The sequence below is a fragment of the Helicobacter sp. 11S02629-2 genome, from assembly GCF_002272875.1.
Taxonomy (GTDB): Bacteria; Campylobacterota; Campylobacteria; order Campylobacterales; family Helicobacteraceae; genus Helicobacter_I.
The window spans coordinates 1-53,694 of the sequence record NZ_MLAN01000011.1; the positions used below are offsets into that span (position 1 = coordinate 1).

Below are 53,694 nucleotides of genomic sequence, written 5' to 3' on the forward strand. Positions count from 1 at the left end.
CATTTTGCATAGACTGAGTTATCTCTTCTATAGCAGTAGCAGATTGTTCTAAAGAAGAAGCTTGTGCATTAGAGCTAGTTGATAGATTAGTAATTTGTGTATTTAGCTTTTTAGCTTCTTCATTAAGTAAAGAAGCAAAGCTTAAAGAACTTTTTAACATCTTTCTTATTTCTTCTCCTAAGGCATTAGTTACTCTTTCTACACTACCTTTATTAGCTATATTACCTTTATCATCTAATACAGAAGTAGAGAAATCTAATCTAAGATAGCTATCAAATACTCTTTCTATTTCATTCATATTACTTCCTATCTTAGTTTCTAATACATCTAACATATTATTAAGTACATCTTTAAGTTCTAGTAATTGAGGATTAGCAGGGTTTTTAGTTATACGTATACTTAGATTACCTTCTTCTATAGTCTTAGCTACTTCTAGGGCTTGTGATACTGCTGAAGAGTCTTTGGAGAGAGAGTTTCTTGTTTTATCCATAGCAGAATCTATAGCTTTTGCCATCACTCCTAATTCATCAACTTGCTTAAAATCTAGCCTTTTTACATCTTCTCTGCTTTCATGGTTTATAAACGCAAAAGTATGAACTAGTGTTGTTTGTATCTCTTTAAGCCTTTTTATAAAAGTCTTTTCTATATAAAAATAAAATAAAAGAATAATAACTATGATAGCCACTATAGAAGCTATGATAATAAATGTCACAAGAGAATATAAGTCTTTTAATATCTCGCTTTCTGGAACCGTTATTAAAGCACTCCATTTAAGATTAAAAGGAGGGATGATAAAAGTTTGCGTAGAAAGCGCTCTTTTAATGCCTCTAAAAGATGTGACATGAGAAACATCACTAAAGTTTGACATCTTATCAATGACATCTTGCTTGAACTCAGGCGTATTATTTATATCAGCTAAAGTTTTGCCTCTGTACTGCTTTAAAGTATCTGCTACGATTATGCCTTTTTCATTTACTATATATCTATCTACACCACCATAGACAAGTTTGCCTACTGAATGAGTTAAAGCTTCATTTAAAAAGTCTAAATTTATCCTCTGTTGTATTAAACCAACTACTTTACCGTGGTGAAAGATTGGAAAGTTTGCTGAGATTGTATAGACATCTTTGCCATTTATGTTGCGTAATGTTGGATTACCCAGAATTGGCTTGGCACTTTTAAATGCAGTTTGTGGAGTTTGAGAAGATAGCATGATGCGTTCAGTAGTAGCCCTATCAAGTAGTTTTACACTATCTGCTTCTTGAAAAGAGCCCGCAAAGATTCCATCTTTACTCATAGAATCTCCACCATTTAAATTTAGATAAATCCCGCTAAATACTATTGATTTATTAATTTTATTGATGATGTAAGCCTCTTGGCTTAAAGTCTCTATATCTACACTTTTATTAGAATCTAGTAGCAAGCCTATATTTTCCGCACTCACCAGCCCAGAGGACACAGCATCCCTCATCTGAAAGTTTATATAGTTGCCTATACTCCTAGCCCTTGAAGCCATGATATTGTCTGCATTATCTAACATACTTCTTTGCACGTTTATAATCACTGCGAGCACAAGCAGTGCAATTACAATTATAATAATGCCTGCTATGCTTAAGCCTATCTTTAATCCTATGCGTCTTGAGAATACATTTTTAAGCAATCGTTTACCTTTTTTTAAAAATACGCTTCTTTATGTTAAGAATAGTTATCATTCTAACCGTTTTTTTTTTTTTTGTAAATATCAAGAAAGTATTAAGTTAGTTTTAATAAATATTGACATATTGGATTATAAAGATTTGAGGAAGGGTAGATATTAGGCTTTAATCCATCCTTCTACTCCCCTTTGCTAGGAGAGAAAAAGATGGCAATAGGATACTTTTAAAGATGAGAGAGGAAGCTAGTAGAAGGAACTTTCTTGTGTATGTCTTTGATTCTAGATGTAGCTTTAAACTTCTGCTACATACTTATCCCTTTCATCTTTTTTTGTGCTTTTAGTAGTTGGCAAAAGTAAGACTTTATAGCTAGCTTTAGAATCTAAAAAGACTAAAGTTATAACATCACCTACTTTTATGTCCTTTGCACCTTTGGCAACTACGCCATTAACTAGCACACTTTGGTTATCGCACATATCTTTTGCAAGACTTCGCCTCTTGGTTAGATTAACTGTGTTTATAAACTTATCTAGTCTCATTTTACTCCTTTTAGTAAGCTTTATGTGTCGCTACTTAAACCTAGCATTACTTAATAGCTACTTTACGCTTAGCTTTATCTGGCTATCTTCTAAGTCAAACTTGATGGTTTTTCCTTCAAAGTTAGAATCACTACTTAGTATAAACATAGCAAGCTTATCTTCTATCTCTTTTTGCATACTTCTTTTTAAAACTCTAGCACCATAGGCACTATCAAAAGAAGAATCTATAATATAAGTTTTTACCATATCACTTAGCTCTACTTTTAGCCCTCTTTCTTTTAGCCTTTCATTTAAGTCTTTGACTAGTAAGTCTATGATTTTAAGCACACTTTCTTTTTGCAAGGCTTCATAGATGACTACTTCATCAAGCCTGTTTAAAAACTCTGGCTTAAAGTGGTGCTTTAACTCAGCATGTATAGTTTTAGATCTCTCATCACTATCTTTAGAATCTAATATAAGACTTGAGCCTATGTTAGAAGTTAGGATGATGATAGTGTTTTTGAAATCAACCGTTACGCCTTTATTATCAGTTAGTCTGCCATCATCTAGGACTTGAAGCAAGATATTAAAGATATCTGGGTGGGCTTTTTCTACTTCGTCAAAAAGCACTACAGAGTAGGGCTTGCGTCTTACTGCTTCAGTTAAGATCCCACCTTCTTCATAGCCCACATAGCCCGCACTTGCACCAATTAAACGGCTTACATCATGCTTAGCCATGTACTCACTCATATCTATCCTTATAAGCTCTTTTTGAGAGTCAAAAAGAAATCTCGCCAAAGCCTTAGCACTCTCAGTCTTACCAACCCCTGTAGGGCCTAAAAAGAGGAAGCTTCCTATAGGTCTTTTTGTATCGCTAAGGCCGGCTTTATTACGGATGATGGCACGACTTATCGCATCTACTGCTTTATCTTGTCCTATGACTTCACTTTTTAAGTGGTCTTTTATGTGCAAGATTCTTTCTTTATCACTTTGAAGCATTTTGTTAACTGGGATATTAGTCCACTTTGAAAGCACTTCTGCGACACTTTCTTTATCTACTGCGTTTCTAAAAAGATTAGAGTTTTTAGTGACATTATCCCACTTGCTTTCATACTCTTTTAGTACTTTTTCAAGTGCTGGGATTTCTGAGTACTCTATCTTTGCTGCTAGTTCAAAGTTAGCTTCCCTTTTAGCCTTAGCGTTATCCCTTTTTAAGGTGTCAATCTTAGCCTTAGTATCAGCCACATCGTTAAATATCTTTTTTTCACTTTCAAACTGGGCTTGCAAAGACCCCATATTTTCTTTTAAGTTAGCAAGCTCTTTTTCTATCTCAGTAAGCCTGTCTTTGTTTTCTTCTTTAGATTCAAAGATTAGTGCTTGCTTTTCTACTTCAAGAGAGCTTATCTCTCTTTTTAGTTTTGAAAGCTCTTTTGGCTCAGTCTCAAGCGTCATCTTTAACTCACTAGCTGCTTCATCTATTAGATCAATTGCTTTATCAGGCAAGAATCTATCTGTGATATATCTAGCTGAAAGCTTACTTGCAGCAACTAAGGCACTATCATGTATGCTTACATTGTGGTGGTTTTCAAGGGTGTTTTTTATACCGCGGAGGATTTGTATGCTTTCATTAACACTAGGCTCTTTTATACTTACTGGTTGGAATCTCCTAGCCAAAGCTGCATCTTTTTCAAAGTACTTTCTATACTCTTTTAAAGTAGTAGCACCTATAGTTCTTAACTCTCCACGCGCTAAGGCTGGCTTTAAGATATTAGCAGCATTCAAGCTTCCTTCACTTCCACCAGTGCTAGAAAGTGTGTGTATCTCATCTATAAAAAGGATGATATTATCATTACTACTTGCTTCATCTATAACGCTTTTTAGTCTTTCTTCAAACTCACCTTGATACTTTGCCCCAGCTATAAGTGCTGTCATATCAAGTGAGATAAGAATCTTGTTTTGCAAAGAAGTTGGCACTTCTTTAGATTCTATCTTTAAAGCTAGTCCTTCTACAACAGCAGTTTTTCCAACTCCGGGCTCACCTAGTAAGATGGGGTTGTTTTTAGACTTACGCATTAAGATCTGCATAACGCGCTCTATCTCTTCATCTCTCCCTATAACTGGGCTTAGCTTCATGCTAGCAGCTTGTGCACTAAGGTTTATACCGTACTTTTCTAGGGCTTCTAAAGTGTCTTCAGCGTTTTTGGAATCTAGCTTTTTGCCACCTCTTAAAGTCTCAAACTTTTTATGTAGCTCTAAAACATCTATACCTTTAAAGAAGGGCTCAAACTCTTTTAGATTAGCTCTTATATAGCTATCTACTCCTATGTAGGTGTCTCCTAGACTTGCTGCGTAGGCACTTGCATTTTGTAAAGATTTCAAAAAGCTCTGGCTTATGCTTATGTTTTGTAAAGTCACATTACTAGCAGTTGGCTTAGAATCTAGGGCAGCTTTAAGCTTTTCATCCAAAAGGGCTCTATCTTTTTCATCTAGACATCTATAAAGCATAGAATCTGAGTTACTACTAAGTGCTAGTAGCATGTGCTCATCTAACACTTGGCTGTGTTTATAGTGTAAGGCTAGGTTTGCAGCTTTATCAAGGGCTGTTGTTAGTTGGTTAGTAAGGTTGTTAAGTAAGTTGTTATCTTGCATGATGTGGCTCCTATGTAGATTCTATATTTTAGCAATCATGCATTATAACTGCTAAAAGTTAACAGACTTAGTAAAATGTATCAAAAAACTTTAGCTTAGTACTATCAACTTTTGTAAGCCTTTTAGTATGAAGTTTTATAAGTTTAGTTAAGTCAAGCTTTTAAGCATAGGCCTTTTCTACCTCTAAGCCCTGCTCTTTTAGCCACGCTAAAGCAAGGTTAGCTTCTTTGCCTTTTATCTCTAAGACTAGATGTCCTATCTCTTTACTTCTTAGCTCATCTATATGACCACTTATGATATTTACTTCTATATCAAAGTGCTTTATGGCTTGAGAGATTAGGGGCTGTGAGTACTTAGGGCCAGTAAAAACTACGCGGTAGATAAACTCACGCTCTATCTTTATAGCCTCTAGCTCATCTTCATAGCCTAAAAGCTCTTTTGTGACCTTATTACTAGCCTTAGCAAAGATGCTAATCACATCTCCACTTTCTACGATTTTACCAGCGCTTATAACGCACATCTTATTACAGATCTCTTTTATAACTTCGATTTGATGGGTGATTAAGACTATGGTTAGTCCAAGCCTTGCTTGTAAGTCTCTAAGTAGCTCTAATATGTCTTTGGTAGTTTTAGAATCTAGTGCAGAAGTGGCTTCATCACAAAGCAAGACTTTAGGGTGATTAGCTAAGGCTCTAGCTATAGCGACACGTTGTTTTTGCCCACCACTAAGCTCTTTTATATAAGAATCTTTTTTTTCACTTAAGCCAACTAAGCCTAAAAGTTCATTAACACGCACCTTTATATCGCTTCTCTTCCAGCCTGCTATCTCTAGGGCGTAGGCTATGTTTGAGTAGACATTTCTTGAGCTTAAGAGGTTAAAGTGCTGAAATATCATGCCTATTTTTTGGCGGGTAAGCTGCAAGTTTTTAGAATCTAAACTAGCGATATTTATGCCATCTATTAGCACCTCTCCACTTGTTGGCAACTCTAGTGCGTTAAGCAGTCTTATAAGCGTAGACTTGCCAGCACCTGAGTAGCCTATGATCCCAAAGATATCTCCTTTTTGCACTTCTAAGTTTATGTCTTTTAGGGCTTCAAATCCGTTGTCGTAAGTTTTATAAACATTTTTAATAGAGATTATGGCGTACTCCTTTTTGTAGTTTTCACAGAGTGCAAGTTTCACATAGTGAGTGTATAATAGTTTCAATACTAAATTTTAAAGTATAATCAAAATTAAGCTTAACATAAGGCAAAAACATGATAGAAGTTTTGATGATAGAAGATGATCTTGATATAGCTGAAGTTTTAACTGAGTGCTTAAAGCAGCATGACATTAACGTTACTAATTTTGATGAGCCCTATACTGGTATGAGTGCGCTAAATGTAAAAAACTATGATTTACTTTTGTTAGATTTAAACCTTCCTAATCTTGATGGTATGGAAGTGTGTAAAAGAGTAGCTAAGCAAAAAAATATACCTATAATCATCTCTAGTGCAAGAGGCGATATAAACGATAAGATTAACGCCCTTGATAATGGGGCTGATGACTATATACCTAAGCCTTATGACCCAAAAGAGTTAGCCGCAAGGATCCACTCTCTCCTTAGACGCTACTCTCAAAAAAGCCCAGAAGTTAAAACTAGCGAAAAAGCTTCTATATTTAGGATAGACAAAAACAGCCATGAAGTTTACTTTCAAGATAAAAAGTTAGATCTTACAAGGGCTGAGTATGAGATACTAACCTTGCTTATAAGTAAAAAAGGGCATGTTTTTAGCCGCGAAGCCATAGCTATAGAATCTGAAAGTATAAATCCAGAAAGTTCTAATAAAAGCATAGATGTGATAATAGGCCGTTTAAGATCAAAGATAGAAGAAAATCCAAAAAACCCAAAACATATAATCTCAGTTAGAGGCGTTGGATATAAGCTAGAAGGCTAGAGTAGCTTTTAGATTCTAGTAGATGGAATCAAAATACATGCTTGCCACGCCTATCTAAAGACCTCTTAGCACGTGATCTAGCATAATGATATAGAAAGGATTCTATATCTTGTGTGCTGCACTCCTAGCATATGATATAAGATAACTACCTACATAAAAACGCTAGATTTTGAAAACTTACAGCTTTGCTTAGCTACTTTTTTGACCAAAAGCATCCCTTATGCCTTCACCTATAAAAACTAGCGAGCTTAAGATAAGCGAGACTATGACAAAGGCAACTATTGCTAGGTGAGGGGAGTGGAGGTTGTTTTTAGCTTGATTTAAAAGCTCCCCTAAGCTTGGTGTGCCTATAGGCATACCAAAGCCTAAAAAGTCTAGGCTTACTAGCGTTGTAATAGAGCCTGCGATGATAAAAGGCAAGTAAGTTATAGTTGCTACTAGTGCATTTGGTAAGATGTGTATAAAGATTATACGTGTGTTGCTAAGTCCTAGGGCGATACTTGCTTTTACATAGTCGTGTGCCCTTGCACGTAAAAACTCAGCCCTTACAACGCCAACTAAACTCATCCAGCTAAAAGCCAAAGTTATAAGTAGTATAAACCAAAAGTTAAGCGTCACTAAGCTTGCTAGGATGATAAGTAAAAAAAGTGTAGGAACTGAACTCCATATCTCTATAAATCTCTGACCAAAAAGATCAACCAAACCTCCATAGTATCCTTGCAGTGCGCCTACTCCTATGCCTATGATACTACTTAGTAAGCTTAGTATAAGTCCAAAGGCTAAAGATATAGAAGTGCCATAAAGCACGCGGGTTAAGACATCCCTCCCTTGGTCATCAGTGCCTAAAAGATGCTTTAAGCTTGGGCTTGTAGGCGGTATAGTTTTAAGGTGCCAGTCTATGCTTGAAGGACTGTAAGGGATTGGCGCTTTTATGATAAAGGCATCTTTAAGTAGGTGTTTTACATAGGGGTCATTATAATCAGGGCTTGTGTAAAACTCCCCACCAAAAGTAGTCTCTGGATAGTTTATAAAAACCGGGAAGTAGGCCTTGTGGTCTTTGTAGATAAAAAGTGGTTTTTCATTAGCTAAAAAAGGTGCAAAAAGGCTTATAACGCAAAGAAATATAAAGATAAAGAAAAACACTCTCGCACGCCTATTAGCATAGAATCTTTTTATGCGTAGTTTAAATAAGGAATCTATTTGTACTTCCTTAGGCTCTGCTTCATCTAAAAGCATGCTAGCAGGGACTTGGTTGTTATCTATGATTGGTGCTTTTGTATATTTAGATTCCATCACTAGCTTTTTGCCTTATCAAAGTTTATACGCGGGTCTATGAAAGTATAAAGCACATCGCTTATTATCCCCATTATTAGCCCTACTAAGGTGAAGATAAACAGTGTGCCAAAAACTACTGGATAATCTCTCTTAACTATAGAATCAAATCCTAAAAGCCCTAAGCCATCAAGACTAAAGATTATCTCTATCATGAGGTTGGAGCTAAAAAACATACCAACTAAAGTAGTTGGAAACAAAGACACCACTAAAAGCATAGCGTTTCTAAAAACATGAAAGTAAAGTATCCTTTTTTCACTAGCCCCTTTACTTCTAGCTAGTACTACATACTGCTTACCTAACTCATCTAAAAAGGAGTTTTTTACTAGCAAAGTTAGAGTTGCAAAGCCACCTATGCAGATGCAAATTATCGGTAAGGCTATATGCCAGAGGTAGTCTACTATCTTGCCAAAGAGGCTTAGGCTTTCAAAGTTATCGCTAGTTAGACCTTTTAGCGGAAAGACATCAAAGTAGCTTCCACCTGCAAAAAGCACTATCAAAAGTACGGCAAACAAAAAAGCAGGTATGGAGTTAAGGATGATGACTATGAAGCTTGAGATGGAATCAAAGTTAGTGCCATTTCTAACTGACTTTAAGATTCCAAGAGGGATAGATACAAGATAGATTATAAGCGTGCTAAAAACACCTAGGGTTATAGAGACAGGGAGTTTTTCTTTTATGATGCTTATCACACTTTGGTCACTATAAAAGCTATCTCCAAAGTTAAGTGTCGCATAGTTTTTAAGCATAAGCCAAAAGCGTTCGCCCAAAGGCTTATCAAAGCCATACATCTTTTTAAGCTTTGCTATTAACTCAGGCGGGACTCCTTCAGTACCTTTATAGTGCTCTTTAGTATTAAGCGTGCTTTCAGTTTTAGCATTTGCAGTTAGCTTTGCAGTCATTTGTTCAATGGGTCCACCGGGTGCAACTTGGATGATAAAAAAGTTAATCGCAATAATCCCAATCAAAGTTGGTATGACTAGTCCTAAACGCTTTAGGATGTATATAAACATTATTTACTCCGTGCATTAAAGCATGATTATAGCAATGTATAATTTAAGTTATCAAAACGTAAAGTTAGGGTTTTTATATGTCACAAGTAAGCAAGGCTTTGCACATCCAAGGTCAGTGGGGTAGTTTTGTCCCAAAGAAGAATCTAAAAAACCTCTCTAAAGAGTTAGAAGGCTATGCAGATTCTGATATCTTAATCTACTTTGAAAATGCAAGAATAAGCATGCTTTTTATCTCTTTTTTAAGAGAGCTTTTAGTGCACAACCGTATCAAAAATGTCTATGTTTTTTCTAACGATAAACTTATGCTTAGTATGCTTCATCAACTAAGCTCAGATAAGTTTAACCTTTTCATAAATGGTGCATTTTTACCTTTTTGTATAGATGAGAGAACTGACTGTCTAATCAGAAAAAGAAACTATATAGTTTACTTAATGGACTTTATAGGTAGAAAAGTAGTAAAAGCCTTAAAGCACACAGTACTTTTTTTAAACTTTTTAGGACTAGTTATCTACTCCTTTCTTAGCTACTTTGTAAGGCCTAAGCGATTTCGCATAGGCTCAGTGTTTTATAATATGTCTAACTCTGGCTTTAAAGCCCTTTTTATAGGAGTAGTGACTGCTTTTATAGTGGGCTTTGCTATAAGCTTACAAGGTGCTTTGCAGCTTAACTCACTAGGTGTGCCTTTAATGAGTATAGACACAACAGCCAAACTTTCTTTAAGAGAGATGGGGCCTTTTATACTAGCCCTTGTTATAGCTGGGAGAAGTGCTTCATCTTACACTGCTGAGATTGGCTCTATGAAGCTAACTGAAGAGATGCAAGCTATGCACACTATGAATCTAAGCATGATGCACTTTTTAGTTTTACCAAGAGTTATAGCCCTTATAATAGTTATGCCATTAATGACTTTTGTGGCTGATGCTTTTGCACTTTTTGGTGGGATGCTTGCTATAAAGTCATCTTTGCATATAGGCTTTGAGCAGTATATAGATAGATTCTATGAATCTGTTGCACTTTATCACTTTTGGATAGGGATTATAAAAGCGCCATTTTTTGGCTTTGTGATAGCAATAGTAGGCTGCTTTTATGGCTTTTTATGTAGTGGTAATACCCAGTCAATTGGCAAGTACACTACAAGAAGCGTAGTAAGTGCCCTCTTTTGGATAATCGTTGTTAATGCGGTTTTCTCTCTTATCTTTTCTAGTCTTGATTTATAAGGGAGTAAGATCGTGGAAAACATCATAGAAGTAAGCAATCTTAGCACAGCTTATGGGAGCTTTAAAGTCCATGATGATATAAGCTTCAAAGTCAAAAGAGGCGAGATCTTTGCCATACTTGGAGGTAGTGGAAGTGGTAAAACTACCTTGCTTCAAAGCATGATTTTTATTAATAGACCACTTAGTGGGACTATAAAACTAGAAGGCATAGATATATGGAAGATAAAGCCAAGTAGACGCTATGAAGTTATACAAAAGTTTGGAGTTGTATTTCAGTTTGGTGCACTTTTTAGTTCTCTTAATGTTTTACAAAACATAACTATAATGCTAGATGAGTACTCTAAATACCCAAAGCATCTTTATCACGATATAGCTGTTTTTTGGCTAGAAAACGTTGGGCTTGGCAAGGATGTATGTGAAAAGATGCCTGATGAGTTAAGTGGAGGGATGAAAAAAAGGGTGGCTTTAGCACGTGCTTTATGTATAGAGCCAACAGTGCTTTTTTTAGATGAGCCAACTTCTGGGCTAGACCCTGCAAGTGCTGGTAAGTTTGATATGCTTATAAGGGACTTAAGAGATAGATTTGGTGTGACTATAGTTATGGTAACTCACGACTTAGATTCTGTCATAGATGTTACAGATAGATTTATCTTGCTTGAAAAGAAAAAGATTATATTTGAAGGGACTTGGAAGGAGTTTGCAGTGCTTGCTAATAGCGGTAAGATTAAAGATTCTATATTTAACTCCTATAGGGGAGAGCGATTTTGGAAGCATTAAGAAGGTAGGAAGTTAATGGAAAGAAATGTAAATTACGTAGCTATAGGGATAATCTTTTGCCTACTTTGCGTACTTATGGTTATCTTTATAATCTGGATAGGGCGTATAGATGTTGGTGATTCTGAGTATAAAAGCTATAAGGTTTATACTACTAGTGATGTAACTGGCATAGGTGTTAACACTCCTGTTAGATATAAAGGCATATCAGTTGGAAACATCACCAAGATGGCTTTTTCTAACAAAAGAGATGGAGTAGTTGAGATAGATGTAGATATAAGTAAAGATATACCAGTTAAAAAAGGATCAGAGCTTATGATAGATTCTCAAGGCTTAGCAGGGCTTAACTACTTAAACCTAGTCCAAAGTAAGAATCCAGAAATCATAACTGATAGCAAAGATGCTACCCTTTCACTTAGTAAAAACGCAATAGGCAAGCTACTTGATAACGCCCAAGATATATCAAAAGATATGCAAGATATAGTTGCAAATGTCAAAACACTAACTAGTCCAAAATACACAAATGAGATAGTCCATACACTTGATTCCTTCCAAGATACAAAGCAAAAACTTGATACGCTTTTAGTAAATACAAATAAGCTAGTTGTAAACTTAAACACTTCAGTGGCAAGGGGAGACTTTAGATATAAAGATATAGTTGCCCCACTAGCTAATCAACTCCAAGATGGAATCTCTCAGATGCAGTCTTTTTTTCAAAGGGCTAATGGCTTTTTAGATAGGGTAGAAAGAGACCCCTATGATACTTTGTTAGGTAAGCGTGAGCTTAGTAGATAGCCTAGCTTGCAAGACTATATAAACTTATAAAGAGGTAGAAGCTTTGAATCTAAAACATCTTTTATTATTACCAGTTGTAGCCTTTGGTCTTCAAGCCTGCGTAAGTCTTAATCTAAAGGCTACCTTACCACCACAGACTTACTACAGTCTAGACAAAGAGACTATAACTCCAACTTGCCAAGGCATACTTGAAAACATAAAGCTTGAAACCACCGTCTTAAGCCCTTATGACGCTAAGGACTTGCTAGTTATAAATAGTGATGGTGAAGTTAATAGTATAGATTCTATAAAATGGGTGGACTTGCCAAAAAACATGCTAAGAAATCTAGTAGTAAAACTAGCTTTAAACAACTGCATACACATAAGCACTCAGGCTTCTTACTCAGAAAAACTTGACACATTGAGGCTTTATGTTAATGACATGCATTTAGTTGTAACTAATGCTAGTGAAGTAAGGGATAATCCTAACTTAGAAAAAGAATACAGCTCTAGAATCTTTTTAGCCTATGACTTACTTTCGCCTAATGGAGTTAGGCTAAAAAGTGGAGTAGTGCTAACTACAAGTAAGGATAAAAATCCAGTCTATGCCCTGCAAGATGCCTTAAAAAGTGGGGCTTTGAAGGTTATAGGACAGGTTAAAAGTTATAATGATGAGGTAAAAAAAGATTCTAAGACTAAAGAAGATAAGTCTATACCAAAGGCAAAAATATGAAAATAGCAACTTATCTAAGCACTCTTGGAATCTGTGCAAGTGCCCTTTTTTTAATAGCTTGTAGTGATAGCACAGTTAGTAGTGATAACTATGATAAGTACTTTCAAAAGTACACAAAAACCATCTCTACAGCAGAGTGGGAAAGGATGCAAATAACAGCCCTTAATAATAGCTATAAGATACAATTTAGCAATATAAACACTACCAAAACTCAAAACTGCACCCTTTACTCACAAGGTATATTTTTAAACGAAAGCACAGCTAAAGTCTCTAGCGGACTGCTTTTAAGACCTAATAAAGCTAAAGATATGACCATAGTTGTTAAGCAGCTAAAAAAAGGTATAGATGTAAAGATATCTAATATGCCAAAGTTTATAGAGATCTGTGGTGATATACATGCAAATGCAAGTGGTGCATATGACTTAAGTGAGTAAAGATTAATTTAGCTTTATAATAAAGCTTACTTTACTATCCATGCCATATAATTTTATCTACCTAAGCCTTCTCATCCTAGAAGCATTTAGCTTATAAATCTTGCTAGCTTTATGCTTTTTAAACCCCCTTTTATCTAACACATAAACATCAGCCACGCTTTTAGCAAACTCCAAAGAAAACTCTCCCTTATGCATATTTGCAGAACTTGAGTAAAGCCCAGATTCAAAAAACTTTAAAAAAAGATTAAAGTTAGTATCTTTACTTACCCTAAAAGATTTACCTTTAATAATAAAACTTTGCCTTTTAGCATGCCTTACATGAGACTTAAAAGCACTTGGAATCCTAAGTTTTTTAAAGTTGACAAACTGAGTTAGAAGCTTTTTTTTAGATGGGGCATTTTTTGTGTGGTTTAAAATAGCTTCATTAGTGCTTAAAAGCCCTAAAGTAGTATCAGTTTGGGCTAGGTAGACTAGGCTTTGCAAGATTACCTCCTTATATTTGGTAGAATCTAGAGTTATGATTACTTAAATTGTATCTTTTGTGGTTGTATGTTATGTGAGTTTTTAAAAACTAAAGGAGTTGTGGGTGCTATATTTGCTAAGTTTTGGAGACATCAGATATAAAAAAGCACACGCTAAGCTTAAGGCAAGTGCTTTAAAATATGGTGTTGATAAAGTTATCTTAAAAGATCAGTTTGACCTTTTTAAAAACCATGACTTTATACTTAAAAACCGCTACACACTACGCCAAAAAAGAGGTTATGGCTACTGGCTTTGGAAGCCTTACTTAATCTTGCAAACTTTAGAATCCTTAAACGATGATGATGTTTTATTTTACTGTGATGCTGGAGTTGAGATCTTACAGCCTTTAAAAAAGCTTTTAGACAAGATGGATGATACTAAGCCTTTGTTATTTCACATAGACCATATTAACTTACACTGGGTTAAAAGGGTTATCTATGAAGCTATGAAGATAGATTCTAAAGACTATGCTAAGTTTCAAAATGCCCCTCAGCTTGCTGCAACTTATATGTTTTTAAGAAAAAATGACTTTACTTTAAATCTAATAAAAGAGTGGCTTAGGCTTTGTGAGATTCCATTTTTAATAGATGATAGCCCTACGCCAAGCTTAGAAGAGTTTATAGGCTTTAAAGAAAACAGACACGACCAAGCTATCTTAGCTATGTTAAAAACAAAATATGATATAAAGACATATAGAGACCCTAGTCAGTATGGAGCAAAGTATGATGACTTTGACACACAAGTTTTTAACCTTCACAGACTTAGAAGTCACAAATGGTTCCACAGAGAGAAGTTTCCCTTCTACTATCAGTGGAAAGAACTAAACGATAAAGATTGCAAGTGAAACAGTTTTTTAAACGCTACTATCCCTATATAAAGCAGTACAAGCTTTACTTTTTTTTCGCCATAGTTGGTATGATCCTAGCAAGTGCGGGGACTGCTGGAGTGACTTATATCATGAAGCCTTTGATAGATAAGATATTTGTAGATAAAGATATGAGTATGCTTTATATCCTGCCTCCAGCCCTTATCATCATCTTTTTAGTAAAAAGTCTAGGGGTTTATACACAAACTTATTTTATGAGCTATATAGGGCTAGATATAGTTAGAAAAGTGCGTAATGACATGTTAGATCACTTACTAAGCCTTGAGATGGCATTTTTTAACAAAAAGCGAAATGGCGAGCTAATCTCTCGTATAACTAATGATATAAATGTCATCCGCGCTGGAGTTAGTCACTATATAACAGACTTTGCAAGAGAGATTTTAACCATCATAGGACTAGTAGCAGTTATCATCTATCAAAGCCCTATACTTGCCATCATTGGCCTTATCATCATGCCTCTTGCAGCTATCCCTATAAATATCATAGTTAAAAAGCTAAAAAAAGTAGCACGTGCTTCCCAAGAGACTAATCAAGATATAACTTCAAGACTAACTGAGATATTTAACAATGTAGAGATTATAAAAGCAAGTAATGGCGAAACTATAGAATCTAAAAACTTCAAAGATGGAAACATGCGCTTTTTTAAGCTAACTATGAAGTCTACTAGGATCTCTCAGCTAGTATCACCACTTATGGAAGTACTAGGTGCTATAGCTATAGCCATAGTTGTCATAGTAGGAGCCTTTCAAACACAGCATGGAACTCTTACTACTGGAGGCTTTTTCTCCTTTCTAACTGCTATGCTTTTAATTTATACACCAATAAAGCGTGTATTAGCAAGCTATGCTGCTTTTCAAGAAGTGCTAGTCGCAGGTGATCGTATAGGTCAGATACTAGATGTTAAAGCTGGTATAAAAGATGGAAAAGAGACTTTAAGTCCTCCTGTAGATTCCATAAAGCTAGAAAATGTAGTGCTTCACTATGACGACTTTGCTGCGTTAAATGGAGTTAACTTAAGCTTTGCTAAAGATGAGATAACCGCCATAATAGGCAAAAGTGGCGCTGGGAAAAGCTCTCTAGTTAGCCTTTTGCTAAGGCTTTATGATGCAAGTAGTGGAAGCATTGCTATAAATGGAGTAGATATTAAAAACTTTACTCAAACTAGCTTAAGAGATAATATAGCTATAGTGACCCAAAGGATCTTTATCTTCCATGACACCATAGCAAGTAACGTAGCCTATGGTAGCGAGATAAATAAAGCACGTGTAGAAGAAGCACTAAAGATCGCTTGTGCGTGGGAGTTTGTAAGCTCTTTAGAAGAGGGCATGGAGACTGTGCTAGATGAGTTTGGCTCTAATCTAAGTGGTGGTCAAAGACAGCGTATAGCTATAGCTAGGGCTATATATAAAAATCCAGATGTGCTGATACTAGATGAAGCTACTTCAGCCCTTGATAGTCAAACTGAGCTTGCCATAAAAGAAGCCTTAGAGAGGATAAAAAAAGGAAAGATCATCATCCTTATAGCCCACAGACCAAGTACTATATCACTAGCCCATAAGATAGTTTATATGAGTGAAGGAAGCATAAAGGCAATTTACAGTGCTAAAGAGTATGAAAAGATAAGCAGTAGTCTTACTTATGATTAAGCACATATAAAAGTTAGCGGTTAAATATAAGCTTGTAAGTCAAAGTATATTCTCGCCTATTTTACGCTGATAAAAAATAGATTCCATAAATTTATAGAATCTATTGTTTATTAAAGTCATTTCAAGACTGCTTAGTAGTCATGGCAATTAGATATTAAAAAGTATAAAAGACTGTGTTGGTTTTAGAGTGCCTTAGTTGCCTAAAATCTATGGTGTGGTAATCAAATACAGAGCTATCCTTACTTAGAGTGCATGAAGCTACAGTCTTAGAATCTACATTAAAGTATAAGTTATAGGTATCTCTATATAAGTTTTTTCCTTTGGTGAAGGGAAGTGTTTAGAGGCTTTTTTGATAGTTTTTATAGCTGCTTCATCAAGTATGTCATGTCCTGAGCCTGAGACAACTGTGATATCACTTACTTTAGGACCGATATCTATCAAAAACTTTACTACAACTGTGCCTGTATAGCCCCTACGCTCAGCTATAGCTGGATACTTGTGCCTTTTAGCTATGGCGTCTCTTATAGCTTGAAAGAAGGCATCTTGCACGCCATCGCTTGCTTTTAGCACCTTTATAGTTTTTGCATCATGGCTAGTGCTTAAAGCCTTATCGCTTTGCTTGTTGATATTATCTTTTTGTGGGGCAACTTTTGGTGCGTCATCAGTTTCTTTTTTTGGCTCTTCTTTAGGGGGCTCTTTTTCAACTGGCTTTTCTATAGGCTTTTCAACTGGCTTCTTTTCAGCACGTATAGGGCTTGGGTCTTTTTTGATAGCTATATCTCTTTTGGGCTTAGGCTTTGGTTTATGCTTATGTTTAGGTTTTGGCTTTTTTGGCTCTGGCTTTTTTACAGCCTTGGAGGCGTGTACTGGCTTATCTATAGTTTGGGCTAACTGGGCTAGGTTGATAGTTATGGTGTTTGGGCTATCTTGCTTTATCTCTTTTGCAGTACTAAAGTGAAGCACCATCACAAGAAAGATAATAATACTTAGTACTAAAGCTATGATGTATCCTGCCCAGTCGCATAGTATAGCCCTTAAAGTACTTTTCATGTTTTATCTTTTTTCGGTGATTATCTCAAACTTATCTTTATCATGACCATTTTTGGCAAGTAGATTTAAAACTAAGACAAAGTTATCATAGCTTGATTTCTTATCTCCTTTAAACTGCACCATTTCATCTTTTGGGAGGCTTTCTAGCTTGCTTTCTAGCTCTTTAGTTGATACTTCTTTATCATCTATGTAGATTTGGTTGTCTTTGTTTATAACTATTAGTAGTTTTTTATTGTTTTCTTTTACCACTTTAGAATCTGAAGCATTTGGCACATCTACTTTTATCTTGCCTTGGGCTATGAAAGTAGATACGGACAAGACTATGGCTAAAAGCACAAGCATGATATCTATAAAAGGAACTATATTTAATCCATCTCCTCTTTTTATCTTCATCACTCTTCTTCTTTGCTTGATATGTTATTTAGGGTTTTAAACTGGTTAAGATTTCTTTCAGCTATCCTTAAAAAGATATTGTAAAGCACAAGGGTTGGGATGGCTACTACTAGACCAAGGGCTGTGGCTTTTAGGGCTAAAGATAGACCTACCATGATAGTTTTTACATCTATGTTGCCACTTCCACCCATGTCATAAAAAACAACCATGATACCTATAACTGTGCCTAGCAGCCCAACATATGGGGCGTTAGAGTAGACTATGTGGAGTACTGTTAGATTCTTAGTGACTTGGTTTTCTACCTCTGATATGTCTTTATAAGCCTTAAGTTTAAACTTGCTAAAAAAGATTATTCTCTCTATGCTAAACCATATGACTAGTAAGCCCATGAAACCTAAAACACTAAAGACCATGGGGTCAAGATACTCTTTTAAGAACTCCATAAAACCACTCATTTGCACCTCCTAGACTATGCTAAAAACTAAGGTATGTAAAGAAATATTGTAAGACTAAAATTATCAATATTGTAAGCTTTTTAAAATTAAATAGTTATCAGTTTGTGCTAAATATGATAAGTACTTTTAAAAATTGTTATCATTGTTAATAATAATATAAAAAATGCTATTTTGCGTTAGATAGTCACTGTATAAAGTTAAAAAGGCTCTAGAAATGGTCTTTTAAGAGTTGAAAAAGAAGGGGTGATCTTTATAAAAAGATCACAAAAGTTAGTTTATTTTAAGCTTTTTGATATGACTTTGTCTATAAGACCATACTTTGTAGCTTCTTCAGCGTCCATGAAAAAGTCTCTATCACAGTCTTGGATTATCTTTTTGATGCTTTGTCCTGTGTTTTTAGCAAGGATTTCATTTATCAAAGTTTTCATCCTGCCAATTTCTTTAGCTTGGATTTCTATATCGCTTGCTTGACCTTTAGCCCCACCAAGAGGTTGATGTATCATAATACGTGAGGTTGGAAGGGAGTATCTTTTACCTTTTGCTCCACAGCTTAAAAGGAAAGCGCCCATAGAAGCAGCCTGCCCTATGCAGATAGTACAGATATCTGGCTTTATATAGTTCATAGTGTCATAGATACTAAAGCCACTAGTTACACTGCCACCGGGCGAGTTTATATATAAAAATATATCTTTAGTGGCATCTTCGCTTTCTAAAAATAATAACTGGGCTACTATACTACTTGCCATGTTATCTTCTATCTCACCACTTAGCATAACTACTCTATCTTTTAAAAGACGTGAGTAGATGTCATAGCTTCGCTCACCTCTGCCTGTTTTTTCTATGACGTAAGGTATGTAGTTCATGTTTACTTCTTGCTAGTATCTAGCTTGGAATCTAAAAGATTAGTGATTATCCTATCTTCTATCATGGCCATTTTAACTGCTGGGAAAAGGTTGTTTTCTTTGTAGTAGTTTAGTACTTCTTGAGGGTTTTGCTGTGAAACTAAAGCTTCATAATACACTGCTTGCATAACTTCATCATCTTTTACTACGACTTTTTTCTCTCTTGCTATCTTATCTATGATAAAAGTAACTTTCACACTTAAAGCAGCAGCTTCTCTAAAAGATTCAAACTTTTCTTTTACCTTTTCTTGATCACTACTTAGCTTATCTATATCTTCTTTGCTTAGGCTTCTTACTTCGTTATTAAAAAGTACATTCATCTCTTGCTCTATGATGTTTTCTGGTAGGTCAAAAGTGAACTTTTCAGCCATGTTCTTTAGCACTTCTTGCTTTAAGTCATCATTATAAAGTTTTTGCTTAGCTTCTTTGAAAAGCTCTTCTTTAGTCTTTTCTTTTAGCAAGGCTAGATTAGCTTCTTCGCCTAAGATCTTTTTAGCTAGGGCGTCATCTATAGCAACTTGTTCTCTTTCTTTTATGGCATTTAGTGTTACTTTAAAAGTTACAGGTTTGCCAGCTAGATGCTCTGCTGCATAGTCACTTGGAAAAGTGATATCTACATCTTTAGTCTCACCTACTTTCATGCCTACTAGTGCTTCTTCAAAGCCCGGTATAAACTGCTTAGAATCTATTTCTAAAGCAAAGTTTTCAGCACTACCGCCTTCAAACTCTTTGCCATCTATAAAACCTTTAAAGCTTATATCTGCTATTAGTCCATTTTCCAAAGTGTCTTTTTTAGATTCCACTAAGTTTGCTTGTGCTTTAGCAAGGTTTTGCAGTCTTTCTTCAACTGCTTCATCAGTTATAACTGGTGCTTCAAAGCTAGGCACACACTCTTCTAGGTTGGCTAGATCAAACTTAGGATAAAGTCCTATTTTCAAAGAAACATCTATGTTGCCATCTTTTTCTTCAAACTTAGTTATAGCTGGCTGCCCAAGTGCATCTTTTACTTCTACTTTTAGCTCTTTTAAAGCATCATCATAAAACTTATTTAAAAGCTCTTGCTTAGCTTCAGATTCAAGCTTATCTTTATACTCTTTTTTCACCAAACTAACTGGCACTTTGCCCGGTCTAAAACCGTGCATTTTTATAGTCTTTGCATATTTTGTAGCTAGAGAATTAATCTTTTCATCTAACGCAAGCTTTGGTATTTGTCCCTCTGCAGTTGCATTAGCTTCATTTACTCTATTTGTAGTCATTAGCGTTCCCTTAAGAAGTTGTTAAGTAATCTTGCATTATAACCAAAAAAACATATCCTAAAAGTTAAGTTAAGAGCACATAATGTCATTACACAATCTTAAAATGAAGCTTTCCCAAAATATCAATCTTTCTCCACAATATGGAATCATAGAAGCGGTTGAAACAAACATCATAAAAGCTAGTGGCTTAAGCCCATCAGTAGGGGATGTAGTAAAGCTTTTAAAAAGCGATGGAAGCAGTAGTGAAGGTATAGTTATATCAACTCAGAGAGAGACTTTTATCATCTCGCCTTTTGGTTTTACTGAGGGCTTTAAAAGTGGTGATAAGATAATGATACATAAAGAAGGGCTTAACATGCCAGTAGGAGATGGCCTCTTAGGACGCGTTATAAACCCACTAGGAAAGCCTCTTGATAACTTAGGGGATATTAAGATAGACGCCCATGTGCCAATCATTAGTCAGCCTATTTCTGCTTTAAAAAGAGGCCTTATAGATGAAGTCTTTAGCGTTGGAGTTAGAAGTATAGATGCCTTGCTTACTTGTGGAAAAGGGCAAAAGATGGGGATCTTTGCTGGAAGTGGAGTAGGGAAGTCAACTCTAATGGGCATGATAGTTAAAGGAAGCAAGGCGCCTATAAAAGTTATAGCTTTAATTGGCGAAAGAGGGCGCGAGGTACCAGAGTTCATAGAAAAAAACTTAAATGGGAATCTTGAAAATACCGTGCTTATAGTAGCAACTAGTGATGATAGTCCTTTGATGAGAAAGTATGGTGCTTTTTCTGCTATGGCAGTGGCTGAGTTTTTTAAGTCGCAAAATAAAGACGTACTATTTATCATGGACTCAGTTACTCGCTTTGCCATGGCACAGCGAGAGATTGGCCTTGCACTTGGCGAGCCTCCAACTTCTAAAGGCTATCCGCCAAGTACTTTAAGCCTTTTGCCTCAGCTTATGGAAAGGGCTGGTAAGGAAGAAGGTAAGGGGAGTATTACTGCATTTTTTACAGTGCTAGTTGAAGGAGATGACTTAAATGACCCTATAGCTGACCAAAGTAGAAGCATACTAGATGGTCACATCATGCTAGATAGGAATCTAACTGACTTTGGAATCTACCCGCCAATTAACATCTTAAGTAGTGCTTCAAGACTTATGAATGACATAATAACTCCAGAGCACAAAAAAGCTGCCATTAAGTTTAGAAAGATGCAAGCTTTGTTAAAAGAAAATGAAGTCTTAATACGCATAGGAAGCTATCAAAAGGGCAATGATAAAGACCTAGATGAAGCCATAGATAAAAAGCAGGATATAGAAGACTTTTTAAAGCAAGATGAAAACGAGAAGTCTGAGTATGAAGAGTGCGTAAAAACACTAATAGAACTTTGCTTTTCAAACACGTAGTTAAACCTATCTAAATGGGCTATAAAGCCTCTTGTCTTGTTTTGCAAGTTAAATGAGTGTGATAGAAGCATCAACAGGGGTAATGCAAGACTGCTACATGGATGTAGATATCTTCTAGTACTAGATTACAAGATTCTTATTATCACTAACTTCAAAGACTTGCAATTAGTGATAGCTTGCTAGGTTTAAAGCATATGGCCTAGTTTTTTCTTCTTATCTTGGAGATACTTTTCATTATACTCATTAGGCTTAATGATGATGCTTTCTCTTTGTACTTTTGCGTATTTACCCATCTCATCTACCTTCCTTGGGTTATTAGTTAAAAGCTTTATCTCTTCAATATTAAAATGCTTAAATATCTCTCCAACTATGCTGTACTCTCTAGCGTCTTTTGCAAAGCCTAAGGCCTCATTAGCCTCAACTGTGTCATAGCCCTTATCTTGCAAACAGTAAGCATTAATCTTATTGAAAAGACCTATACCTCTTCCTTCTTGCCTTAGATATATAAGCATACCCCCAGCTTCTTTAATCTGTTCCATAGCCAAAGCAAGCTCAGGGCCACAGTCACACTTCATAGAGCCAAAAACATCGCCAGTTAAGCACTCAGAGTGCACTCTAACTAGAGGTACTTTAGGGAGTGGGTCAGTAAAGACTACAAGGTGTTCTAATATCTTATCATCAAGGTACTCTTTAAAAGCTACAGTAGTAAATAGGCCAAAACGAGTAGGTAGCCTAGCAGCATTTGAAACTTCAAACTTCATTTTCACAACCTCCATAAGGGTAATTCAGCCAGTAAGTTTAGCTAAAGTAGATAACAAATACTAAGATAATAATCAAATTGATTTTCAAAACTATCTATATAATGCAAAAGCTTATATAGCTTTCTTAAAATAAAAGTAGTTTGTAGGGCTAAGCAAGACTACTCAAAACGATTTCTTCTTCCATTTTTCCTTTTGGCTTCTTGGATGGCTGTATTAAGCTTATTAAGTATGAAGTGATTACGCGTGTTAAAGTATAAGAGGAGTTCAGACATTTGTTCATTACTTAGGGCTTCAAGGGCATTTCTAACATTTTCATTAAAAACTTCTTCGCTTAAGTTTGCTGTATCTTCAAAGACTTCAATGTACTTTTTATAGCTTTTTCTTTGTTTTTCTGTAAGCCTGTTTTGTTCAACTATGGTGTTTTTAATATCAACTAGCTGTTTTATGTTCATATCAAAAAGCTGGGCTTTGCTATAAATCTTACTTATTTGTAAGATTTTATTTATAACGTCTTTTTTCTCTTTGGTGTTATCGTAGTAGGGTTTATACTCATCTTCCATATCTGCTGGGAGGTAGTGCTGCATGATGTCAAGCTTTATAGTAGTTAGGTCTTTTACATACTCCAAAGTTTTAGCAGAAGAAAGCTTGCGGCAAGCAGATTCTAGTGCCATGACGTCTTCTCTTATGCCTTCATAGTGGTGTATTAATGTTTCTTCTTCTTCTTTTGGCAAGTCTTTTAACTCCAAAGCTATGGAATCTAAAAGCTCATCTTGAAGCATGGCGTGCATGATGTTTATTATCCTAAGAAGTTGCTTGCTTGAGATTGGCAAGTTTACTTCATGTATAAAAGAGGCTAGATCACTTGGTGAGTAAAACTTAAGGTGCTTATGTATAACATCATATAAATCAGATACAGTTTTTACGCTTGCAAGGTCGTTTTGTAAGATTTTATGCTCTAAGAATATATTTGAAGTTTGCAAGATGTCATCATCTTTTATTAAGTCAAAGTAGTAGCTGAGGTTTTCTTTAACTAAGTCTTCATAGTCTTTAACTAAGTCTTCGCTATCAGTTTTAGAGTAATCGCCCCCATGGGCTTTAATATACTCTCTCATAGTGAAGTCATCTGGGATGGCTGGCTTTATAAGGCTTTTTTCATCTTCTATAGAGTTGTTATTAGCTTCTGCCATTTAGAGTTCCTTAAAAGCCTTATATAGCTTTAACATCTCGATGTGGGCTTTTAAGTCATGCACCCTTAAGATATTAGCCCCATTTTGCAAGGCATAAAAGTGAGTTAGTGCTGAAGCTAGACCTCTATCTTCTAGCTTACTTTCAGTTATCTCTCCTAGGAAGCGCTTAAAACTAGCCCCTATTAAAAGCTCTTTGCCAAAGTGCTTAAAGTGTCTAAGGTTTTTTAAAAGCTCTAGATTTTCTTCAGTGTCTTTTGCAAAGCCTATACCTACATCTAAGATGATGTTTTTACATCTATGTCTTTCTAAAAGCTCTAGCTTAGTTGCAAAAAATAAGTCTAGTTCTAAGAAAAGATTCTCATAGTTTGTAAGTGAGGTCATAGTCTCTGGAGTACCACGAGTGTGCATTAAGATATAGTCACAGTCTTTTACAAGTGGTAGCATGTCATCTCTTACTAGCCCACTTACGTCATTAACCATCTCAAAGCCATGTTTTAATGCCTCTTTTGCAGTGGCTGCGTTATAGGTATCTATACTAAAAGTTACAGCTTCGTTTTTTAAAGCCTTGATCGCTTTAAAGATATCTTTTAAGCGTGCACACTCAGTCTCAGCATCTATAATCTTGGCATTAGGCCTGCTTGATGCAGCACCTATATCTATGATATCAGCACCTAGTTCTATGTCTTTATGTATGGCCTCTATAGCACTTTTAGAATCACAGTGGCTTACATAAAAGCTATCAGAAGTGATATTTACTATGCTCATTAGCCTTATGCCTTCGCTTTTATAAGACTTTAAGAACTCTTTTAAGGTATCAGCTACTCTTTTAAGTCCAAAAGGCTGGCGATTAAGTGCTTTTATAAGTAGTTTTAGCTGCTTTGGTGTGCCAAGAAGCAAGCAGTCATAGTGAGTTTTGGCACTAGTTATGGCATCTTTTGGGGTGGCAAGCTCAGCGCCAAGGCTTAAGGCGTTTTGCTTTATGATGTGCATGGCTGGAGTTTTTAGCTTTTCTATCTTAAAGCCTAAAATCTCAGTCTTATCATCCATTATATGAAGTCCACTTAAATCAGGCCCAAGCTCTACTAGCTCGCGATGTAAGTTTTCTACCATTTTTATATACATAAATCCTCCATAATTACTAGCTTAATATCTACATAGATTTAAAAGCAGTGCCACAAAGGCAAGGTGTGGGGCAAGTTTTGAGTTTAATGCGTGACTTGCATTTCTAAAAAGCTCTAGCTCTAAGCTATCAAGCTTTTTTTGTGCAGAGATAGTAAAAAGCAAGTCAGTTAACATCTCCTTGCTATTTTGCTGGCTTTGTGGGTTAGATTCTATCTCTTTTATTAGAGTATATATTTTTTTTATATTGATGGTTTTTACATCTATGGGCAATGTGTTTAACTCTCTTTTTTGCCTTAGGTCAACTATCTGCATCCTTGAGCAAACCGTGCTTAAAAGTGCACTTCTTGAGTTAGTAAAGATTAAAAAGATGATATTAGCTGGGGGCTCTTCTAGAATCTTAAGCAAGGCGTTTTGTGCAAAGATATTAAAACTATAAGCAAAGATGGCAATGTATTTAGTATGGCTAGCTGCTATATAAGCCTCTTCTATGATGTTATGTGCATCATCTATTTTTAACTCTTCTACTTCATAGATGCTTAAAAATTCAGATTCTATACTCTCACTAAGTAGAAGTTTTTGCTCTTCTAAGTCTTGGGCTAGGATGATGGTTGAAAAGTTATATGGCTTAATCATTGAAGTTAAAGTTAGAAAAGATAGCACCAAAAAGTGCTTTGTGAAATAAATCAAACATCTGCAAAAGCTTAAAGTCTAAAAACTCATCTTTAGAATCAAGCGTAAAAGCAAACTCGTACTTTTCATCTAGTATCCAAAAGAGGCCATTTTCTTTATTTAACGCAAAGTTTGCATTGGGATTTTTAGCATTACCTATATACCAAAAAGCATATTTTGTATAGCTCATATCTAGCAAGTCATAGACATCATCATTATCTTTTCTACCTTTAGAATCCCTAGTGCTAATTAGCTTAGTAATAGAGCTATCAAGCCCATAGATTGGTATAAAAGGTCTATCGTTATAAGCAGTATTAATCCTATCTAATATGTATTCATAAAACCACTTCAAGCTATCATCAGTACAAAGCAGCAAGGTTCCACCACTCATGATATGCTTTATAGTCCTTTGCAAACCTTGAGTGAAGCCTATCCTTTCCATCTCCAGCCAGCCAGACTGCGTGCCTATGGCTTGTACTTGATTCCTAATAGCACTTAGAATCCAGTCATTAATGCTATCCATGTATAACTACTTATCTAGCTCATATATGCTGTGTAAGATTCTAACGCTTAGTTCAGCGTACTTGATATCTACAAGTACTGAGACTTTTATCTCACTAGTGCTTATCATCATGATGTTTATGTTTTCATCTGCTAGGGCTTTAAAAGCCTTTGCGGCTACTCCTGAGTGACTTTTCATACCAACACCTACTATAGATACTATGGCTACTTCTGTGTCAAACTCTAAAGTTGCATCTTTGTAAGTAGCAAGGCAAAGTTTAGCTTTTTCTAACTCATCTTTTGGGACAGTAAAGTCAAGGTTGGTTTTACCATCTCTTCCTACAGTTTGAACTATCATATCTACATTTATGTTTGCATTTGCTAGGGTGTTAAAAAGATGACTTGCTATGCCCGGTGTGTCACTCACTCCATATAAACTAACCCTTGCTTGGTTTTTGTTTAGTGCTATACCACTTACTATTGGCTTTTCCATAATGTTATCTTCTCCTGTTATTAGTGTGCCTACATCTTCACTAAAGCTTGATTTAGCATAAAGTTTTACATTCCATTTTTTAGCTAGTTCAACTGAGCGGTTTAGCAAGACTTTTGCGCCCATACTAGCAAGCTCAAGCATTTCATCATAGCTAATCTTTTCTATCTTTTTAGCTTTAGATTCTATCCTAGGGTCAGTTGTATAAACCCCATCTACATCAGAGTAGATCTCACAAGTATCAGCCCCAAGTGCCCCGGCAATCGCCACTGCACTTAGATCACTTCCACCACGTCCTAAAGTGGTTACTTCACCATTTTCATCCACCCCTTGGAATCCTGCAGCTACTACTATATAGCCCTCGCTTAAAAGCTTTCTCATATAGGTTGTATCTATGTATTTTATACGTGCTTTTGTGTGTACGCTATCTGTTTTTATGCCAGCTTTTCTACCACTTAGGCTTTTTGCTTTTAAGCCCATGTTGTTTAAAGCTATGCTTAAAAGGGCAGCAGTTATCCTCTCACCACTACTTAGTGCCATGTCCATCTCCCTTTCATTAGGAAGAGGTGTAAAGTGGTGGCCATAGCCTAAGATCTCATCTGTAACCCCACTCATAGCAGAGACTACTACTACCAAAGAGTTGCCTTTTTGTGCACACTTTGCAACTTTATTTGCGACGTTTTGGATTCTGTCGCAGTTCATAACGCTAGTGCCGCCGTATTTTTGAACGATAAGCATTAAATGTATCCACCTTTTTTAAAGTAAGTCAAGACTTGTTTGTAAGCTTGCTTTTTGAAATGGTTAATCCTAGACATCATAATAGGAAAACTGACAAACTCATAATTACAAAACTCCGGCTCTGGAGTATTTATGTTAATAAAGTTATCTTTTAATCTAACCAAAAAGTACTTTTGTATCTGCCCATCAAAAGGATAGCCCTTATCTGTCACCATTTTTCTTGCTATGTCTTTTGGAAAGTCATATTGTACCCATTCTGGGTGCTCTGCAAGCACTTCTATATTGCAAGTTCCTATTTCTTCTTTTAGCTCTCTAAAAAGTGCCTCTTTTGGGCTTTCTCCACTATCTATGCCACCTTGAGGAAACTGCCATACACCCTTTAAATCGCATCTTTCAGCTAAAAAAAACTCACATATTCTAGGATAGTTGCAAGATAGTATTATGGCTGCTACGTTTGGTCGGTATATTTTTTCTTCCATGCCACTACCTTGTAAAATTTAAGATTTAAAATAATATCATTTTAGTATAATGACTTTTTAAAGAAATGGCTTTTATGTTTATCTTAGATCAAGAGGCATAAAAAGTATGAAATGTATTGGAACTTAATAAAGTGAAGACAAATTATAAGGCACTTTTGTGCGTGAGCATGTTATTTTTAAGTACAACTTTAGGTTTTGCTACAGGTCTTAGTCAGGATTCTAGAGTTGATGGTGATGGTTTGTTTGTAGATATGGGCGGGCAAGATTCCTACCCAGATATACATCGCTTTAACCCACAAACTATCAATCAATACAACGCTTCACTACTTAACTCCCTAAGCGTTAAGTCTGAGTTTTTAGCCTCCTTAAAATCTAATGACAACCTTATAAACATAGACACAAGAAGATGGGTCTACCTTCTAAGTCAGTATGAAAATGGCAAGCATATAGTTTCAACTCTAAGAAAGATGCTAAGTGATGCTAACGTGCCTCAAGAGTTCTTATTCCTAGCGATGGCAGAAAGTGAGTTTAAGTCTAAGGCTTATAGCTCTAAAAAGGCTGCTGGTATATGGCAGTTGATGCCAACTACTGCAAGGGAGCTAGGCTTAGTTATAAACTCTCAAGTAGATGAAAGGCGCGACCCTATAAAAAGCACTGAGGCTGCTATAAAGTATCTTCGCTTTTTGTATAAGTCAACTGGTAAGTGGTATCTTGCCGCCATTGCTTATAACTGTGGTCTTGGACGCTTGCAAAAAGGTATAAAAGCTGCGGGGACTGATGACTTAGAAGTTTTACTAGATAAGCATAAGCAGTACATCCCACTAGAAACTAGAAACTATATAAGAAAGATTCTAGCTATGTCTTTGGCATTTAATGATGTTAATAATCTTAATCAGGAAAACAAAACCTACCTTTTGAATATGGGCGCTAATGACAGCATAGTAACTGTGCATGTTTCGCCGGGTACTAGTTTAAGTAAGATAGCAAGGTCTGCTGATATGAGTTTAAGTGCGCTTAAGAAGTACAACTCCCACTTTAAAGAAAACTATGTCCCACTAGGCAGGATAAGATATAGTGTTTATCTACCTTATGAAAAGCTAAGCTATTTCAAACAAAACTTTAAAGATAGTAATAAAAACTCAGTCTTTTTAGCCCACACCGTAAAAGCAGGAGATACACTAAGCTCTATAGCTAAAAAGTATCATATATCAGTAAGTGAGATAAAAGATGCTAATGGCCTTAAAAGTGCATTTTTAAGTATCAACCAAAAGTTAATCCTTCCAATAGATAAGTATAAGTACCAAAGACTAGCAGCTAATGATAAAAAAACTGAAGCTAGGGCTACTACAAAGACTAACATTAGAGGGCAGGGTTATTATGTACACACTGTAAAAGAGGGTGATACTTTAAGCTCTATAGCCAAAAAGTACAATATATCCATTAGAGAGATAAAAGATGCCAACTCTCTAAATAGCTCTTTTTTAAGTATCAACCAAAAACTTATACTACCAGTTGTTAAATCCAAATATGAAAAATTAGCTTTAGATAACAAGGCTTACAAACGGGGATTTTAGGTTATGCGCCTAAGATTTGCTTCTTTTAAGAGTCTAAGTTTTGCCCTTCTTGTCGGAATCTTTTTTATAGCTTGTGCTAGTGAGAGTAGATATGCTGGTGGTATAGGTAGTTTTAAAGGCTATGAAGGATTACAAGAGTATAACTCAAGTGGCCCTACTAAAAACTCCATAGCTAGGAGTTATAACTCTGCAGGAGAGGGCTTTGTAGCCTCACTAGTTGAACCAGATGCTTACTCACTTAGAAGAGGTGGTGGCAGTACTTATATGCTAACTCCGGGTAATGGCACTACTCCTTATGAAAGCTTTGGTGGTGGCTTTGGGAGTAGTGATGAAGATTCTTTATATGGTGGTATGAGAGAGAGTGCGGCTATACAAAGGGCTACTATGAGACCTTATACCATAGCTGGAAAGACCTACTATCCAACGCAAACAAGAGTTGGAGACACCTATGATGGTATAGCTAGTTGGTATGGGCCAACTTTTCATGAAAAGGCGACTTCTAATGGCGAAACGTATAATATGTACGCCCACACAGCCGCCTCTAAAACGCTTCCTATGAATACGGTTGTAAAAGTTTTTAATAAAGATAATGGCAAAGTAACAGTAGTTAGGATTAATGATAGAGGTCCCTTTGTAGATGGCAGGATAATAGATCTTTCAAACGTAGCAGCAAGAGATATAGCTATGGTAGATAAAGGCACGGCTAATGTAAGATTAGAAGTTATAGGCTTTGGTGGCATGATAGCCAAGCAGAAAGAGAACTCACTTAGTCCAACGCAGCAAGGGCGTTTAGATTCTTCTATTAAAGTTGGTGGGTTACAAAATAGTGCTACTCCTTTAAACTACGCTGTTCAAGTAGGAACTTTTAGTAAAAAAGAAGGTGCTAGCTTTTTAAAACAGTCTTTAGAGGCTAAAACTAAAAACTATAAGGTTGAAGTCTCTAGCATCTCTAATAAGTACAGGGTTTTAGTAAAGGGCTTTAAGTCTGAAGGTGAAGCACAAGACTTTATGAACTCACATTCAATCAAAGGTGTAATAATCGCAGAGTAGCTTATACTTACAAAAAAAGGCAAAACATGACTAGCATTTCTAGAATCACAAAAGAAACAAACATAGAGCTAAGCTTAGAAGTTTATGGCAGTGGGCAAGCAGACATAAAAAGTGATGTTGGGTTTTTAGATCATATGCTAGAGGCCTTAAGCAAACACTCTTTGATGGATTTAAGCTTAAAGTGCAAAGGTGATACACATATAGATTATCATCATAGCACTGAGGATATAGGTATAGTTTTAGGTAAAGCACTTCATGATGAGCTTTTTCCAGTAGGCAAGATAGAAAGATATGGTAACGCTGCTGTTGTTATGGATGAAGCTTGTGTTGAGTGTGACTTAGATGTGAGTAATAGAGCTTTTTTACTTTTTGATATGAAGGCTGCAGAAAATGGCTTTTTTGGAAAAGTGGGCAGTTTTGATGTTGAGTTAGTAGAAGAGTTTTTTCGTGCAGTTAGTATGAACTCAGGCCTTAGTGTGCATCTAGTATTAAAAAGAGGTAAGAATCTCCATCACATCATAGAAGCGACTTTTAAGGCTTTTGCGGTGGCATTAAGACGTGCAGTTACTGTTAATGAAAGAGTGCTTATGCCAAGCACTAAGGGATGCTTATAGGAAGGGTTATGACAACTAAAGAAAGACAGCTAAAAAAAGATGTATCAAAAAAAGACCTTATGATAAAAAAGGCCAATATAGAGCTTATAGTCCTTGATGTAGATGGGACTTTGACTGATGGTAAGATCTACTATCTTGATGGCACAAAGCAAGATTCTATGAAGGCTTTTGATGTTAAAGATGGGCTTGGCATAGTTAAGTGGCTAAAGGTGGCTAAAAAAGAGCTAGCTTTAATTAGCGGTAGGAAGTCAAAGTCTAGTGAGGCTAGGGCTAGTGAGCTTGGTATAAAGTACGTTTATACTGGTGTTAGTGACAAGGCTAAGTGCTTACAAACTCTTATAGAAAAACTTAAGCTAGCCCCGCAAAATGTAGCCATTATGGGTGATGATGAAAATGACTTACCTATAATCAAGCTAGCAGGTCTTAGCTACGCGCCAAAAGATGCTTATAAGAGCGTGGTAAAAGAAGTTGACATCGTAGTTAGTAAAAAAGGTGGGGAAGGGGCTGTAAGAGAGATGATAGAAGACTTGCTAAAAGTTAGAACTAGTTTTAATTACAGCAAAGATGTTTGAAAGCCTAAGCCTTAAGCTATGAAAAACTACACTAAGAAAAAAAACCTAGTACTAAGACGTAAAGAGGGCAGGACAAATGCCTTTTATGGAATCTTATCTAGGCTTAATGTCATAGTAGTGTTTTTTGTACTTTTGCTAATCATCACTTTTAGTTCATTTTGGACATTTAGACCAAGTAAGATGCCAACTCACAAAGTAGAAACTAACCCAGCCCTTATGGAAGTGCAAAACTTCAACCTAAAAGAGGCTGATACCACTCAAGTTAGTATGGATATAACAGGGCAAAAAGCCATGCAGTATAAAGATAGAGATGAGTTTGTAGGGTTTAATGCTAAGCGTAAGACTATAGATGATACTAAAAAAGATTCTGGCATGGAGATTATTAGTGGACCTAAGGCTACTTTAAAAGGTGATTCTTACTACTTTGATGATGGGGTAAACTACACAAAGCTAGATGCACTTAATCAAAAAGATATGACTTTTTATAGCCAAAAAGGTATCTATAACTCTAGGCAAGAGATCTTTAGAGGCAAAGGGGCCTTTCACTTAGAATCTAATCTTAATAGTTCAAAAGGCATAGATATCATCTATAATAAAAAAACTAATACGATAGAAGCTAAAGACATAACTGCTTTTATAAGCCAAACTAAAGATGGGGATAAATGAGACTATTTATAACTTTACTCTTAAGCCTTGCTTTATTTCAAGGGATCTATGCTGCTAGTGCGTCTAAAACTAGCACTAAAACTACTAAAAAGCCTGAAGACAAGATAGAAGTCACTGCTAAGACTTTTACTAGTATCAACAACATAACTGTAGTTAAAGGCGATGTTTTTATAAAAAAAGGCAAAGATACTTTGAATGCTGACTTGGTTAAAATCTATACAGATTCTAAAAGGCGCCCACTAAGATATGAAGCCTTTGGTAATGTAAAGTTTCACACTTTTACTGAAGATGGAAGAGAGCTTAGAGGAAGTAGTAAAAAGCTAATATATAACGTAGTTAAAAAAGAGTATTCGCTAATAGATGATGCTTTTGTGAAAGAAGTCAACAAGCCAAATGTGGTAAAGGGTGACTTAATAGTACTAGATAGTAATGGCGAGTATGCAAATGTCGTTGGCAACTCTAAGCAGCCAGCCCATGTGACCTTTTTGCTAGATGATAAAGATAGTGGCAAATAGCTAAAGGCTTTAACCAAAGTAAGCACACTATGTTTTTGGATATAAAAACAGCTTTGGTTTATCTATAAAGATAGCCCAAAAACTACATAGCTAAAAAGTTAGAAAGTAGCCTTCTTCCCTCCAAGCTTAAGATGCTTTCTGGATGAAACTGCAAGCCATACATCGGTAAGCTTTCATGACAAAAAGCCATCAATATGCCATCTGCATAGGCTAGGGCACTAAGGCTTTTAGGCAAGTAGCTTACATATAAAGAGTGATAGCGACCTATCTTTTTTTGTTTTAGGCCTTTAAAAAGTGCTACTTTTTTAGCCTTTAAACTAAGTCTTAAAGTCGAAGTTTTGCCATGCACTGGGGCATCTAGGCTTTCTACCTTGCCTCCTAGTGCGTAGGCTAGACACTGATGTCCAAGGCAGATTCCAAGTAAGGGCTTAGATGATAAAACTTTAGAATCTAAGTAAAGCTTTATAAACTCTAAATGAAGCTTAGCGTTTTTAGGACTGCTTGGTCCGGGGCCAAGTATAAAGTGGCTATAAGATTCTAAGTTTAGCTTCTTTAGTTTAGTTCCCGGATTTATAACATCTACTTTGCTGCCCAATTCTTCAAGATAGCGTTTTATGTTAAAAGTAAAAGAATCAAAGTTATCAATAAGCAAAGTTTTTTTTATCACTTTAAAGCCTTACTTCCACTAAACCATAGACTGCATTACTGCAAAAAACTCTAGTGCCTTTTAAGTTACTAGGCAGTAAGATGGCCTCTTTTACTTTAACTAACTTAGAATCTAATCTAGTGCCTTTTTCTAAAAGATGTGCCCTGTAAGTACCTCCTAGCAAGCCACATTCTAAAGGAGGCGTTAGCAAGATATCATCTTTTAAGACATAAAAGTTACTCCTTGTGCCTTGTGTTAACTCACCTTTTTCATTGCAAAATATCTCATCAAAAACTAAGCCTTTAGCAATCTTTTCCATAGTCTTAGTAAACATCTCACGGCTTGAAGTTTTGTGATATAAAAGGTCATTTTTAGAATCTAGTATAGTTTTTAAGATGGCTATCTTAGTAGTAGTGATAGGCTTTTTATCCCTTCTAGTTAGACTAAGTCTTCCTTCCATGCTTACACTTAGCTTATAAACTCCACTTTCTTTTATAGAAGCTAGTAGCCTTAAAATCTCTTTCTTATCATAAGGCACACCAAAGTACTCTAAGCTTTTAGTAAGGCGCTTTATGTGTAAGGCTTGATGTCTGATGCCACTAGTAAAAAGCATAGTTTCAAAGACTTCTAAGCTAGGGCATAAAAACTTAGGGCTTAAAAATCTTGCCTTTAATCTAAGCTCGTTTTCTTCTTCTTTTGCCTTGCTATCCCAGACTATACCCCCACCTACAGCATAGTTATAAAACTTAGAATCTTTATACTTAAAAAGCGTTCTTATAGCGACATTAAACTTAGTCTCTTTGGAAGATATAACGCCTATAGCCCCACAGTAAAGATTCCGTGGGCTAAATTCTAAGCTTTTTATATGGCTTATGGCAGCTTTTTTAGGCGCGCCAGTTATGGACCCACAAGGAAAAAGAGCACTAAAAGTTTTAGCTAAGCTAGATTCTAGCTTTGCCTCTATGACACTTATCATCTGATGGAGGCTTTTAAAAGAGGTGATAGCAAAAAGCTTAGTGACTTTTACCTCTCTTGCTACTTTACTTAGGTCGTTTCTTAAAAGGTCAGTTATCATGACATTTTCACTACGGTTTTTTATATCGTTTTTAAGATAGCTTTTTAAAGCCTTATCTTCTTCTTTGGTAGTGCCACGTCTTATTGTGCCTTTCATAGGCATAGTAGTTATAACTTCATCTCCCCTTTTAGAATCTATGCTAAAAAAAAGCTCAGGAGAAAGAGAGATAACACTCATAAAAGGTAGATCAAAAAGGGATACATACTTTGTCTTTTGGAAAGAGTAAAGGGTAGAAAAGATGTCTTTTGGAAGGGCTTTTGTGTGCACTTCTAGCATATGCGTAAAGTTTATCTGATAGACCTCACCTTGCTTGATAAGGCTTTTTATGGAATCTATCTTTTTTACATAAGTCCTAGAATCTAAAAAGTTAGTAAGGCTTGGCATAAAGCTTTTAAACTTTGGAGGCTTAAACTCTTTTAATCCTAACTTCCTAGCTTCTTTAAAAAGCATAAAAAAAGCTAAGGGTTTTTGGCTTTTTTTGCCCTCTTCTAATGCGTCATAGTTTATAAACCCAACATAGTAAAACTTAAAAGCCTCACTTTTTCTATCTTTATCTATAAGTTTTAAAAGACTTAAAACTTCAAGAGCATTAAAAGCGCTAAAAGTGCTAAGAAGTCCTTCATAGACCTTTTTTCCAAAGACGCAAGTCAAAGCTAAAAGGCCTCCACTACCACATCATCTAAGTAGTCCTCGCTAAAAATGATATATCGCTTAGGTATAAGTGGCACCAAAGAGGCTTTAGTAAAAAGGCAGTCAACTGGGTTTTTTAGCCCCAAAAGTAGTTTTAACTCTTCTTTTGAGCTAGCCTTTAAAACTGGCATAAGTCCTAAAGAAAGGCTTGTTGCAACTAGTTCATTTAGGCTTTTTTTAGAATCTATATAAGATAGGTTAAGCAAGATTCCATCGCTGCCTGCTATGGTTGCTTCTAAGACTTGATAAGGGTCTATATTCACCCCACCAGCTATTAAAAAGTAGGGGCTTAAACGCCTAAACATGCCTACATAATCCATAGACTGCAAGCTATCTACTATGATAGTTTCATACTTAAAGTTTAAGTCAAGATTCTTAAAAGCATCTTTTGGGCTAACTTCTGCATTTTGAAAAAAGCCTTCTAAAAAACTTTCACTTAGATAGGCTACTTTAGTGCCACCTTTAAAAGCTTCCATCACACTTTCTTTGTAGCTAAGACGTGGTGGGAAGGGGTTATAAGCTAGGCTTCTTCCTAGTAAGTTAAAAGGCATAAGGGCTTTTTTAGATTCTAGGCTTTCTAGTACTTCTTTTTTTAGTTTCTCTTTATCTAGCACTTTATCGCCTTTTAATTTTTAGTGCACTTTTAGTTAGTGCTAGATTTATTTGTCTCATCTTTAAAGATACTTTTTTGGTGCAGTAGCATCTCTGGCTCTTCTTCAACTATGCTTTTATCTATAAAAGAGAAGGTATCTTTTGCTTTTTTGTACTCTTTGTTTTTATAAAAACCCCAAGCTAGGGAATCTAAATAAGCAGGGTTAGTTGGGTCTATGGCCACAGCTTGTGATACATAGTTTAGCCCTGATTTTACATCTATGTCATGGTCTATTAGCAAGTAGCCAAGGAAGTTATATAGATAGCCTTTTAGGGCTAGATTAGGACTGCTCCACTTTTCTAGACTTTCTTTTAAGTTGGCTATTATAGGTTTTAAAGTCCTCTTATTTTTTTTGCTTAAAAGCTCATATCTATAAGTGGCTTCAAGACCTAAGAAAGAAGAATCTTTTTTTATCTTATAAGCTTTTAGTGCTTCTTCGCTTGCAAGCTTGTAGTCTTGGAAGTTTGCATAAATGTAGGATAAAAATACATGATAGTCATCACCCCATAGCTTTTTGTTATCTTCTATAAGGCTTAAAAGCTTAGCTTTATCTTTCATATTTAGATAGATATCAAGTAAGAACTTGCCAGAGTTGATATCTCCTTTAGCAAGCTTGTCTTTTAGTATATTAACTAGGCTATCTACATCCCTAGCTGTGTTATAAGCGTATAAAAAGTCTCCACAAAAAGCACAGTCGTTACTTTTCATGTAGCCATTTAAAAGGCTTAAAGCATCACTTCTATCTTTTAGCTTATCAAAGTAGACATAAAACATCTGTAAGAGTAGGGCTTCTTTTAGCTCTTTTGGTGGGTTTTTATCTATGGCTATCTTGTACTCGCTTAGTGCTTTTTTAAGATAGTCTTTGCTTTCAGGTGATACTTCTGCTAAGTCATCTTTTAAAGCTATGGCTTGATAAAGCTCTCCAAGCTTAGAGTTTATAGTAAAGCTATCATCAACCTTGCCTAGCTCTTTTAGTATAGCTACTGCTTTTTCATATTTTAAATTAGCAGCATAGTAGTCTACTTTTATGTTTTCTAAAGCACTATTTTCTGGGCTTAGGGCGTCGTATCTTGGAGTTAACTTTTCAAACTCTAAAACATATTTATAGGCTTTATCAAGATTTCTTACTTTCATGTTTAAGATTGCAAGATTTTTTAGTAAGTAGGCATCTTTTGTGTGAGAGTACATGTCTTCATAAAGCTCTATTTTATCCTCTAAGCTTTGTTTTAAAGTCATCTTTTGTACAGGGGCTGTGTCACTTGCCCTAAGCTTATCATCAGTCATCTTTATCATATCAAGATCGCTTAAGTCTTTAGAGAAGGCGTAAACATTAAGTGAGATTAGTAGTAGTAAAAGTAGTTTCATTTTTTCCTCATATTTATAAATCCAGCACAAGTTTGTTCTAGGTAGCTAGTATCTTGTTTAAAACTTTCCCAAAAAGGAAAGCTTATGCACTGTTTTGGTCTAACCTCATAGATGGAACATCTTTTTAGATTCTCATCAAAAAATATGCAAGCAAGGCCAAGTTTTTTATCATCTGCTTGCTTTTCTAGTAGGGAGAACTTATATCCTACCTTCTTTATGTATTTTAGACAAAACTTATCAAAATCCATCCCCAAAAACTTCGCTTGTGCCTGCATCTCTTCTAAGCTTACAAAGATATAGCCACTTTCCCCACAACAACACTTCCCACCACAGCCCTCACACGCACTAGAATCAAACTCATAGTTAAATCCAGCTTGTCTTAAAAGTGCCACTTAGTTTCTTTCTTTGTAGTCGTTATAGCCAAAGCTTTTTAAAAGCTTAAAGTCACCTTCTTTTATGACCCCAAGACTTGGAAGCTCTATGCCATTAAAAGTAGTGTTTTTGACTATAGTGTAGTGGATCATGTCTTTAAAGCAGACTTTATCGCCTATATTTAAAGGCGTATTAAAACTAAAGTCTCCTATGATATCTCCAGCTAAGCAAGTAGGCCCGCCAAATCTATACTTATAAGTCCCTATAGTTTCACCTTTATCTTCTTCTAGGTGCTTGCCTTTTAATTCATCCCTACTTATCTTATAACAGCTTGGGCGGTAGGGCATCTCTAGGCAATCAGGCATATGATTACTAGCACTCACATCAAGTACTGCGACTTTGCCTTCATTTTCTACTATATCTATAACGCTTCCTACTAAGTCGCCAACTTGCCAGCCTATAGCTTCACCGGGCTCTAATAAGACTTCTATATCGTTATAGCGTTTTTTAAACTTAGCTATCAAACTAACTAGTAAGTCTCTATCATAATCTTTTCTAGTTATATGATGTCCACCACCAAAGTTAACCCATTTTAAGTCCTGCTCTTTTATAAAAGCACCAAAGTGTTTTTCAAAGTGCTCTAATGTCTTTTCTAAGGCTTTAGAATCTTGCTCGCAGTGGGTGTGAAAGTGGATTCCATCTAGTTTTATATCAAGCTCTTTTAGTAAGTGCTTATGCTTTTCAAACTCGCTAGGAGTGATGCCTAGACGACTTTTTGGTGCACAAGGATTATAGATTAGTGGTTTCACTTCACTATAGAGTGGATTAACCCTAAGACCTATTTCAACTTTAGAATCTAAGTGCTTATTGTGTGCTTTTATCTTAGCTATAAAGCTAGTTAGTTGATTAAAAGAGTTAAAGATAATGGTACTAGCTATAGGTAGTAAGGAATCTATCTCCTTATCTTTATAAGCTGGAGAGAAAACACAAACTTCTTTTGCCTTATCTTGTGACTTAGCCTTGCAAGCTAACTCTTCATAAGCAAGCTTTGCTTCGTGTAAGCCACTACAAGTTGCTCCACTTAGCTTTTGTCTTATATAGTCAAACTCCCTCCAAAAAGCATAGCCTTTAAGTGCTACTAAAACTTTAGCTTTGCTTCTTTTGGCTATGTCATCTAAGATATCTATATTGCTTTGAAGTGCTTCATAATCTAGCACATAGCAAGGACTTGGAATCTTATCTATATGTTTTAAGATTCTATTTTGCACTCTACTTTTGCTATCCATACTACTTAATCATGTATTTTTGTAAAGCACTTGCCACTTCTAAAGGGTTAGACTTAGATATGAACTCTTCAGCATCAAGCGATCTTGCCATCTCTTCATTACTTGAGCCACTCATAGAAGAGTTTACAATTATTGGTATATTTTTAGTTCTAGGATTAGACTTAACTTGCTTTATAACTTCAAAGCCGCTAGCTTCTGGCATCTCAAGGTCAGTTATTATCGCACCTATCTCATCTATATGAGTAGTTGGCGCAAAGAGGTAGTCAAGCAGTCTTTGACCATTTATAAAGTCACTATGTATGACGCCAAGCCTGTTTAAAATCCCTTGCATAGTCCTAAGTACACTTGGACTATCATCAGCTAAAAGCACAGTTTTAGAACTGTTTAGCTGTTTTACTTCTTCTATCTCTCTAGCTTTTTCGTCATCTATCCAAGGGAAGACATCTACTAGCATCTTTTCTATATCTACTACTTGGACAAGCTTCCCATCATAGTATCTTGTGCGCGAGACTAGCTTGCCATTACCTGCACCCTTGCTAAGGCCTGAGCTTTGTTCCATCTCAGTCCATTTTTTATTTAAGATTCTATCTGCTTCATAGATCCTAACACCTATAGTCCATCTTGAAAACTCACATATCATAACTATGACGTCATCGTTTTTATTTCTAGCTATGCCATAAGGTCTTAAGTCTTTATCAGGGGTTTCTGGGTCATAGTAAAACCACTTTCTCATATCTATTAGAGGTATAGTTAACTCTCTTATAGTTATAAGCCCTTCTACTAAAGAGTTTGGCTCATGACTTACTATAGTTATGATGTCATCATACTTTACAACTTCTCTTATCTTAAAGACGTTTACTGCATATAAGTCTTTACCTTCTTCTAGTCTGAAGCATAGAAGCTGAAGTTCATTGTTTTTATGTAAGCTAGTAACTTGATCAATATTTGACATAGCCATAGTTATAACCTTGAAAATTTGGAGTACTTTTATCATAGCACAATACTTGCCAAAACCTAAAAAGTTAAGAATTTTAATTCCAAGCTTTTAAACCTTCATGAATGGCTTTAAAGATCTAGTCTTTTTTAAGAACGTTTCATAACTACTAGTATGAAAAAATGCCCTCTGTGTATCAGTGTTACAAAAAGATACATTTATGTTGTATATTTGCTTGTTTTGTGTATATATTCAACGCTGTTTTGAGAATGCTTAAGGGCTTTATCTGTTATAATTGATGCCGTTTATATGTGGTCATGTACATTTAATACATTAGGTTCTTTGTGCGTCTAAAATTAACTCCAAAAAGCAAGGCAAACTGTAGCAACTTAGCATGGCATCTCATATTTACAAAACTTAATCCAAAACTCTTGAAAGGGAGGCTTAAATGCAAAATAACAATGTAATTGAAGGCTATTTGGGCATAACTGCTGATAGAAAAAAGAGCAGGGTGCCAGCTAGACTTGATGTTATACAGAGCGTCACAGGATTTATCTTAGCTATATTTATGATAGTGCACATGCTGCTAGTATCTAGTATATTAATTAGCCAAGACTTTATGTACAAGGTTACTAAAGTTCTTGAAGCTGATTTTTTAGGGCCATTAGGAGGTCCGTGGGTAGTATCAATCATAGCCATAATAATCATAGCCATAATGGTAATACACGCATTTTTTGCTATGCGTAAATTTCCTATAAACTATAGACAATTTAAGATTTTAAAGACACACAAAGGACTTATGAAACACGGCGATACAACTATGTGGGTTATACAAGCAGCCACTGGTTTTATTCTTTTCTTTACTGCTGCTGTACACTTATATGTCATGCTTACTCAACCTGGAAGCATAGGACCTAATGCATCCTCTTATCGTTTTGTTACTGAAAACTTCTGGATACTTTACATAGTGTTACTTTTCACTGTTGAACTTCACGGAAGCATAGGACTTTATAGAATTGCTATTAAATGGGGTTGGTTTAAGTCTCTTGGTATCAATGGTTTAAAATGGATTAAATGGATCATAACTGTAGTATTTATAGTTTTAGGTCTATTTACATATGGAGCTTATGTGAAAATAGGTCTAGGTCATATGAATCCTTCAAGCCACGGCATGGAGTACTATAAGACATTAGATGCAAATACATATGGTATGACAAAGTAAGCAAAGGAAGCGAATATGAAAATAATATATTGTGATGCATTAATTATCGGTGGTGGACTAGCCGGACTTAGATCTGCTATAGCTGCTAGTGAGAGGGGTTTAAACACTATAGTTCTTAGTTTAGTTCCTGTTAGAAGAAGCCATAGTGCAGCTGCCCAAGGTGGTATGCAAGCAAGTCTTGGCAATAGTAACAAAGGAGCTGGGGATAATGAAGATGTGCACTTTGTGGACACAGTTAAAGGAAGTGACTGGGGTTGTGATCAAGAAGTAGCAAGGATGTTTGTTACTACTGCACCAAAAGCTATACGTGAGCTAGCACAGTATGGGGTGCCTTGGACTAGAATCAAAGCTGGTAAAAGACCTGCAGTTATAAACGGTCAGCACGTGCAGATAGAAGAAGCAAAAGATAGAGAAGGGTATATCCAGTCTCGTGACTTTGGTGGAACTAAGAAGTGGAGGACTTGCTTTACAGCTGATGCCACAGGACATACTATGCTTTATGGAGTGGCTAATGAAGCTTATAAACATGGTGTTGATATACAAGATAGAAAAGAAGCAGTAAAAATCATTCATAAAGATGGTAAGTGTTATGGTGCTGTCGTAAGAGACTTAGTTACTGGTGAGCTTAGTGCTTATGTAGCAAAAGGTACTCTTATGGCAACTGGTGGCTATGGTAGGATTTATCAAAACACTACAAATGCAGTTATCTGTGATGGTGTTGGAGCGGCTGTTGCTATGGAAACTGGTATCGTAAAACTAGGAAACATGGAAGCAGTTCAGTTTCACCCAACCTGCCTAGTCCCAAGTGGAATCTTGATGACTGAAGGTTGTCGTGGGGATGGTGGTATTTTACTAGATGTAGATGGTCACCGTTTTATGCCTGATTATGAGCCTGAGAAAAAAGAGCTAGCAAGTCGTGACGTTGTTAGTCGTAGAATCTTAGAGCACATTAAAAAAGGTAAAGGTGTACATGGACCATATGGTGATTTTGTATGGTTAGATATAGCTATACTTGGAAGAGCACACATAGAAAAAAACCTAAGAGATGTCCAAGAGATAGCTGAGATCTTTGCTGGGATTGATCCAGCTGATGATGAAAGAGATTCTAAAGGCATACCAAAAGGTGCAGTACCTATTAGACCTATGCAACACTACTCTATGGGTGGTATTAGGGTTAATCCAAAAGGTGAAACTGCACTAAAAGGTCTTTTCTCTGCTGGTGAAGCTTGCTGCTGGGACTTACACGGGTTTAACAGACTAGGTGGTAACTCAGTTAGTGAAGCGGTAGTTTCTGGAATGATTATTGGCGATTACTTCGCAGAGCACTGTGTGCACGCAGAGGTTGATATAGAAACTTCACTAGTTGAAGAGTTTATAAAAGAAGAAAGTGACTATCTAAACAGCCTTATAGATAATGGTGGCAAAGAAGATGTTTACACTATAAGAAATGCCATGAAGCAGATTATGGACTTAAAAGTAGGTGTTTTTAGAGATGGAAAAGAGCTTCAAGAAGCAGTTGAAGAACTAGAAGAGTTAATCAAACGTTCAAAACACATTAACGTTAGAAACAAAAAGCTTCATGATAACCCAGAGCTAGAAGACACTTATAGAACTCAAAGGATGTTAAAAATCGCCCTTTGTGTAGCATACGGAGCTGTTCAAAGAACTGAAAGTAGGGGAGCACACACAAGGTTAGATCACCCAAAAAGAGATGATGCTAACTGGCTAAATAGAACCCTTGCTTCTTGGCCAGATCCAGAGCAAACTCTTCCAACTTTAGAGTATGAGCCACTTGATATCATGAAGATGGAGATAGCACCTGCTTATAGAGGTTATGGCGATAAAGGAAACTTTATACCTAACCCTAGAAAAGAAGAAAGAGAAGAGCAAGTTGTAAACACTATAAAAGAAGTTGAAGCTAAAGGTGGCGATAGATACGCAGTTCAAGATGCCCTTATGCACTTTGAGTTACAACCAAAATACAAAGAGATAAATGAAAGACTAGGCGAAGTTGACAACAGATACACAGTGCAAGATGGACTTAAGCCTAGTGAAACAGCACAAACCCCAAAAGAAACAGTAGGAGATGCTAAATGAGTTCTGCAGCCCAAACTAAAGGAAGAGAGATAATTATAAAAGTTTTAAAGTTTGATCCACAAAGTGCAGTTTCAAAGCCTCACTTTAAAGAGTACAAACTTACAGAAACTCCATCTATGACTATCTTTATAGTTTTAAACATGATAAGAGAGCAGCAAGATCCAGATCTAAGCTTTGACTTTGTGTGTAGAGCTGGGATTTGTGGGAGTTGTGGGATGATGATAAATGGTCGTCCACGCCTAGCTTGTAGAACTCTAACCAAAGACTTTCCAAGTGGTGTTATAACCCTTATGCCACTTCCGTCATTTAAGCTTATAAAAGACTTAAGTGTTGATACTGGTGAGTGGTTTGCTGGTATGACTAAAAGAGTAGAAAGCTGGATACACAACAAGGAAAGAAGAGATATCTCTAAGCCAGAAGAAAGAATCGACCCAGATGTAGCACAAGAAACTTTTGAGCTAGATAGATGCATAGAGTGTGGTTGCTGTATAGCAGGCTGTGCTACTAAGCTTATGAGAGAAGACTTCATCGGAGCTGCTGGACTTAATAGGATAGCGCGCTTTATGGTTGACCCTCATGATAAAAGAACACTTCAAGACTACTATGAAGTTATAGGTGATGATAACGGTGTTTTTGGATGTATGAGTTTGATAGCTTGTCATGATGTATGTCCTAAAAATCTACCTCTTCAAAGCAAGATTGCTTACTTAAGAAGAAAGATGATTAGCATGAAATAGCCTTTTAATAAAGCCCTTTTTGCTTACTGCAAAAGGGCTTTATGCCAACTTCTAGCTTTTTTCTTACCTTTATTACTACGCTTTAAACATTCATATATTTTTAGATTCTATGCCTTAACCCTACATTCTTTAAAACTTTTCATTTTTTGGAATCTAAAAATAGCTTTATAACTTACAAAATCTTACAAACTATAAAAAGTAGACTTTATACCCCCTAGCTTTGTAAGTTTTGCCCTCATTCACACTTTTACGTTTTTGTAAAGATATGTAGTGTGAAAAAATATTAATTTTTATTAAAATTGCACTAAGATTGTTTTTTATTACGTTTTTATACATACTATTTAAATCAAGCTGTAGCTATTAGGTTGCACGCAAGAAAAGGAAAAGCATTATGGATATAAGTAAAACACCACAAAGTGAGGCTAGCAAGATAGACAAAGACCCGCTTATAAAAGCAGCCATGGAGCCAGTTAAGACAAAAAAAGGGCTTTTTAGCTTTTTGCCAGCAAGTCTTTTTGGCAGTATCATGGGGCTTGGTGCTATAGCTATAGCTTGGCATTTAGCAAGTAGTGAGTTCCCAGTCATCCCAAGCATGATAGGCAAGGTCATAGGAGCTATAGCAACTATTTGCTTAGTTATTATGATAGTTTGTTACTTCTTAAAGATAGTTACTAGTTTTCAAAGCTTTAAAGCAGAGTGGATGAACCCTGTCACTAAGCCGTTTTTTGGGACATTTTTTGTTTCATTTTTGATTATGTCTATGGTTATGTACCACTATAATCACGTGCTTGCCCTTGTAGTTTGGATCATAGGCGCTGTTGGTCATACGCTTTTTGCTATGTATACGATGAACTACTGGCTTACAAAAAAGCAAGAGATAGAGCACATAACTCCAGCTTGGATTATCCCTATAGTTGGGCTTTTGGATATACCTCTTGGCTTTAGGCAGTTTGGAGATCTTTTTGATACTAGTATATGGGGACATGATCTAAGTTTGTTTGCCTTTGGCGTTGGTATGTTTTATGGAATCCCAGTTATAGTTTTTATTATGAACCGCCTTATAACTCATAGTGACTTAGCTTCTAAGATACTTCCTACTCGTATGATACTAATAGCCCCTTTTGCAGTAGCAGTAAGTAGCTATATAGAGATAACCTTACATATAGATCTTTTTGCAGATGTGCTTTATGCTATAGCTATATTTACATTTATCGTGCTTTTACCTCAGATTATCTCTCATCTAAATATCTGCCCTTTTAGATTCTCATGGTGGGCTATATCTTTCCCATTAGCAGCCCTAGCTATAGCTGCTTTTAAGATCTCAGCCCACTATCCAGATAGAGTGGAGTTAAAAGTCTTAGCCTTACTTTTCTTGATAGTTTTTAGTATAGCTATCATTTATATAGCTATTCGTACTTTAAGAGGTATATTTAATGGCAACTTAGCTGAGCTTTAAAAACTAAGGTATCTTTAAGTTACACAAAGGCTTTATCTCTTTTGTGGTTTTAAAGCCTTGCGACTTATCTTAATCTTGACGTGGCGGCACAAGAGATTTTTAAAAATCGTCACTATTTAAAAGAATGCTATAGAATAACGCATCAAAGAAATTTGATAAGTTATAAATTAAAGGACTTCATGATGGAAAGACAAGCAAACTCTTGTACAACACTTTCACCAATAGATAAAGCAAAACTAGAAGCCTTAGCAAAAGAAGGCAAAGCACACCCAGATGTTATAAAAACTTTAAAATGTAAAACTGTGGCTAAAGGTAAATTTAGACATGAAAACTATATAAGAAACCTAGCACCTTACATCGTTGATGAGCCACCTACGCTTTTAGGTGAAGACACTGCACCAAACCCAAGTGAAGCCTTACTAGCAGCACTTGGAAGTTGTATAGCAGTTGGAATCCACGCTAATGCGGTTAATGAAGGTATAGAGATCTACTCTTTAGAGTTAGAGCTAGAAGGCGACTTAAACATAACTGCAGTTTGGGGCACAGGAGATCTAAGCGAGACTAAACCTCTAGGTTTTACAGATGTAAGGATAAAAGTTAATCTTGATAGCAACGCTAGCAAAGAAAAACAAGATGCACTTATAGCCCACGCTGTAAAATGGTCACCAGTGGCAAATACTCTAATGAGAAAAGTTAACGTAGTTGCAAAATAAAGCCTTATACGTGGAGTTAAGCTTCCACGTAGCCTTTATATCTTAAACCTTAAAGGAAGTACAAATGCTACACACCATTTTAGAAAAAGAGCTAACACCAAAAGTAGAAACTATAGACAGACATGGATTCTATCCAGAATCTATACTTAGAAATATGGGCAAAGTTGGAGTTTATAGACTAAATGACATAGAAGAAAATGGACTTAATAAAAATATAGAAGATATGAGCTTTGTCTCTAAGGTGTGTATGACAACTGGCTTTTGTGTATGGTGTCAAGATGTACTAGGCTGGTATCTTTATAATACTCAAAATATGAGCCTTAAAAACAAACTTCTCCCCCTAATAGAAAACGGCTTAGTGCTTGGTGGCACGGGGCTTTCTAACCCTATGAAAAGCTATGCCAAGATAGAAAACAACCACTTAAGTGCTAAAAGAGTAAGTGGAGGCTACGTGCTAAATGGCACTCTTCCTTGGGTCTCAAACCTGCAGTATGGTCACTACTTAGGCGTCATCTTTAATGTAAGAGATAAAAACCATAACGTGATGGGTGTAGTTTACTGCGACCCTTCAACTATGAAGTTAAAAGAAAACATCCACTATAGTGCATTAGAAGGCAGTGCTACTGCAAGCGTTATTCTAAAAGACTACTTTATGAGTGATGATGATGTGTTAGCAGACCCTGCAGAGCCTTACTTAGTAAATATCACTCCGGGCTTTATCCTCCTTCAAGCGGGCATGGCTATGGGTGTCTTACTAAGCTCTCTTGATGTTATAAAAGCTTCTAATCAAACCCATCATCATATAAATAAGTACTTGCCCTTGCAAGAAAGTGAGCTAGAAGCAAGGACTGCCTCCTTAGCAGAGACTGTTTATAGACTAGCTAAGAATCCTTATGATGTTTTTAACCCTTTTTACTTAAGAGAAGTTTTAAGAGCTAGGCTAGAGGCATCTTACTTAGTCTTAGAAGCTACTCAAAGTGCTTGCTTGCACGCTGGAACGCAAGGCTATCTATATAGTGCTAAAGCCCAAAGAAACTTAAGGGAAGGCTACTTTGTGGCTATAGTCACACCTTCTATTAAACATCTTATAAAAGAGCTAGAAGATATAGAAAATGGCGTAGGCGTCATGTCAAATTGGAAACAAGTAAAAGACATAGGCTACTATGAGATATAGCGTTTTATGGGTGATTTAAGTAGGCAAGACAAGCCAAAAGTCTTTTTTAAGACCTTTGGCTGCAGGAGTAATATCTATGATACTCAAGTGATGATGAGTAGTTTAAAAAACTATGAGATAACCTTAGATGAAGATAAAGCAGACATCATCATCTTAAACTCTTGTACTGTTACTAACAGGGCTGATAAAGAGTGCAAAAGCTATGCAAGGACTAAAAACGAGCAGGGTAAAAAAGTACTTTTTACAGGCTGTGGAGTTAAGATGCAAGGAGAAAGCCTTTATAAAGAAAGTCTTGCTTTTTCAGTCTTTTCTCACTCCCATAAAGAAGATATAGATTCCATCCTTTCAAAAGATAGAATCTTTTTAAGCAAAGATAGTAAAAAGCTAGATACTACCCTTTTGCCCGCCATGATAGGCAAGGTAAAAGGCTTTGTTAAGATTCAAGAAGGCTGTAACTTTAAATGCAGCTACTGCATCATCCCCTATGTTCGTGGCACAGCTAGAAGCTTTAAGCATGACTTTATACTAGAACAAGCTAGTCTTTTGGCTAAAAGTGGAGTTAAAGAGCTAGTACTAACAGGGACTAATATAGGAAGCTACGGACTTGATACAGGCACTCACATAGCTACTCTTATAAAAGACCTAGCAAGCATAGAAGGCATAAGGCGTATAAGACTAGGAAGCTTAGAGCCTTCGCAAATTGATTCTAAGTTTATAGACGTTTTATCTAACCCAAAGCTAGAAAGACACCTTCATATAGCCTTGCAGCACACAAGTGAAAAGATGCTACACATCATGAATCGTAAAAATACAGTACAGCATGATTTAGAGCTTTTCTTAGAGTTAGAAAGGCTTGGCTTTTTCTTAGGAACAGACTACATAGTAGGGCATGTTGGAGAGAGTAAAGAGATATTTAATAAAGCCCTTACTAACCTAGAAAAACTCCCTTTAACGCACATCCACCCTTTTATCTACTCACCAAAAACTGGCACCAAGTCAGCCACTAACCTAGCCATGCTAGAAAATGTACCAAAAGTAGAATCCAAAAAAAGACTTCACCTTATCCAAGATTTAGTTAAAGAAAAGAACTATCAAAAACGCCTAGCCTTAAAAAAACAAGGCATTCCTTTAAATGTCCTTATAGAAAGCGTAAAAGATAAGACTAAAGAAGCTACAGGCTTTGATGAGTACTTTAACAAAGTGACTTTAGATTCTACAAACTTAAGTTTAAAAGGTAACTTTATAACAGTCACAGACTACGAAGTAAAAAGCGAAGGTAACCTAGCCTTATCATGCTAGCACTAGATGTAGGCTTAAAAAGGATAGGCGTAGCTATATATATAGAAGGTATCATTTTACCTTTAGCACCAGTCATAAGACGTAATAGAACCCAAGCTGCAAGCGAGATAAAAGCGCTTATAGAAGAGAAAAAGCCAGAATTTTTAGTCATAGGACTGCCTAGTGATGAAGGTATGCAAAGAGGTATAAGACACTTTGTAAACTTGCTAGAGTTTAAAGGTAAAGTGCACTTTATAAATGAAGACTTAAGCTCAAAAGAAGCTTGTGAGCTACTGCTTGATAGGGCACACAAAGAGCGAAGCAACGCTAGAAAAGATGGCAAACTTGATAGCCTAGCTGCTAGCTTAATCTTACAAAGGTTTATAGATACTAATGCCAGATAATATAAATAATAACATACACATACCAGTTTTACTAGATGAGGTCTTAGAGACTTTTAAGCCCTTAAATGAAGGCTTACTGATAGACTGCACACTTGGCTTTGGAGGGATGAGTAAAGCCCTTTTAAAAGACCACCCAAAACTAGAAATCATAGGTATAGATAGAGATGAAGACGCCCTTAGCTACAACCAAGATATAGAGCGTCTTACAACGATTAAAGGTAACTTTAAAGAAGTGCTACCAGAGCTTATAAAAGAGCATGGCAGCAAGATAAAAGGTGTCCTAGCAGATATAGGAGTTAGTTCTTATCAGCTAGATAATATAGAGCGTGGTTTTAGCTTTAAAGGTGGGGTGCTTGATATGCGTATGGATAAAAGCCAAGATCTAACTGCAAGCTATGTTTTAAATCACTACTCAAAGCTAGAGCTAGAAGCCATCTTTCGCGATTTTGGTGAGATAAGGGAGTATAAAAAGCTAGTATCTTTTATACTTGAAGCTAGGGAGAAAAAGGCACAAGCTAGGATGCTACTAGATGGCTATGACCTACAAGAGATATGTCTTAAAGTCAGTCCAAAAAGTAAGATTAACGCTAGTACTTTAGCTTATCAAGCCCTGCGTATAGAAGTAAACTCTGAGCTTGATAATCTCACAACGCTTTTAGAATCTGCTAAGGAGCTAAAAGATTCCATCCTTGCTATCATCTCTTTCCACTCTCTTGAAGACCGCCTAGTAAAGCAAGCGTTTTCTGACTTTGCTAAGTCTTGTATCTGTGATAGTAACGTGATGAAGTGTGTGTGTGGAGGGGATCACTCTTTAGGCAAGGTATTAACTAAAAAGCCTCTAACTGCAAGTGCTGCTGAACTAAAGCGTAATAAGCGTTCAAGGAGTGCTAAGCTTAGGGCTTTTAAGTTTGACTAGTCGTTAAGATAAGATGCATTATATAGATAGTTATCTGATAAACATAAACCTAGCTATATTAAAACCCTTTTACATACTTATATATTAAAGATATAAAGATAGCAAAAAACACTACTAGCATAAAGATCTTCACTATCTTTTGCCCTTTTTTTATAACTAGGCTAGAGCCTACATAGCCTCCTATCATATTAGCTATGATTAAAGGCACTATGATGCTATACATTATCTTTCCAGCGATTATAAAAGTTACTAGGCTTCCTATATTAGAAGAGAGATTTATAGCCTTTGCTAGGGCGGAGGCGTGTACTAAGTTAAGTCCTATAACCACAGAAAAGCCAAGTATTAAAAAGCTTCCAGTTCCCGGCCCAAAAAATCCATCATAGAATCCAACCACCAAAGCTATAAGCGGAGTAAAGATATATATGTCTTTTCTGGTCATCACTGTTTTATCTGAGTTCTTTTTGGGTATTAAAGTTAAGATTAAAGCTATGGGTAAGATTATAAAAAAGACTTTATATATGACATGAGTATCAAGCAAAAGCACAGTTTTAGAGCCGAAAAATGCCCCCACTATCCCAGCTATAGAGCCAGTGATAGCTGCTTTATAGTTTAAAAGTCTATGGCGTATAAAGTTTATAAGTGCTACTAGCGTGCCAAGGGTGACTATGGACTTATTAGTCCCTAGTGCTATCTCTGGTCTTATGCCAGCAAGCAGTAAAGAAGGCATAGTCAAAAGCCCCCCACCTCCAGCTATGCTATCTATAAATCCAGCTAGAAAAAAGATAACTACTAGTATAACTACTATCCATATGTCCATCTTTTCTCCTTTGTGTAAACCCTAGTATGAAGAATAGTTGATAATCTTTATCTACTAGTTCACGTTCATCCTATATAATCTTTCATAATATTTCCGTAGACATTAATATAGCATTAACAAATCAAAAATGTGAGAGAATTGTAGATGTTAGAAAGATTCCATATAGGTCATAAAAGGGTTAAGCAGCTTTTAGCCCTTTCTTTTGTGTTAAGTGCTGTCTTAGGACAGGCTTATGCAGATGGGACACCTCAGAATGCTGGGGGTAAGTTTAATGGAAGTACTGGTTTTACTAGGGCTAGGTCTGTTAATGGGAACTATTTATATCAAACTAGTCAGGCAAATCTAACAGTTAATGGCTTTATTTCTTCAAGCATTTACTATCTAAAAGATATCAACTACTCCATGAACTCAGACCTTAATAAGACTAATATGCTAACTGTAAATCTAGCTGGCTCTAGCCTTATCCTTGGTGCTGATTCTGCTACTAATGGAAATACTGGCAACGTTTTATTGGGAGCTTTTAGTGGAAGTACTACAAAGTATAACACTGGGGTAGCTTTTAGCGGTGCTAAAGATTTTTATATAAGGGGTAATGCATATTTTGGGGGAAACTATGCTCAGCATGGCGCGAGTGTGTACGGCGGTGGTGGAGCACAAGTAAGTATTAATGCTACTGGTACAGTTCATCAAGATGGTACTTTAAGTCTTATACAATGCACTACATCTGGCTGCCAGACTAACCCTACAAGTTTAACCATAACTGGGGCTTCAGCTTTTAAATCAACTGGTACTATAAACACTTCCGGTAGATCAAAGATAGATGCTTCAAGTAGTGATGTAACATTAAATATTTTAAATGCCCTAGATTCTGTAACTGTTAATGGGAAAAGTATAACTATAAATACTTTAAATTATAGTGATATAGGCCATGCAGGCGCTAGTGCACACGTAATACTAAGTGCAACTAGTGGCGATGTAAAGATTAACAACAACCTAACTATAGGCAACAACGACAGCCTTAAAGTAAGTGCTACTAATCTCACTACTAAAGATATCTCTATAGGTAGAGGTTTACAAGGATCAAGCATAGATCTAAGTGGTATTAGTGATACTACTAAGCTTGGGAATCTAACTCTTGGTAATGCAGGTGGAGATTCTAGTACTATGACTTTTATCGCTGGGGGCAAAAGCTTTGAAGCAGGTAATATCACTTCTTTAAACTCACCTACTTCTCAAACTGTAATAGACCTAAGTAAAGTAACTGATAGTGTAAAAGCTGGCGTTATAAATCTAGGCGGGAAAAATACACTAACAGTAGGCTCTAAAAACTTTAGTGCTACTAGCCTAGAAGCAGGCTCTGGCTCAAAGCTAGACTTTAGCAAAGTAAGTGAAAGTTTTAGCCTCACTAATCTCACTCTTGGTCTAAACTCTAGCCTTGATCTCTCCCAAGTCACAGGTGATACTAAGATAAAGAATCTTTCTTTTAGTCCAGCTATAGCGGGTACTACTGGAAGCACTTCAGTCCTAAAAGCACCTAAAAGTAATATCACTGTAGATAATATATCATTAAGCAACACAGCCTTTGGCTCAAGAGATAGCATAGAGGGCAAAGATATCAAAGTAGGCTCTATAAACTATAAAGTAGCAGGCGTTGCAGGAAGCGAGTTAGAGTTAGCCCTAAAAGGAAGTGGGGCTATCAGTATAGATAAGCCAGTTAATCTAGTTAGTTGGAATAAACTTTCAGCCACTGGGGTTAATCTAACCACAAGTGATATAAGTACGCAGATAGTCTCACAGTTAGACTTTAGTGGTATAAGCGGAAAAGTCAAGATGGGAAGTATTTTGCTAGGGTCAAGTAGTACATTAGTAGTAGGAGGAGAAAACAGCAAGGTTACTGACTTTACCTCAGGTGATATCTCAAGTCGCACTGCTGCTTTAGGCAATGTAGTAGATCTAAGCCATGTAACTGATAATACAATAGTTGGCAATGTAGCACTAGGAGATTCTGCGACATTTAAAGTAGGCTCTAAAAACTTTAGTGCTACTAGCCTTAGTGCAGGACTAAACTCTACTTTAGATCTAAGTAAAGTAAGTGAAAATCTAGCTATAACTAATGTCGCTTTAGGTCTAAACTCAAAGCTAGACTTTAGTGGTGTACAAGGCACTACTCATATAACTAATCTTAACCTTAACCCAAGCATAGTTAATCTAACACTTGGAAGCACTACTACTATAGATGCTAAAAATAGCGATGTAACTATCAACAACATAAAAGCATCTAATACCACAGCAGGTGCTAAGACCAATATACTTGGTAAAAATATCACAGTAGATACTATAGACTACGCAGGCACTAGGGATGCTAATAGTAATGCCATTATAAAAGATGGCGCAGCTGGTAGTGTGCTAAGTGTAAACTTACAAGGCAGTGAGGATGTAAAAGTCACAAAAAACATAGCACTTCATGGCTATAACGAATTAAAAGCAAGCGGAAAGACACTAGAGACTAAGGACATAACTACAGGTGGTAACTCCTTTTTAAGCTTTGGTGATGTTAGTGATAGTATAAAGCTTGGGAATCTTAACCTTGGTGACTTTAACACTCTTACTATAGGCTCAAAAAATCTTGCTTCTGGAACTATATCAGTGGGTAATGGCACTACTTTAAACCTCCAGCACCTAACTGATAGCTCACAAGTTGGTGTTTTAAATTTTAGGGGTGGAGGCACTATAAACGCCCCCGGCATAGATGTAAATCTAACTAGTGTCAACCTAAGCAACCTTCAAAAACTAACAGTGCATGCTAAAAACTTCTATGCTGATAGGGTAAATGCTGCAGGGCTTGATAGTGCTGGGGCTTTAGTATCAAACTCAACTTTAGACCTAAGCTCTGTTGCTGGTAAGTCGACTATAAAGACTATGGGTTTAAAAACTGCTAGCGTTTATGGCTCCAACTTTGATATAGGTAGCCTTGTCGTCCAAAGGAATAATAATACTTGTATAAATGGCAACTGTAATAACAACACAGTCTTTTACTCTAAGCTAGATGAGGTAAATATAGGCAATCTTTACTTATACCAAGGGGTTAGTGGAGTAGATAGGGCAGGGCTAGAGTTTAGAGGTGATGGCACTACTAGTAAAGATTCTAGTATCAACTTAGGAACTGCTACTTTAGACTCTTGGTCTATCTTAAATGTTAAAAATGTAGCTAGTGTTAATGCAGATAGTTTAACTATGCTTTTTTCTAGTGCTTATCTTCCCACCCTAAACGCTAATACCCTTACCTTCCAAGATGGTGCTTCAGACTTACATGTAAGTGGTGATACAAACATCTATAAAACCCTCCATGTCCAAAATGACTATGCTAATGTATATAAAGCTC

Annotated in this window: 52 protein-coding genes; 25 read left to right on the forward strand and 27 right to left on the reverse strand. The window is 36.2% G+C overall.

Annotated features, from left to right (window positions below):
• From BKH40_RS06780 to BKH40_RS06795, 4 genes are all read right to left on the reverse strand, one after another.
• Positions 1-1,660 (reverse strand): methyl-accepting chemotaxis protein (locus BKH40_RS06780; protein ID WP_095278075.1); only part of this gene is annotated, 1,660 nt, incomplete at its 3' end.
• A gap of 285 nt (positions 1,661-1,945) precedes the next feature.
• Positions 1,946-2,191 carry a S4 domain-containing protein gene (locus BKH40_RS06785; protein ID WP_095278076.1) on the reverse strand — a complete coding sequence of 82 codons (246 nt, stop codon included), beginning with the start codon at positions 2,189-2,191 and terminating at the stop codon, positions 1,946-1,948.
• A gap of 57 nt (positions 2,192-2,248) precedes the next feature.
• Positions 2,249-4,819, reverse strand: coding sequence for an AAA family ATPase (locus BKH40_RS06790; protein ID WP_095278078.1), 2,571 nt, complete (start codon positions 4,817-4,819; stop codon positions 2,249-2,251).
• A 160-nt stretch (positions 4,820-4,979) separates the two neighbouring features.
• The gene (locus BKH40_RS06795; RefSeq protein WP_095278154.1) at positions 4,980-5,960 is read right to left on the reverse strand and encodes an ATP-binding cassette domain-containing protein; all 981 of its coding nucleotides are present in this window, start codon (positions 5,958-5,960) and stop codon (positions 4,980-4,982) included.
• 116 nt (positions 5,961-6,076) lie between these two features.
• Between BKH40_RS06795 and BKH40_RS06800 the strand changes: the two genes are divergently transcribed.
• The gene (locus BKH40_RS06800; RefSeq protein WP_095278080.1) at positions 6,077-6,757 is read left to right on the forward strand and encodes a response regulator transcription factor; all 681 of its coding nucleotides are present in this window, start codon (positions 6,077-6,079) and stop codon (positions 6,755-6,757) included.
• Positions 6,758-6,946: 189 nt separating this feature from the next.
• Here BKH40_RS06800 and BKH40_RS06805 read toward each other — a convergent pair whose 3' ends face one another.
• Together BKH40_RS06805 and yejB are read right to left on the reverse strand one after the other, a co-directional pair.
• Positions 6,947-7,993: an ABC transporter permease gene (locus BKH40_RS06805; protein ID WP_180675157.1), complete on the reverse strand. Its 1,047-nt coding sequence runs from the start codon at positions 7,991-7,993 to the stop codon at positions 6,947-6,949.
• Between the two features lie 59 nt (positions 7,994-8,052).
• A complete protein-coding gene (gene yejB, locus BKH40_RS06810; RefSeq protein ID WP_095278082.1) occupies positions 8,053-9,102 on the reverse strand; it encodes a microcin C ABC transporter permease YejB in 1,050 nt (349 codons plus the stop codon).
• A 77-nt stretch (positions 9,103-9,179) separates the two neighbouring features.
• Here yejB and BKH40_RS06815 point away from each other — a divergent pair, with 77 nt between their 5' ends.
• Genes BKH40_RS06815 through BKH40_RS06835 form a run of 5 tightly spaced genes read left to right on the forward strand, consistent with a single transcriptional unit; the run spans position 9,180 to position 13,034 of the window.
• Entirely contained in the window at positions 9,180-10,319 is a 1,140-nt protein-coding gene (locus BKH40_RS06815) for an ABC transporter permease (RefSeq protein WP_095278084.1), read from the forward strand.
• A 12-nt stretch (positions 10,320-10,331) separates the two neighbouring features.
• Positions 10,332-11,096 carry an ATP-binding cassette domain-containing protein gene (locus BKH40_RS06820; protein WP_095278085.1) on the forward strand — a complete coding sequence of 255 codons (765 nt, stop codon included), beginning with the start codon at positions 10,332-10,334 and terminating at the stop codon, positions 11,094-11,096.
• Between the two features lie 15 nt (positions 11,097-11,111).
• Positions 11,112-11,888, forward strand: a complete 777-nt coding sequence (locus BKH40_RS06825; RefSeq protein WP_095278087.1) for an MlaD family protein — start codon at positions 11,112-11,114, stop codon at positions 11,886-11,888.
• Positions 11,889-11,931: 43 nt separating this feature from the next.
• A complete protein-coding gene (locus tag BKH40_RS06830) occupies positions 11,932-12,600 on the forward strand; it encodes a hypothetical protein (protein WP_095278089.1) in 669 nt (222 codons plus the stop codon).
• The gene (locus BKH40_RS06835; protein WP_095278090.1) at positions 12,597-13,034 is read left to right on the forward strand and encodes a hypothetical protein; all 438 of its coding nucleotides are present in this window, start codon (positions 12,597-12,599) and stop codon (positions 13,032-13,034) included. Before BKH40_RS06830 ends, BKH40_RS06835 begins: the two co-directional genes overlap by 4 nt.
• Positions 13,035-13,091: 57 nt before the next feature.
• Here the strand turns inward: BKH40_RS06835 and BKH40_RS06840 are convergent, their stop codons facing one another.
• Positions 13,092-13,517 carry a hypothetical protein gene (locus BKH40_RS06840; protein WP_095278092.1) on the reverse strand — a complete coding sequence of 142 codons (426 nt, stop codon included), beginning with the start codon at positions 13,515-13,517 and terminating at the stop codon, positions 13,092-13,094.
• Positions 13,518-13,620: 103 nt separating this feature from the next.
• Between BKH40_RS06840 and BKH40_RS06845 the strand changes: the two genes are divergently transcribed.
• Positions 13,621-14,400 carry a hypothetical protein gene (locus tag BKH40_RS06845; RefSeq protein ID WP_095278094.1) on the forward strand — a complete coding sequence of 260 codons (780 nt, stop codon included), beginning with the start codon at positions 13,621-13,623 and terminating at the stop codon, positions 14,398-14,400.
• A complete protein-coding gene (locus BKH40_RS06850; protein WP_095278095.1) occupies positions 14,397-16,088 on the forward strand; it encodes an ABC transporter ATP-binding protein in 1,692 nt (563 codons plus the stop codon). The genes BKH40_RS06845 and BKH40_RS06850 overlap by 4 nt, the downstream gene beginning before the upstream one ends.
• Before the next feature lie 273 nt (positions 16,089-16,361).
• On the opposite strand, the gene BKH40_RS06855 is transcribed toward BKH40_RS06850, so the two are convergent.
• The 5 genes from BKH40_RS06855 to tig all read right to left on the reverse strand — a co-directional run bounded on the left by BKH40_RS06855 (position 16,362) and on the right by tig (position 20,144).
• Complete coding sequence (locus tag BKH40_RS06855; protein ID WP_095278097.1) at positions 16,362-17,138, reverse strand: energy transducer TonB; 777 nt, start codon at positions 17,136-17,138, stop codon at positions 16,362-16,364.
• 3 nt (positions 17,139-17,141) lie between these two features.
• On the reverse strand, positions 17,142-17,531 hold the full coding sequence (gene exbD / locus BKH40_RS06860; RefSeq protein ID WP_095278099.1) for a TonB system transport protein ExbD: 390 nt from the start codon (positions 17,529-17,531) through the stop codon (positions 17,142-17,144).
• Positions 17,531-17,986, reverse strand: a complete 456-nt coding sequence (exbB, locus tag BKH40_RS06865; protein ID WP_095278100.1) for a TonB-system energizer ExbB — start codon at positions 17,984-17,986, stop codon at positions 17,531-17,533. The genes exbD and exbB overlap by 1 nt, the downstream gene beginning before the upstream one ends.
• A gap of 275 nt (positions 17,987-18,261) precedes the next feature.
• Positions 18,262-18,849 carry an ATP-dependent Clp endopeptidase proteolytic subunit ClpP gene (gene clpP, locus BKH40_RS06870; protein WP_095278102.1) on the reverse strand — a complete coding sequence of 196 codons (588 nt, stop codon included), beginning with the start codon at positions 18,847-18,849 and terminating at the stop codon, positions 18,262-18,264.
• 2 nt (positions 18,850-18,851) lie between these two features.
• Positions 18,852-20,144, reverse strand: a complete 1,293-nt coding sequence (gene tig / locus BKH40_RS06875) for a trigger factor (RefSeq protein ID WP_095278104.1) — start codon at positions 20,142-20,144, stop codon at positions 18,852-18,854.
• An 82-nt stretch (positions 20,145-20,226) separates the two neighbouring features.
• Between tig and fliI the strand changes: the two genes are divergently transcribed.
• Entirely contained in the window at positions 20,227-21,540 is a 1,314-nt protein-coding gene (gene fliI / locus BKH40_RS06880; protein ID WP_095278106.1) for a flagellar protein export ATPase FliI, read from the forward strand.
• A 185-nt stretch (positions 21,541-21,725) separates the two neighbouring features.
• Here fliI and ribA read toward each other — a convergent pair whose 3' ends face one another.
• The 7 genes from ribA to BKH40_RS06915 form a co-directional block, all read right to left on the reverse strand.
• On the reverse strand, positions 21,726-22,301 hold the full coding sequence (ribA, locus tag BKH40_RS06885; protein WP_095278108.1) for a GTP cyclohydrolase II: 576 nt from the start codon (positions 22,299-22,301) through the stop codon (positions 21,726-21,728).
• 158 nt (positions 22,302-22,459) lie between these two features.
• Complete coding sequence (locus BKH40_RS06890; RefSeq protein ID WP_095278109.1) at positions 22,460-23,488, reverse strand: hypothetical protein; 1,029 nt, start codon at positions 23,486-23,488, stop codon at positions 22,460-22,462.
• Positions 23,489-24,610, reverse strand: coding sequence for a dihydropteroate synthase (gene folP / locus BKH40_RS06895; RefSeq protein ID WP_095278111.1), 1,122 nt, complete (start codon positions 24,608-24,610; stop codon positions 23,489-23,491). It lies immediately after the preceding gene.
• A gap of 21 nt (positions 24,611-24,631) precedes the next feature.
• Positions 24,632-25,270, reverse strand: a complete 639-nt coding sequence (locus tag BKH40_RS06900; RefSeq protein ID WP_143428466.1) for a DNA polymerase III subunit delta' — start codon at positions 25,268-25,270, stop codon at positions 24,632-24,634.
• Complete coding sequence (locus BKH40_RS06905) at positions 25,236-25,802, reverse strand: HobA family DNA replication regulator (protein ID WP_095278114.1); 567 nt, start codon at positions 25,800-25,802, stop codon at positions 25,236-25,238. The genes BKH40_RS06900 and BKH40_RS06905 overlap by 35 nt, the downstream gene beginning before the upstream one ends.
• A gap of 6 nt (positions 25,803-25,808) precedes the next feature.
• The gene (locus tag BKH40_RS06910; RefSeq protein WP_095278115.1) at positions 25,809-27,008 is read right to left on the reverse strand and encodes an aspartate kinase; all 1,200 of its coding nucleotides are present in this window, start codon (positions 27,006-27,008) and stop codon (positions 25,809-25,811) included.
• Positions 27,008-27,487 (reverse strand): RNA pyrophosphohydrolase, encoded by a 480-nt coding sequence (locus BKH40_RS06915; protein ID WP_095278117.1) that lies wholly within the window; start codon positions 27,485-27,487, stop codon positions 27,008-27,010. The genes BKH40_RS06910 and BKH40_RS06915 overlap by 1 nt, the downstream gene beginning before the upstream one ends.
• A gap of 167 nt (positions 27,488-27,654) precedes the next feature.
• On the opposite strand from BKH40_RS06915, the gene BKH40_RS06920 reads away from it, so the two are divergent.
• From BKH40_RS06920 to lptA, 6 genes are read left to right on the forward strand one after another with little or no spacing between them, the layout of a single operon-like run.
• The gene (locus tag BKH40_RS06920) at positions 27,655-29,061 is read left to right on the forward strand and encodes a lytic transglycosylase domain-containing protein (protein ID WP_257842537.1); all 1,407 of its coding nucleotides are present in this window, start codon (positions 27,655-27,657) and stop codon (positions 29,059-29,061) included.
• Between the two features lie 3 nt (positions 29,062-29,064).
• Complete coding sequence (locus BKH40_RS09005) at positions 29,065-30,111, forward strand: septal ring lytic transglycosylase RlpA family protein (protein WP_095278118.1); 1,047 nt, start codon at positions 29,065-29,067, stop codon at positions 30,109-30,111.
• 26 nt (positions 30,112-30,137) lie between these two features.
• Positions 30,138-30,725, forward strand: a complete 588-nt coding sequence (gene hisB, locus BKH40_RS06930; RefSeq protein WP_095278120.1) for an imidazoleglycerol-phosphate dehydratase HisB — start codon at positions 30,138-30,140, stop codon at positions 30,723-30,725.
• An 8-nt stretch (positions 30,726-30,733) separates the two neighbouring features.
• On the forward strand, positions 30,734-31,297 hold the full coding sequence (locus BKH40_RS06935; RefSeq protein ID WP_257842534.1) for an HAD hydrolase family protein: 564 nt from the start codon (positions 30,734-30,736) through the stop codon (positions 31,295-31,297).
• A gap of 18 nt (positions 31,298-31,315) precedes the next feature.
• Complete coding sequence (lptC, locus tag BKH40_RS06940) at positions 31,316-31,963, forward strand: LPS export ABC transporter periplasmic protein LptC (RefSeq protein ID WP_095278121.1); 648 nt, start codon at positions 31,316-31,318, stop codon at positions 31,961-31,963.
• On the forward strand, positions 31,960-32,478 hold the full coding sequence (gene lptA, locus BKH40_RS06945) for a lipopolysaccharide transport periplasmic protein LptA (protein ID WP_095278123.1): 519 nt from the start codon (positions 31,960-31,962) through the stop codon (positions 32,476-32,478). The genes lptC and lptA overlap by 4 nt, the downstream gene beginning before the upstream one ends.
• Positions 32,479-32,560: 82 nt before the next feature.
• Here lptA and BKH40_RS06950 read toward each other — a convergent pair whose 3' ends face one another.
• From BKH40_RS06950 to BKH40_RS06980, 7 genes are read right to left on the reverse strand one after another with little or no spacing between them, the layout of a single operon-like run.
• Positions 32,561-33,145 (reverse strand): aminodeoxychorismate/anthranilate synthase component II, encoded by a 585-nt coding sequence (locus tag BKH40_RS06950; RefSeq protein ID WP_257842535.1) that lies wholly within the window; start codon positions 33,143-33,145, stop codon positions 32,561-32,563.
• A gap of 1 nt (position 33,146) precedes the next feature.
• The gene (locus BKH40_RS06955; protein ID WP_095278125.1) at positions 33,147-34,850 is read right to left on the reverse strand and encodes a bifunctional anthranilate synthase component I family protein/class IV aminotransferase; all 1,704 of its coding nucleotides are present in this window, start codon (positions 34,848-34,850) and stop codon (positions 33,147-33,149) included.
• A gap of 2 nt (positions 34,851-34,852) precedes the next feature.
• Complete coding sequence (locus BKH40_RS06960) at positions 34,853-35,503, reverse strand: hypothetical protein (RefSeq protein ID WP_095278126.1); 651 nt, start codon at positions 35,501-35,503, stop codon at positions 34,853-34,855.
• A 29-nt stretch (positions 35,504-35,532) separates the two neighbouring features.
• Positions 35,533-36,906, reverse strand: a complete 1,374-nt coding sequence (locus BKH40_RS06965) for a hypothetical protein (RefSeq protein WP_095278128.1) — start codon at positions 36,904-36,906, stop codon at positions 35,533-35,535.
• A complete protein-coding gene (locus BKH40_RS06970; protein WP_095278130.1) occupies positions 36,903-37,298 on the reverse strand; it encodes a YkgJ family cysteine cluster protein in 396 nt (131 codons plus the stop codon). Before BKH40_RS06970 ends, BKH40_RS06965 begins: the two co-directional genes overlap by 4 nt.
• Positions 37,299-38,564, reverse strand: coding sequence for a carboxynorspermidine decarboxylase (nspC, locus tag BKH40_RS06975; protein ID WP_095278132.1), 1,266 nt, complete (start codon positions 38,562-38,564; stop codon positions 37,299-37,301).
• A gap of 1 nt (position 38,565) precedes the next feature.
• A complete protein-coding gene (locus tag BKH40_RS06980) occupies positions 38,566-39,528 on the reverse strand; it encodes a chemotaxis protein (protein WP_180675158.1) in 963 nt (320 codons plus the stop codon).
• A gap of 418 nt (positions 39,529-39,946) precedes the next feature.
• On the opposite strand from BKH40_RS06980, the gene BKH40_RS06985 reads away from it, so the two are divergent.
• The 9 genes from BKH40_RS06985 (at position 39,947) to rsmH (ending at position 49,495) form a co-directional block, all read left to right on the forward strand.
• A complete protein-coding gene (locus BKH40_RS06985; RefSeq protein WP_095278135.1) occupies positions 39,947-40,720 on the forward strand; it encodes a fumarate reductase cytochrome b subunit in 774 nt (257 codons plus the stop codon).
• A gap of 15 nt (positions 40,721-40,735) precedes the next feature.
• Entirely contained in the window at positions 40,736-42,817 is a 2,082-nt protein-coding gene (locus BKH40_RS06990; protein WP_095278137.1) for a fumarate reductase flavoprotein subunit, read from the forward strand.
• A complete protein-coding gene (locus BKH40_RS06995; RefSeq protein WP_095278138.1) occupies positions 42,814-43,554 on the forward strand; it encodes a fumarate reductase iron-sulfur subunit in 741 nt (246 codons plus the stop codon). Before BKH40_RS06990 ends, BKH40_RS06995 begins: the two co-directional genes overlap by 4 nt.
• A gap of 391 nt (positions 43,555-43,945) precedes the next feature.
• Positions 43,946-45,010 (forward strand): SLAC1 anion channel family protein, encoded by a 1,065-nt coding sequence (locus tag BKH40_RS07000; protein ID WP_095278140.1) that lies wholly within the window; start codon positions 43,946-43,948, stop codon positions 45,008-45,010.
• Between the two features lie 182 nt (positions 45,011-45,192).
• Positions 45,193-45,723: an OsmC family protein gene (locus tag BKH40_RS07005; RefSeq protein WP_219350159.1), complete on the forward strand. Its 531-nt coding sequence runs from the start codon at positions 45,193-45,195 to the stop codon at positions 45,721-45,723.
• A 64-nt stretch (positions 45,724-45,787) separates the two neighbouring features.
• Complete coding sequence (locus tag BKH40_RS07010; RefSeq protein WP_095278144.1) at positions 45,788-46,897, forward strand: acyl-CoA dehydrogenase family protein; 1,110 nt, start codon at positions 45,788-45,790, stop codon at positions 46,895-46,897.
• A gap of 6 nt (positions 46,898-46,903) precedes the next feature.
• On the forward strand, positions 46,904-48,196 hold the full coding sequence (locus BKH40_RS07015; RefSeq protein WP_095278146.1) for a MiaB/RimO family radical SAM methylthiotransferase: 1,293 nt from the start codon (positions 46,904-46,906) through the stop codon (positions 48,194-48,196).
• Positions 48,190-48,579, forward strand: a complete 390-nt coding sequence (gene ruvX, locus BKH40_RS07020; RefSeq protein ID WP_257842536.1) for a Holliday junction resolvase RuvX — start codon at positions 48,190-48,192, stop codon at positions 48,577-48,579. The genes BKH40_RS07015 and ruvX overlap by 7 nt, the downstream gene beginning before the upstream one ends.
• Complete coding sequence (gene rsmH, locus BKH40_RS07025; protein ID WP_095278150.1) at positions 48,569-49,495, forward strand: 16S rRNA (cytosine(1402)-N(4))-methyltransferase RsmH; 927 nt, start codon at positions 48,569-48,571, stop codon at positions 49,493-49,495. The genes ruvX and rsmH overlap by 11 nt, the downstream gene beginning before the upstream one ends.
• 58 nt (positions 49,496-49,553) lie before the next feature.
• On the opposite strand, the gene BKH40_RS07030 is transcribed toward rsmH, so the two are convergent.
• The gene (locus BKH40_RS07030) at positions 49,554-50,312 is read right to left on the reverse strand and encodes a TSUP family transporter (protein WP_095278152.1); all 759 of its coding nucleotides are present in this window, start codon (positions 50,310-50,312) and stop codon (positions 49,554-49,556) included.
• A gap of 144 nt (positions 50,313-50,456) precedes the next feature.
• Between BKH40_RS07030 and BKH40_RS07035 the strand changes: the two genes are divergently transcribed.
• Positions 50,457-53,694 (forward strand): hypothetical protein (locus tag BKH40_RS07035; protein ID WP_143428467.1); only part of this gene is annotated, 3,238 nt, incomplete at its 3' end.

Excerpts from the sequence above, each read along its gene's own strand:
- BKH40_RS06785 (WP_095278076.1), bottom strand. The coding sequence starts at position 2,191 with ATGAGACTAGATAAGTTTATAAACACAGTTAATCTAACCAAGAGGCGA.
- BKH40_RS06790 (WP_095278078.1), bottom strand. The coding sequence starts at position 4,819 with ATGCAAGATAACAACTTACTTAACAACCTTACTAACCAACTAACAACA.
- BKH40_RS06800 (WP_095278080.1), top strand. The coding sequence starts at position 6,077 with ATGATAGAAGTTTTGATGATAGAAGATGATCTTGATATAGCTGAAGTT.
- BKH40_RS06805 (WP_180675157.1), bottom strand. The coding sequence starts at position 7,993 with ATGCTTTTAGATGAAGCAGAGCCTAAGGAAGTACAAATAGATTCCTTA.
- yejB (WP_095278082.1), bottom strand. The coding sequence starts at position 9,102 with ATGTTTATATACATCCTAAAGCGTTTAGGACTAGTCATACCAACTTTG.
- BKH40_RS06815 (WP_095278084.1), top strand. The coding sequence starts at position 9,180 with ATGTCACAAGTAAGCAAGGCTTTGCACATCCAAGGTCAGTGGGGTAGT.
- BKH40_RS06825 (WP_095278087.1), top strand. The coding sequence starts at position 11,112 with ATGGAAAGAAATGTAAATTACGTAGCTATAGGGATAATCTTTTGCCTA.
- BKH40_RS06835 (WP_095278090.1), top strand. The coding sequence starts at position 12,597 with ATGAAAATAGCAACTTATCTAAGCACTCTTGGAATCTGTGCAAGTGCC.
- BKH40_RS06855 (WP_095278097.1), bottom strand. The coding sequence starts at position 17,138 with ATGAAAAGTACTTTAAGGGCTATACTATGCGACTGGGCAGGATACATC.
- exbD (WP_095278099.1), bottom strand. The coding sequence starts at position 17,531 with ATGAAGATAAAAAGAGGAGATGGATTAAATATAGTTCCTTTTATAGAT.
- exbB (WP_095278100.1), bottom strand. The coding sequence starts at position 17,986 with ATGAGTGGTTTTATGGAGTTCTTAAAAGAGTATCTTGACCCCATGGTC.
- clpP (WP_095278102.1), bottom strand. The coding sequence starts at position 18,849 with ATGAACTACATACCTTACGTCATAGAAAAAACAGGCAGAGGTGAGCGA.
- tig (WP_095278104.1), bottom strand. The coding sequence starts at position 20,144 with ATGACTACAAATAGAGTAAATGAAGCTAATGCAACTGCAGAGGGACAA.
- fliI (WP_095278106.1), top strand. The coding sequence starts at position 20,227 with ATGTCATTACACAATCTTAAAATGAAGCTTTCCCAAAATATCAATCTT.
- ribA (WP_095278108.1), bottom strand. The coding sequence starts at position 22,301 with ATGAAGTTTGAAGTTTCAAATGCTGCTAGGCTACCTACTCGTTTTGGC.
- BKH40_RS06890 (WP_095278109.1), bottom strand. The coding sequence starts at position 23,488 with ATGGCAGAAGCTAATAACAACTCTATAGAAGATGAAAAAAGCCTTATA.
- folP (WP_095278111.1), bottom strand. The coding sequence starts at position 24,610 with ATGTATATAAAAATGGTAGAAAACTTACATCGCGAGCTAGTAGAGCTT.
- BKH40_RS06905 (WP_095278114.1), bottom strand. The coding sequence starts at position 25,802 with ATGGATAGCATTAATGACTGGATTCTAAGTGCTATTAGGAATCAAGTA.
- BKH40_RS06910 (WP_095278115.1), bottom strand. The coding sequence starts at position 27,008 with ATGCTTATCGTTCAAAAATACGGCGGCACTAGCGTTATGAACTGCGAC.
- BKH40_RS06915 (WP_095278117.1), bottom strand. The coding sequence starts at position 27,487 with ATGGAAGAAAAAATATACCGACCAAACGTAGCAGCCATAATACTATCT.
- BKH40_RS06920 (WP_257842537.1), top strand. The coding sequence starts at position 27,655 with ATGTTATTTTTAAGTACAACTTTAGGTTTTGCTACAGGTCTTAGTCAG.
- BKH40_RS09005 (WP_095278118.1), top strand. The coding sequence starts at position 29,065 with ATGCGCCTAAGATTTGCTTCTTTTAAGAGTCTAAGTTTTGCCCTTCTT.
- hisB (WP_095278120.1), top strand. The coding sequence starts at position 30,138 with ATGACTAGCATTTCTAGAATCACAAAAGAAACAAACATAGAGCTAAGC.
- BKH40_RS06935 (WP_257842534.1), top strand. The coding sequence starts at position 30,734 with ATGACAACTAAAGAAAGACAGCTAAAAAAAGATGTATCAAAAAAAGAC.
- lptC (WP_095278121.1), top strand. The coding sequence starts at position 31,316 with ATGAAAAACTACACTAAGAAAAAAAACCTAGTACTAAGACGTAAAGAG.
- lptA (WP_095278123.1), top strand. The coding sequence starts at position 31,960 with ATGAGACTATTTATAACTTTACTCTTAAGCCTTGCTTTATTTCAAGGG.
- BKH40_RS06965 (WP_095278128.1), bottom strand. The coding sequence starts at position 36,906 with ATGAAACTACTTTTACTACTACTAATCTCACTTAATGTTTACGCCTTC.
- nspC (WP_095278132.1), bottom strand. The coding sequence starts at position 38,564 with ATGGATAGCAAAAGTAGAGTGCAAAATAGAATCTTAAAACATATAGAT.
- BKH40_RS06985 (WP_095278135.1), top strand. The coding sequence starts at position 39,947 with ATGCAAAATAACAATGTAATTGAAGGCTATTTGGGCATAACTGCTGAT.
- BKH40_RS06990 (WP_095278137.1), top strand. The coding sequence starts at position 40,736 with ATGAAAATAATATATTGTGATGCATTAATTATCGGTGGTGGACTAGCC.
- BKH40_RS06995 (WP_095278138.1), top strand. The coding sequence starts at position 42,814 with ATGAGTTCTGCAGCCCAAACTAAAGGAAGAGAGATAATTATAAAAGTT.
- BKH40_RS07000 (WP_095278140.1), top strand. The coding sequence starts at position 43,946 with ATGGATATAAGTAAAACACCACAAAGTGAGGCTAGCAAGATAGACAAA.
- BKH40_RS07005 (WP_219350159.1), top strand. The coding sequence starts at position 45,193 with ATGGAAAGACAAGCAAACTCTTGTACAACACTTTCACCAATAGATAAA.
- BKH40_RS07010 (WP_095278144.1), top strand. The coding sequence starts at position 45,788 with ATGCTACACACCATTTTAGAAAAAGAGCTAACACCAAAAGTAGAAACT.
- BKH40_RS07015 (WP_095278146.1), top strand. The coding sequence starts at position 46,904 with ATGGGTGATTTAAGTAGGCAAGACAAGCCAAAAGTCTTTTTTAAGACC.
- ruvX (WP_257842536.1), top strand. The coding sequence starts at position 48,190 with ATGCTAGCACTAGATGTAGGCTTAAAAAGGATAGGCGTAGCTATATAT.
- rsmH (WP_095278150.1), top strand. The coding sequence starts at position 48,569 with ATGCCAGATAATATAAATAATAACATACACATACCAGTTTTACTAGAT.
- BKH40_RS07030 (WP_095278152.1), bottom strand. The coding sequence starts at position 50,312 with ATGGACATATGGATAGTAGTTATACTAGTAGTTATCTTTTTTCTAGCT.